Here is a 57,135-nt window from a genome sequence, read left to right on the forward strand (position 1 = left end):
CGCGGCGTTCACGACATCCTGATTGCCGTCACTGACGGGCTCAAGGGCATGCCCGAAGCGCTGGCCGCCGTATTCCCCGCCACCACGCTGCAGACCTGCATCGTCCACCTCATCCGCAACAGCCTCGATTACGCCAGTTGGAAAGACCGCCGGGGACTGGCCGCGGCGATCAAACCGATCTACGCCGCGCCCAGCGCGGAAGCCGCTCAGGCCGAACTCGATGCGTTTGCGGATGGGCCGTGGGGCCAGAAATTCCCGACTGTCAGTAGCGCGTGGCGCAACGCCTGGGATCGCGTGATCCCGTTCTTTGCGTTCCCTCCGGGTGTGCGCAAGATCATCTACACGACGAACGCGATTGAAAATATCAACTCGCAGCTGCGCAAGATCATCAAGACCCGTGGCCACTTCCCGAGCGACGAGGCCGCGACCAAACTCATCTGGCTGGCCTTGCGCAACATCACCGCGAATTGGGGAAGTGCCGCGCATGACTGGAAGACGGCCATGAACCAGTTCGCTATCCTTTACGCAGATCGATTCGTTCGGCCTTCCGTGTAATTACTCAACCTGCCTTGAACACGGAAATCCTGACACCCCCCTGACGCTTCGCACCGCACAATTAGAATATTGACTCCGACGCGAAAGCGACCCTCTCATTCGGCTGATTGCCACCTCTTTGGTTCTACCCCAATAGGGGTCGGCATCCAATCCTGCTCAGTACGGGGATGACATCGACTCAAAATACTGGTAGCGTCTTAGCACATATAACTCTCAGAAAATCAAAATATGGGGCGCTCAGCAGACTATACGATCCAGGGGTTCCTGTACCAGTTCAATCAAACGCTCGCTGAGCTACTGGAGGCAGCAGACGACGATGTAATTTCCATTGAAGGAATTGTCGAAGACATCGAAGTGGCAAGCTACACCGGCACCAAGGCGATCCAATGCAAATATCACGAAACAAAAAATAACTACACTCCAAGCGTTCTTTACAACCCCCTGCTTCAAATGTTGAAGCACTTCAAATCCAATCCCAATGCAAAAATACACTACTGCCTATACGCCCACTTCCCCGGCAATCCAGCCATCACCATAACATCACAAGAAATAAACGAAGCTCTCAAATCCAAAAACAAGGATTTGAAAGAATTAATTTCCGAACTCACCGATGTTGACGTAGAAGGATTTTTGAAAGTATTTTCATTTTCCATCACAAAGAAATATGATGACCTGATGGAAGACAACTCAAAAAAACTTGAAGGAATGGGCTTCAATAGAATTGAAATAGACACTCTATTTTACCCGAACTCGATTCAAATAATTGCAGATCTGAGCATCAAACATGACGCCAACCTCAGGAAGATCACAAAGAAGGATTTTTTTACTTTACTTAAGCAAATCAGATCAACAGCAATTTCACAATGGACGCTTTCATTAAAGACGAGGCAAAAATTACTAGAAACTCGGCGCAAACAACTCAAGGAAAATTTGAGCACAAACGCTCGCCTTCGCCACATAGCAATATTTCCTGAATTTTTAGAAAAATTTGACGATCAAATTATAATTTTCATCAAATCATTCATAGACAAATATCATTTCAAGATCGCACACACACAAACTCCACTCTTTGCACTGGACATTTCTCAAGACGCACTTGATGAAATTGCCGAGCGATTAATCGGAAAAGATATAATCCCAAATCTCGGGCGGCCGGTAAAGGCATTTTCAGAAATATATTTCCTTCGCGACCCGATGATCCAAAGAGAAAAAAAGGAATTTTCCCTTCGAATCATATGTTGGAGCGACTACAAAAAACTCACAGCAAAAATAAAGGCAGATGATCTTTTTGCAATCGGAAATGGGGACATCTCAGGCATAGACATCAAAGATATAAATATTGAAATTCTAGGATCAGATCAATTTGAAGAAATCAAATACATGATGGGGATAAGCAATGCCTATTAAAATCGGCGCCGTACTTTCGTGCGCACCGGAAGTTATCGTAGTTGCAGTAGATAGCCTCGAAGTATTCGAGAAAAACAAAGAAAACCTCCAGGTTGGACGCTTCCTGAAGATATCTCAAGGAAATCATGATTTTACAATCGCCACTATTCGCAACATCAAAGGCACAAACACCGTTAACTCAAACAACGAAATAATTTGGAGTTTTCAAATAGAGTGCCAGGCCATCGGCACTCTAATCGACGACAAGACGTTTGATCGCGGCAGCCTTCTTCTACCGGTCCCAACTGAACATGTTTTTTTGGCAGAAAAAGAAACCCTTGACAGAATGTTTTCCGCCGATAGCGACCACGACTTTCCGCTTGGAAAACTTTCAATGAATAAATCCATTGATCTCATGATCAATGGAAATAGATTTTTCAGCAAACACATTGCTGTTGTCGGCTCAACCGGCTCCGGAAAATCATGCACCGTTGCGAGAATACTACAGGATGTTGTTGGCATAACAAATAACAAGAATAGCAACAAAAACAAACAAAACAACTCCCACATCGTAATTTTCGATATTCACGATGAGTACACTGCTGCATTTACTCTAGAAAAGGAAGAATCCTTCACATTGAGCAGACTAGACATCGACTCCTTACAGCTCCCATATTGGCTGATGAATTCCGAAGAACTGGAGAGCATGTTCATCGAAAGTAACGAAGCCAATTCTCACAATCAGATTAGCCAATTTAAGCATGCAGTTGTTTTGAACAAAGAGAAGTACAATCCTGATGCACTGGAAGTCACTTACGACACTCCCGTTTATTTTTCGATCAGAGAAGTATACAACTTCATTGAAAATCTCAATCGCGAAGTAATCGGAAGACTACCCCAAGAAGACAAACCCAAGTTGGCCGATGGAAAGCTAGTGACCGACCGGAAAATTTACTTTGAAAAAATCTATGACTTCGCCCCCAACTCCACCGCTGTTGCGAGCAGAGCGACCAACGGTCCGTTCAACGGAGAGTTCAACAGATTTGTTTCCAGACTAGAGGCAAAGTTGGCCGACAAACGCCTCAGATTTCTTTTGAATGCAAAGAAAGCCGATGGGCAAGCTCACGCCACTGCAGATTTCGAAACATTGATGAAGCAATTCGTCGGATATCTCGACAAAGCCAATGTCACCATTGTGGATTTGAGCGGTGTTCCATTTGAAGTTCTTAGCATCACTGTCAGCCTAATTTCTCGATTAATTTTCGATTTTTGCTTTCATTATACAAAATTACAGCATTCTAAAGGCAAGCTCAATGACATCCCCGTTATGCTCGTTTGCGAGGAAGCTCACAACTATGTTCCACGAGATGACCGGATGGCTTATCGCGCATCCCGAAAATCCATTGAGAGAATCGCGAAAGAGGGGAGAAAGTATGGTCTGAGTCTAATGATAGTAAGTCAACGGCCGTCGGAAGTTTCTGAAACAATTTTCGCTCAATGCAACAATTTCATGTCTTTGCGCTTGACGAATGATGCAGATCAGACCTACGTACGAAGGCTCTTTCCCGACAGTGTCAATGCAATTACGGAGATTCTGCCGAACCTAGCTCCTGGCGAGTGTGTCGTCGTCGGTGACGCTGTGCTTCTGCCGGCAGTGATCAAAATGCCTCCACCGGTTCCAGAACCACATTCGCAAAGCGTGAGCGTCCATAAAGAATGGAGAGAGCAGTGGCGCGACGTCGTGTTCGCACAAGTCATCGAGCGCTGGCAAAAGTAGCGGCAAAGTGGAGCCTATCCGAACTTTTGTCTGGGGCTGGCCAAGCAGCCAATTTTATGTCTCGCAAACGCAAGGAAGAAGTGACTACTGATCGTTCGAGGGCTTGAACTGGACCAAAACTGATCAAGCAACCGATATGCGGAACGCTGGATCGTGCGACGACCAATGAGCAACTAGCCGCGCTCAAGAAGGCAATCTTCGAGAGCGCGCTGGGCGGCGCAATCAATCACGCAAACTATTAACCAAAGTTCGATATATATCCAGCGTATCCGACACATACTTATTCAAATCTGAACTCTGAGCCGCATCGAAGGAATCAATTTCTAAGTCCCGAAGACGGAAATATTCGTAAGTATACTTACCCTTCTCCGAACCTGGTGCAACAACATACTTGACGAGCCGCTTAGCACCCAACTGAACTGCACGCCGCTCCAAATGAAACTTTCCAGCATCGAAATTAGGGTGAACGAAATAATATCCAACCGATTCTTGCTTTTCAATTTCTTTAAAACTCGGGTCTCGCAAAAAATCCGTTCTCTGCCCCTTTATCTTCATATTACAACGCTTGCATGACACACTAAGATTCCAGACATCAAAGATATTGGATCGATATTTCTCTTTTGGCAAAATATGCTCAACATCAATTACCATCTTGAACTCGCCATACTGATCGCGCTGACAATAGCAGCACATATAATTTTGCAACTTACTGTGATATGCGTAGATTCGACGTTTCAAATCAATAACACACTTCGCATCCCATGGCTTCACCTCCCTATAAGCCTGATTAATCGCCGCTTGGTCATCGAGATCATTTAGATCGAATTCTACAGAGCTCATACCTCATCCTTACCAGAACCAACCATTACGCGATCACCAAGATCTCTCACACCAGATAAAAAATCTCTTTGCGTCTGATCATATGAGCTCACCTCAAACTCTTGAATTCTCCTTTCAAATTCAAATTTACTCAATTCACCACGACTTAATTCATCAAGCAATCGGGCCACCTGCTCACTCAAAAAATGATTCGACGGAGATAATGTTTGAAAGCTTTCGTATAATGTTGCCTCGATACTGCCGGTAACTTGACGAGGCGTTAGCATCGACCCATCAACCTCTAGAATTTGAATCGGGAGCTTATGCCCTTGGGCCCCACTGACGATCAGCGGTGAATGCGTAGCAATAATGATTTGCGGCGAGTAGAGATAAAACATGTCCAACAACCGTGTGCAATACTCATGTTGCCACTTCGGATGCAAGCTGTTTTCCGGCTCGTCAACCAACAATAAAGCCCCCTCATGAATATTGGCCGCAATAAATGCATATGTTGCAAGCAACGTAAGTTCACCAGAACTTGCTTGACCGATTTTTAATATACGCCCGCCTTTACGCAAATGAAATTCCAGTGGCAGTGGCTTATATCTCGGATAGCCACCATCTTGCTGAAACGAATGAAGAACATTCAGCGACGATCTTGCATAACCAGATTCCGAACCCCGCAACCAAATTATTCCGTCTGGCTGACCATCGAACAAGGGACGTATTTCATCCAGCCTTGTTCGATGAAACGAAAGTCCGTTCCGTAACGATGCATCTATAGATATCCCAATATCATCTCCAAACCCAAGATATCTCAGCACATTACCAATGCGATGCAGATTTTTCTCCCGCCGATCAGAATCCCTCGCCATGATCGCTTGAATTAGAGAGCGCCCAGGGAGATTACGACGAAACATTCCCGCCAATTCACTATACGACCCTCGAATTCGAGGGAAACGATCGTATACGGTATTCGAAATCGCAAGTACCGGCCGCCCGTTATCGATCGCCTGTCTCGCCAACATCGCCAAGTTAGTACTTTTTCCGCTGCCATTCTCACCAACCAAGAAGGTGACTTCGGAGCGGTACCGATGCAACTCTGACAACATCGTCGGAAATGATTTCATTTTTTATTTAACTCGAAATAATACAGACCAATCACTCGATGCACATCGATCTTCAACAAGAAAATTACGCACAATACTTGACACAATAATTCCCCAACCGGAACCTACGTTTGCTACCAGAGAACATAAACCCGTCCTGTCGACTGACAGACACCACCAACGTATTCTGCCCTCCGGCACCCGATCCCGACTTTCTTGAGCAACAGCGCCTTCATGATCGCACCCATTGGCTTCCACTCACCGGCAGCTCTGCAAACCGAAACGCCGCAGCATCATCAGCTAACACATCCATATAAAGGGCATCGCTATCGAACATAACGGCAACATCATCCGTTGACTTGAGCCCCATATCCGCCGTCGTCGCCCAAGCCGCTCAAAAGCGGAACCGTCTTAACAGGTTTACCTTTCCGTCATCCGACTTCATGGACCGCCCATCCGGCCCGGATATCATCCCGTTATCGGAGATAACGCTCTACACGTTACTCCCTGTCCTTTGCAGAAAACCCGCTCGCCCTAACCGTCCTGACGAGCTTAACCAGCCTTTCGTTCACCGCAACCGTATATTTCTTGACCTGATCCGCCCGATCTTGTCCGCGCCAACCTCTGCCGCAATCCTCTCCCGATAAGCAAGATAAGAATCGCCGGCGACCCGACAACCTTAGCCCCCGTCGCAGCAACGACGGCGAGAAGCATCACGCCCCCAAGAAACTTCAATCTGGAAATGCGTTTTCATTTATATAACCATCATCGAATCCAGCACCGACAAACAAAAACGGCTGCCGTGACCCCACGGCAGCCGTCCTCAGAAACGCCAATCCCAAACCCCAAATCACCCCTTACTCATCCACCTTAAAAGCCGAAACCAGCTTGGTCAATTCCGCCGCCTGCTGCTTCAAACTCTCCGCCGCAGCCGCACTTTCCTCGACCAGCGCAGCATTCTGCTGCGTCATCTGATCGAGCGACTGCACCGCATCCCCGATCTGATCGATCCCGGCACTCTGCTCCAGGCTAGCCTCTGCAATCTCGCTCATCATCGCGCTAACGCCTTGAACCTGCGAGACAACATCACTCATCACCTTCCCCGCCTCACTAACGAGCCGCGACCCGGCACCCACCGTCCCCGCGCTATGCTCGATCAGCGATTTAATCTCCTTCGCCGCCTGCGCACTGCGCTGCGCCAGATTCCGCACCTCCGAAGCCACAACAGCAAACCCACGCCCCTGCTCCCCCGCCCGCGCCGCCTCCACCGCAGCATTCAGCGCCAGAATATTCGTCTGAAACGAAATACTGTCGATCATCACGATGATCTCGGAGATCCGCTGCGAAGCGTCACTGATCTGCTCCATCGTCGTCACGACCTCGCCCACCACCTGCCCGCCGCGCGCCGCCGTATCCGCCGCGCCGTTGATCATCTTCGCGGCCATCGTCGCCGTCTCGGTGTTGTTACGCACCACGGCCGTGATCTCTTCCATCGACGAAGCCGTCCGCTCCAGGTTGCTCGACTGCCCTTCGGTGCGTTCGCTCAGATCCGCATTCCCCGAAGCAATCTGCGCCGACCCGGTCGCAATCGAAGCCGAAGCCGCCCGAATCCGATGAACGAGCGTCGACAGCGACGACACGAACCGGTTGAACGCCTCTGACAACTGTCCGATCTCGTCCTCGCTCTCGACCGTCATCCGGCGCGTCAAATCGCCCTGACCGCTGGCGATCTCCGACAGCAGCGTAGCCGCACGCCTGATCGGCGCAGCAATCGCGCGCCCCACCAGCCAGATCACGAGCAGCGCAACCCCGAGGCCCACCACCGCCGCGACCAGCGCCGCACTGCGAATCGCACGCGTCACCGGCCCGAGCAGTTCGGCCTGGGGCACCTGAACGACCACATACGCATTCAGCTCCGGGATGAACGACGTCGCGATGAAGCGCGCGCCGCCGTCGCCCTCGTAGCTGAGGTACGCATACGGCTTCCCGGCGAGCAGCGTCGACGACGGATCGCCCGGCAGCCCCGGTTCATCTTTGAGGAAATGCTTGCCGTCGATCAGCGACGTATCGCGATGCATCATGATCGCGCCGTCGGGGCGCACGAGGTATGCGAACCCGGTCTCGCCGATCCGGTAAGCCGAGATACCCTTCGCGAGCGCATCGACGGACAGGCTCATGCACGCCGCGCCGATCGGCACGCCGTCGAGTTCCACGCGGCTGTTGATGAACATCATGTAGCCGCCGACGGTCACCTCGCGATCCATGTTCACGTCGTACGCCTTGCCCGACGACAGGAAGCTGGTCAGCCACTGATCCTTGTCGGTCACCTTCCGCTGCAGGCCGGCTTCGTTGTAGTAGTTGCCGCTCTTCACCGACACCCACTGCACGGACGCGGCCTTCTGCTCGTCCTTCACGTTCTTCGCGAGCTGAATCCAGTTGCGCGTGCCGGCATCGGGTTCGCCGTCGGCTTCCCATTGCAGCAGGAACGCATCGCGCGCCAGAATGCGTGACGCGGCGATCGGGCCGGCCATCTGGCGCTGCACGTCGGCGCGGATGCCGTTCACGGCGGTCGGCAGCTCTTCGCGGACGACGCGATCGCGCACCGCGTTGCCGATCAGGCGGACGCTGAGTCCGCTCGAAATCGCGACGAACACGAGCAGGCAACTCGTCATGCTGATAATCAGCTTGTTCTGAATGGAAAGCTTGCGCCAGAAATGCATGGGGAACCCTCGATAACCGCTCGGTCTGAGCCAGATTGGGTTATCGGCAGGCGGGCGCAGAACCGCATCGCTGATTTCAGATAGCGATCATTCGAGATTCGTTATGTCGTTGAGGCGAGCATATGCGGCCGCCTATATAGACGAAAGCAACGCAAATACAACGCGCTGATCAATACGCAACGAAGATCGTCACCCGCCGGTTTCGCGCCCTGGAAACCGCATCATCCCCCGCAACAAGCGGCTGCGTATCCGCCCGCCCGATTGCCGCCATCCGATGCGGCGCAACGCCGCGCTCGGTCAGATAGCGCACCACACTCCCCGCGCGCGCCGACGAAAGCTCCCAGTTCGATTCGTACTTCGCGTTCGCGATCGGCACGCTATCCGTGTGACCTTCCACGAGAATATCGCCGGTTGCATGCGCGCTCAGTGCCTGCGCGATCTGGTTCAGCACCGGCGACGAATCGGGCAGCAAGCGCGCATCGCCGACGTTGAACAGGATCTTCGCGTCGATACCGATCTCGACGCCGTGCGGCGCCTTCACCAGCGAAATGCGTCCATTCGACTTCAACGAATCGAGCAACGCGAGCCATGGCGGCGCATGAGCGGGCGCAGCAACATCGGTAGAAGCACCACCGGCCTGCCGCGCGAGTGTCTGATACCGCGCATCGAGCGCGTTGTATTTCGCGAGCTGCAGCACATACAGCGCGAGAAACAGCACCATCAGCGTCGTGATGAGGTCCGCGTACGAGATCAGCCAGCGGCCGGACTGCGCGCCTTCGAGTTCGTCATCGTCGCGATCGGCAGCGGATGCGCCATCGGTTCTAGCAGTCATGCTGTCGTGAATCCGGGTTCGTCATACGGTACTGGTGCAGATACACGCAAGCACAAAGCGCACGAACATCACGCGAGCGATTCCGCCGCCCGCCCGCGCACATCGCCGGTCAACCGCGTCTCGATCGTATGCGGCGACTCCTTGCGCGAAATCGCGAGCAAGCCGTCGAGATAGAGCTTGCGGAATCGCATCTCGCTGTCGATTTGCGCGCGCAGCTTGCCGTACAGCGGCAGAAACACGAGGTTCGCAAACGCGAGCCCGTACAGCGTCGCGACGAACGCGACCGCGATGCCCGGCCCTAGCTGAGCCGGTTCGAGAATATGGCTCGTCACCTGCACGAGCCCGAGCACCGAGCCGAGAATGCCGAAGGTCGGCGCATAGCCGCCGGCCTGTTGCCACACGCGCACGGCCGCGAGGCGGCTGCGTTCGTACGCGTCGAGTTCGCGCTGCAACGCATCCTCGAGCACCGCGGTCGACACGCCGTTCGCCAGCAGTTCGAGCCCGCGTCGCGCGAACGGATGAATGCCGCTCACGTCCATCGATTCGAACGCGAGCAGCCCGTCGAGCTTCGCGCGGTCGCCCCATTCGAGCAGGTCGGACAGGTTCTTGCGATCGACCTCGCGTGCGCGCACGAACGCGAGCCGCAACTGCTTCACCGCGTCGAAGAAGCGCGCCCACGTGTTCTGGATCATCACCGCGCCGAGCGTGCCGCCGAGCACGATCACGAGCGCCTCGAACTGGAACAGCATCGAGAAATGCCCGCCTTCCAGCGCGAACCCGAACACGATCGCCGCGCCGCCCAGCACCACACCGACCAGAGTCAAGAGATCCATACGCGCCCCGTATCAAGCGTCCGACGACGAAGTCGACGCGACGGACGCCGCACTCGTCACCGGCGCCTTCGCAGCGCGGACGGCCTCCAGCACGCGCTGCTCGATCTCGTCGATCTCGACCGGATCGAGCTTGAGTTCGCGGCGCATCACCCACGACACCTCGTTGCGTCGTGCCTCGGTCATCACGGAAAACAGCTTGTCGGCCACCGCGCGATCGTCGAGGTTCGCGATCAGCTTCGCGAGATCGTAGGTATCGAACGCGCTGATCACGTCGAACAGCGTGCGCTGGTCGATCCACACGAGATCCTCGAGCGCGCGTACGTCGCCGCCGCGGCGCGCGTTGCGGCGCGAGAAATACGCGACGCCCTTTTGTTCGACGTAGCTGAGCACCTTCGATTTGCGGAACGCGAACACTTCTTCGGCGATCTCGCCGTTCGACAGCTTGTTGAGCAGCAGCGTCTTGTCGACGCCGATCAGCGATTCGAGATCGGCGAGTTCGATGAGTTCGAGTTCGCTGTTGATCGACAGGTCGAGATCGTGATCGGCGACCTGCTGCGCGCGGTCGATCACGCGCGCGGCGTCGAACGTGACGACCTGGCGCGCATCCGACGATGCCGCATAGTCGGCCGCGCCGCCACCGTCGGCCTGCGCGGCTTCGATCGTGACGAGGTTGAGCTTCTCCATGCGCCGCAGCATCGCAAGCACGTGCGGCCGCGAATGGCCGGCGATTGCGCGGCATTTGCGGATCACGTCGGCGAGCGGCACGGATGTCTCGGCCGCATGCGCCTGCATCGGCCGGCGCGCCCACGTGTCGCCCGGTTCGCGCGCGTCGGCGCCGGCCATCAGCGACAGCACGTGCGCATACGACAGCACGCCCGGCATGAAATCCGCATGGGTGTAGGTCGCAAGCTGGTCGTCCTTGCGCTTCACGCGGCGAATCATCGTGCGCACGATATGGCGCAGCAGCGCGGACACACGCTCGATCTCTTCATCGAGCATGCCGGCCGGCACGACCGTGAGCTGGCAGAACGAAAGCGCCTTCGCGGTATGCGCGCGCGGTTCGGCGGCGAGCAGCGCCGATTCGCCGAAGAACTCGCCGCGGCCGAGCGTCGCGACGATCACGCGCTTGTCGTCGCAGCGCGTGGACAGTTCGACCTTGCCGTCGGTAATCAGGAAGATGACGGGCTCGCCCGCGAAGCCCTCCGAGTAAATGATTTCTCCGGGCGCCGCGGTACGCGTCCACGATTGCTGACGATTCAAGTCGATTCCCCTGCTGCGCTGGTTGTTGCGGACTGCGCGTCGCATGTCTGAAGCATGCGATCGCGAGTCGTCCCCGTGACTCGTTTACGTCATCGGGCGCAACATCCTTTAGGGCATTCGTCCTCGTTCAGAACCGAAATCAAGGGAAAACGTTTGCGGATCGCGCAGGCGCATCGATCGTTCGTTTCGCCCACCGCGCGTGTAGCGAAATTGAAAGCCCGCCGCCGCCGCCCGCGTCGGGTCAGAACTCCATGTCGAGTTCGTCGATGTCTTCGTGCTCGGCCTTCGCCGCGTCGATCCACTCGGCGACGAACGGATGCGCGAGCACGCGCATGCAGTACTCGGCGACGTCCGGTTCGAGCTTCACGTCGTAGGTCAGGAAGCGCGTGACGACCGGCGCATACATCGCGTCGGCGATGCCGATTTGCGCACCGAACAGCCAGGGGCCGCCGTACTCGGCCAGGCACTCGCGCCAGATCGTCACGATCCGCTCGATGTCGTGCTGCGCGCGCGACCAGATCCGGAAGCCGGGGAAATGCCCGCGAAGGTTCATCGGCAGCGCGGATCGCAACGCGCTGAAGCCGGAATGCATTTCGCCGCAGATCGACCGGCAATGCGCGCGTGCATGCCGGTCGTCGGGCAGCAGCCGCGCCTGCGGCCGGATCTCGTTCAGGTATTCGGCGATCGCGAGCGTGTCCCACACCGCATTGCCGTCGTGCGTCAGGCACGGCACGAGGATCGACGGCGACAGCAGCAGCAGCTCCGCGCGCGACGTGGCGTCGATCGGGACGCTGATCGTCTCGAACGCGAGCCCGCTCAGCTTCGCGAGCAGCCAGCCGCGCATCGACCACGACGAGTAATTGCGGCTGCTGATGGTCAGCGTCGTCCGTGCGTTGAATTCCATGTCGCTCCCCTGCTGAATGTCGTTCGTACCCCTGCACCGTAAACGGACGCGCCGCATGATCGGCCGCACCACGTCTGTGCGGTCCGTTCGCCGAACCGGCGCAACGTCGCACGGCATCGCGGCACGTGTCGCACGCCCGGCCGGCAAGGCAGCGCGTCACCTTCCCCTCCGTCATCACGTCCGGCGCGTGCCGCCGCGCTCCCGAACCGCTGCAACGGGCGTGCCAGCGTCACGCTGGCATACGGCTTGCCTCGTTCCCTGTAATGCGGCGTCACGAGCGACGGTCATGAACCTGCTTGCCTATCCGTTTTATCAATGGTCTGCGGAATGCCTGCGCCCGGCGCGTGCATGGGCAGCCGCCACGCGCGCGACGATGTCGCTGTGGCCGCCGGCGACGTCGACACCGACGGGCCGCATGGTCGACGCATTGTGCGAGCTGCTCGAATGCTGCGCGTTCTCGCACCGGCGTCCGCCGTTCGGGATCGCGTCGGTCGTCGTCGACGGCGAAACGGTGCCGATCGTCGAAGAAGCGGCGACAACGACGCCGTTCGCGACGCTGCTGCATTTCCGCAAGGCTCGGCCGGTCGCGCGCCAGCCGCGCGTGCTGATCGTCGCGCCGATGTCCGGGCACTTCGCGACGCTGCTGCGCGGCACGGTGCGCACGATGCTGGCCGACCACGACGTGTACATCACCGACTGGCACAACCCGCGCGACATCCCGCTGGCGGCCGGGCGCTTCGGTTTCGACGAGTACGTCATGCACGTCGTCGACTTCATCCGCCACATCGGCCCGGACGCGCACGTGCTGGCGATCTGCCAGCCGACCGTCGCGTCGCTGGCGGCCATCGCGCTGATGGCGGCCGGCGGCGATCCCGCGCAACCGGCGAGCCTGACGCTGATGGCCGGCCCGATCGACTGCCGCGTGAATCCGACGAAGGTCAACGCGCTCGCGACGAGCCGGCCGATCGAATGGTTCGCGCGCAACCTGATCAGCGTGGTACCGGCGGGTTTCGTCGGCGCGCAGCGGTGCGTGTATCCGGGCTTCGTGCAGGTCGGCGCGTTCATGTCGATGAACCCGGACCGGCATGCGGCGTCGTTCGCCGATCTGTACTACGAACGCGCGAAAGGCGACCCCGCGAAAGCCGATACGTTGCGGCACTTCTACGACGAATACTTCGCGACGGCCGATCTCACCGCGGAGTTCTATCTGGAAACGGTCGAGAAGGTATTCCAGCAGTACGCGCTCGCGCGCGGCGAGCTGTCGGTGGGCGACACGCTCGTCGAACCGGCGGCGATTCATCGCACCGCGCTGTTGACGATCGAAGGCGAGAAGGACGATATCTGCGCCGTGGGCCAGACGGTGGCCGCGCAGGAACTGTGTTCGGGGTTGCCGTCGTACCTGAAGACGCACCATGTACAGACTGGCGTTGGGCACTACGGCGTGTTCAACGGCAGCCGGTGGGAAACGCAGATCTATCCGATCGTGCGGGCGACGATCCACGACAACGAACCGTACGATCGCACCGCGGATGCGCAGCGCGACACGAGCGGCGCGCACTACGTCACGCTGCGCGCGTTGCTCGATGCACGTGCATCCGGAGCCGACGCGGCGGCCGAAACGCAATCGGATCACGCGCACTGAACGCGGTGGCGCCACAGTGAATCGCCCCGCCGGAGCGGCGGGGCGATGTTCGCTGCAGCATTCGGACGGCGCACGAGCGAAACCGTTCGCGCGCCGGGCTCGCTCGTTACGAGCAAGCCTTGCCGTGCGACGCGTGGTAGCCCTTCGCCTTCGCGTCGGCTTCCGACATGTAGCTGCCGTGCTTCGTCTTGCCGTAGTACTTGTCGGTCGAGCAGTGATAGACCTTCGTGCTGTCGTTCACCCACACCTTGCCGGCGCCGCCGCCCGGCGCCGCAGCCGTCGTGGCCGCGCTCTTCGCCGGTGCTGCGCCCGATGCCGGCGCAGCGGAGGCCGCCGTTGCCGGCGCCGCGGCCGGTGCGCTCGCCGCGGCAGCGGCCGATGCGCCGTACCACGCCTTCACGCCCTTGTGGCCCGCGCATGCGCCCTTCTTCGATGCGCCCGAGTAGAACGAGCCGTCCTTGCACAGACCGGTCGTACCGGCCGGCGCGCTGGCCGGAACCTGCGCGAACGCACCGATCGACACACCCATGCCGGCGACCAGCGCGGCGATCAACATCGTTTTTTTCATGGTCCTCTCCTGATTTGCCTGAATGACGAAAGCGTCCAGGGCATTCCCGGGAACAGCGACGGTTACCGCACCCAGCGGCACACGCGATGGTGGTGATGATCGAAATGGCACACGCGGTGCGAATGCGCTTCTGCCAGGGCCGGCGCGAGCACGGCGCAAGCCAGTGCGGTGGCGGTCAGGATCTTCGCGATGCGGTTCATGGTGACACTCTCCCGGATAGGTCAGCCGGTGGTCCGGCCGTACCTCCTTAACGCCGGGCGTCGACACGCCGTGCACCGCACCTGCGTGCAATTGACGATCTTTGACATCGCATCGCCTGTCGACGCTCGAAGCTGACGAACGTCTTTCTTTTCTTTCTGGTTCTTCAGCTTATCGATCGTTTGGAATTCGAAGGAATGTGTCGAAGCGGAAAGCAGTTTCCGAAGGTCAGCGGGACAGTAAAAACCGCCTGAATGCAGGCGGTCCGTCGAAAACGCACACTCAACCGGAAAGCTATGCACCGACCTCGCCCCACGGCGTCGGCTCCGGCACCGCGCACGGGCCGTCGACGTCGATCGATTTGAAGTCGGCAGGCCCGACGATCTCCAGGTACTCCATGTCCGGCGAGTAATCGAACAGGTAGTGGACGATCCCCGGCGCCTGGTGCACGCAGTCGCCGGCCGCCACCAGCGTTTCCTGTTCGCCGTACATGAAGCGCGCCCAGCCCTTCAGCATGATCACGATATGGAATTCGGCCTCGTGACGGTGCCATCCGGTGCCCGCCGTCGGTGCATGATTGGCCCTGACGAGTTGCGCGACGACCTTGCCGTTCGTCGCGGCGGCGATGCCGAGATCGCGGTACAGGAAGAAGTCGCGCAAGCCCTCGCCTCGATAGGCGGTGTCCTGCGGCTTCACGTGGGAAAAAGCGGTGGTGGTCGGCGTGCTCATCGCGGTGCTCCTTCATCGAAAGGATGACGCGAGACAAGCATTTAGCGTTCCAGTTTGCGGCGGCACGAAACCGGGCGCGTCACCGCTTGCGCCGCTTGCCGGTCAGCAGCGTCTGCGCGATCACCGCGAGCAGCAGGAACGCACCGCTCGCGAGGTTCTGATAGTACGGGCTCAACGTGCCGACCTGGTTGATCACGTTCTCGATCACGCCGAGCAGCAGCACGCCCGCGAGCGGACCGAACAGCGTGCCGACGCCACCCGTCAGCAGCACGCCGCCGATCACCGCGGCCGCGATCGATTGCAGCTCGTAGCTGTTGCCGGCGCCCGGCAACCCCGAATCGAGCCGCGACGCGAGCAGCGCACCGGCCAGCCCCGCCAGCGCGCCGCTCAACCCGTACGTGACGACCTTGAGCCCTTCGACGTTCACGCCGAGCATGCGCGCCGCCTCCTCGTTGCCGCCGATCGCGAACACGCCCGCGCCGTAGCGCGTGTGATTCAGCACGAACGCGGCGACGAGATACGCGACGAGCACGATCCACACGAGATTGCCGATGCCGAACAGCGAGCCGTTCGCGATCGTCGCGAAGAAGCCGGGGTTCGCGATCAGCATGTCCTGGCTCGCGAGCACGAGCGACAGCCCTTTCAACCCGAGCAACGCGGCGAGCGTGACGATGAACGGCGCCATCCGCGCGCGTGCGATCAGCCAGCCGTTCACGAGCCCGACGATCAGGCCGACGCCAACGGGTGCGGCCAGCGCGGCGCCCCAGCCATACGGCGCCGCATACGCGGCGATCACGGTGCCGAGCCCGACGAGCGAGCCGACCGACAGGTCGAACCCGCCGAGGATGATCACGAAGCTCTGCCCGATCGTGATCAACGCGACGAACGCGGCGGCCGCGACGATGTCGAGCAGGTTCGGCGCGCTCAGGAAGTGCGGAAACACGCGGCCGGCGATCAGGCACACGAGCACGAGGATCGCGATCGCGCCGCGCGCCTGCACGAGCCGGACGAACTGCGCGCGGCGCGCACGGCCGGCATCGTGCGCGGTGGACGGGGAGATCGGCGCGGTCGACATGTCAGGCTCCCGAGCGTTGCAGGTACAACGCGCCGAGGATGAACGCGGCCTTCAGAATCTGCGCATACGTGTAGCTGATGTTGTTCATGATGAAGCTGGCATCGAGCAGTTGCAGCAGCAGCACGCCGAACACGGTGCCGACGATCGACACGCGCCCGCCGGACAGCGGCGTGCCGCCGATCACCGATGCGGCGATCGCATCGAGTTCGAAGTTCACGCCGACATAGTTCGGATCGCCCGCACCGAGCCGCGCGGTGGCAAAGAGGCCCGCCAGCCCGGCCAATGCACCGCTTGCCGCATAGACGGCCAGCAGCGTGCGCCGCACGGGCACGCCGGCGAGATGCGCGGCATCGCGGCTCGCGCCGACGAGTATCGTGTAGCGCCCGAAGGTCGTGTTGCGCACGACGAAGAACACGATCGCCGCGCACGCGAGCGCGATCAGCATCACGACCGGCAGCCCAAACAACGTACCGATGCCGACGAAATCGAACGCATCGGACGGCGGCAGGCTCACGCGCGAGCCGCCGAGCAATGCCTGCGCCAGCCCGCGCGCGGCGACCAGCAATGCCAGCCCGGAAATCAGCGGATCGATGCCGAGCCGCGCGACGAGCCCGCCGTTGAACAGGCCGGCCGCGAGGCCGATCGCAATCGCCGCCGCGAACGCCGCGCCGGTGCCGTACGGCAAACATATGGCGATGATCGCGCTGGAGAGCGCCATCACCGAGCCGACCGACAGGTCGATCCCGCGCGTGGCGATCGCGAGGTTCTGCCCGAGTGCGATCAGCACGATCGGCGCGGCCTGGAACAGCAGACTGCGCGCGGCGAGCGGATTCGAGAAACCGGGCGTGACGATCAGGTTGAAGGCGGCGAGCGCGACGAACGCGAGATACACGCTGTGCTCGCGCGCCTGCGCGAACAGCGAGCGGCGCGACGTGCGGCGGGCCTGGTCCGGTTCGCTCATCAGGTTGGCAAGATTCACGCTTTCCTCATCCTCGGGTCGATGTGCGGTGCGTTACGTCTGGTTCGCGAGCAACGCGGTCACGTCGTCGGGGCTCGCGCCGCGCGTCGGCAGTTCGCCGCTCGTCGCCCCTTCGTGCAGGATCACGAGCCGGTCGGCCAGCTCGAGCAGCTCTTCCATCTCAGACGACGTCGCGACGACCGCAAGCCCGTCGTCGGCGAGCCGTTTGACGAGATCGTGCACTTCCGCCTTCGCGCCGACGTCGATGCCGCGCGTCGGATCGTCGAGCAGCAGCACCGACGGCTCGGTCGACAGGCAGCGCGCGATCAGCGCCTTCTGCTGGTTGCCGCCGGACAGCGTCGAGATCGGCGCGCCCGCATGCGACGTCTTGATGCCCAGTTCGCAGATGTAGCGCTCGACGAGCGCGTCCTGCTTGCGCATGGAAATGAAGCCGAAGCGGGCGATGCGCGGCAGCACGCACACGACGATGTTCTCGCGCACCGACAGCTTCGAGAAAATCCCTTCCGAGCGGCGATCCTCGGACAGGAACGCGAGCCCCGCGCGAATCGCCCGCGCCGGGTCGGCACCGTCGAGCGCGTGGCCGCCGACGCGCACCGCGCCGCCGTCCGGCTGCTGCGCGCCGAACACGGCCTTGAACGTCTCGGTGCGGCCCGCGCCGAGCAAACCCGCGAGCCCGACGATCTCCTTCGGCGCGACGCGGAACGACACATCGCGCAGGCGCGTGCCCCAGCGCAGCCCGTCGACGGCGAGCGCCGGCTCGCGCGTCGTATCGGCGGCAGCCGCCTCCGCCTGTTCGCGCGGGCCGTGCGCGCCCACTTCGCGGCCGAGCATCGCCGAAATCAGCGCCATGCGCGGCAGCCGGTCGGGCGACTCGCTGCGCACCACCGCGCCGTCGCGCAGCACGGTGAGCCGGTCGCACATCCGGTAGCACTCGGACAGACGATGGCTGACCAGCACGATCGCGATGCCGGTTGCACGCAACTGCTCGACGACGCCGAACAGCACCTCGACTTCCGCGCCGCTCAACGCGGAGGTCGGCTCGTCGAGAATCAGCACGCGCGCGCCGAGCGACACGCCGCGCGCGATCGACACCATCTGCTGCTGGCCGAGCCCGAGCGAGCCGACCTTGTCGGCCGGGTCGACGTCGAGCCCGTAACGCTCGACGATCTCTCGGGTGCGCACGCGCATCTCGCGGCGGTCGATCCACGGGCCGAAGCGGCGCGGCTCGTGGCCGAGGAAGATGTTCTCGGCCACGCTGCGCTCGGGAATCAGGTTGATTTCCTGATAGACCGCGCAGATGCCCGCGCGCTGCGCGGCACGCGGGCTGTCGAACGACACGGGCACGCCGTCGACGCGAACCTCGCCCGCATCGGGCTGGTGAAAGCCGGTGAGGATCTTGATCAGCGTCGACTTGCCGGCGCCGTTCTCGCCCATCAGCCCGTGCACCTCGCCTGCGCGCAGCGACAGCGACACGCCGTTCAGCGCGCGCACGACGCCGAACGTCTTGCCGACGCCGCGCGTCTCGAGCACGACGGGTTTGCCGTCGGCGCCGGTGCCGGCGTCGGGTCCGGCGGGAAGCGTTGCGTCCATCGCGCGCCTCGCGTTCGCGGTTGAGCGGTTGAGCCGTTGCCGATCGTTTGCCGGCCGATCAGTAGACGAGGTTCGCTTCGAGCGAATGCTTCGCGTTCGCCTTGTCGTACAGCGCGTCCTCCATGATCTGCTTCTGCGCGACCGGCTTGCCGGCGAACCATGCTTCGAGCGACTTGAATGCGAGCGGCCCGAAGCGCGGATTCGTCTCGACGCTCGCGGCGGCCGAGCCGTTCGCGATCGCGGTGACGAAATCCTTGGTGCCGTCGATCGACACGACCGTCACGCCGCGCTGCTTGCCGGCCTGCCGCAACGCGGTCATCGCGCCGAGCGCCATCGTGTCGGCCTGCGCGTAGACGGCGTTCACGTCCGGATGCGCGAGGAGCACCTGCTCCATCACCTTCTGCGCTTCGGTGGCCGACCAGTTCGCGGTCTGCGACGCGACGATCTTCATGTTCGGGAATTTCTTCAGGCCGTCGGCGAAGCCGTCGGTGCGCTGGCTCTCGACGGTATTGCCGTAGCCGCCCTGGATCTCGGCGATCGTGGCCTTGCCGCCCGTCGCATCGGCGAGCGCCTGCGCGGCGCGCTGCCCTTGCCGGAAGAAGTCGGAACCGAGGAACGTGATGAAATCCTGGCACGGCGTGCCGGCCGTCTGGCGGTCGATCGTCACGACCGGGATGCCCTTCGCGCGCGCCTGCGCGAGCGCGGGCTGCAGGCCGGTCGAATCGTTCGGCGCGACGATCAGCGCCTGCGCGCCCTGGTTGATCATGCTTTCGATATCGGCGACCTGCTTCGCCTGGTTCGCGTTCGCATTCGTATACAGCAGCCGCTTGACGCCCGCCGCCTTCGCAGCGGCGCGCACCGACGCGGTTTCGGTCGCGCGGAACGGATTCTGTTCGTTCTCCGATTGCGAGAAGCCGACCACGAGATCGGTCAGCTTCACGCTGCCCGGCTTCGGATTCGTGCAGGTCTGCGCGGAGCTGGCGCCGACCTTCTGCGCATTGTCCTGCGCATGCGCGATCGCGACGCATCCGAGCGTCACCCCCATCGTCACCACGATACGTTGCAGCTTTGCACGGCTCGGCATCATCGTCTCCAAGTGTTGTGATGTCGTGATCGGCCCGCGCCCCGTGGCACACCTGCGGCAGCGGCATCACGAATTAATATTATTACTCGATATTATCGCCTGCCCGACTCGGGATAATCCCGTACCGCCGAACCCGTCAGGCGGGGCCCGGCGTCCACCGCAACGTCGCCTGCAGCGACTCGCCCGGCGCCAGCACGCAGCCGCCGACGAGCGACGCGGGTTCCGCCGCATTGAAGCTGTCCGTCGTGTTCGTGACGGGCTCGACGCACAGCGCGTCGGCGCCCGACGGGGCGTACACGACGAGCTGATCGAACGGCCGCTCGGCCTGCAGCACGATCTGCCGGCCGCGCTCCGGCCAGATCACCGCGGCCTCGCGACGCCAGCCGACGAAATTGTTGTCGAGCTCGAATGCATCGACCGGCATCCCGTTGCACAGCGCGGCGACGGCCGGATGATCGCCGACGTGGGTGGGCAGCACGTCGGCGTCGGCGTGCCACATCGCGTCGACGTGTGCCTTCACGACGGTGTGCGGCGTGCGCAGGTAATACGGGTGATGGCCCATGCCGAACGGCATCGGCTGCGCGCCGAGGTTGCGCGCGGACAGTGTGATCGACAGCACGGGGCCGTCCAGCCGGATCGACTGGCGCGCCTCGTAATGGAACGGCCAGTCGCCTGCGCGGCCCGCGTCGGGGCGGTGTTCGAAGCGCAGGTCGACCTGCGTGTCGTCACGCCGCTCGACCTGCCACGGACGCAGCCAGCCGTGCCCGTGCAGCGCATGGCGATACGCGTCGTCCGGGCCGGACAGGTCGATCGTGCGGCCGCCGAATTCGAACTTCGCGTCGCGGATGCGGTTGCAGTAAGGAAACAGCGGAAAGCTCGCGAAGCGCAGCGGATCGCCGCTCGCGAGCGCCGCGTCGGTGGTCGGGCGGAACCAGTGCTGCGGGCCGTCCGGCGCTTCGTCGTAGTACGCGGCGATCGATCCGCCGGCCTGCGGCGCGACGCGTACGCGGGTCGACCCGCTGGCGAGTTCGATCAGGTCGGTGTGGCGGGGCATTCCCATCGGCATCGATCATCCCGGGATGAAGCTGACGACCCCGTCGCCGGCATGCAGCATCCGGCCGCGGGCATGTGCGGCCAAGGATGGCACGGCGCCGCCCGCGTGGTCAATAATATTTGTTGATATTATTATCCGGACATCCACGCATCCGGCGCAGCCCGCGTAAAGCTTGATTGCCGGCCCGAATGGCCGATGTTACCGTCGTGTCGAATTGATCCGACCCGCTGTTCCTCAACGATTTCATTTGCCCATCCTGCCGAGGCCGGACCGCGCTCCTACCGTGAAACGCTCTACTCAACGTCGCCCCACGATGACCGACATCGCCAAGCTTGCCGGCGTGTCGCAATCCACCGTCTCCCTCGTGCTGAACAACGCGGCGGGCACGAAATTCTCGGACGCCACGCGCGAAAAAGTGCTGAAGATCGCGCACGAGCTCGGCTACCGCTTCCTGCCGCGCGAAGTGACGATGACGCACAGCGGCGAGCGCGACCTGATCGTCTATCTCGCCGACGAAATCTCGACGAGCCCGCACCCGGTCGTCAACATCGACGGCGCGCGCGACGCGGCCTACGCGAACGGCAAGCTGCTCGCCGTGTACTCGACCCACGGCAACGTCGACATCGAGCGCCAGGTGCTCGAATCGGTGCTCGCGATGCCGAACCTGCTCGGCGTCGTCTACGCGACCGTCTACACGCGCAAGGTCGCGCCGCCGGCCGAACTGCTGCGCGTGCCTGCCGTGCTGCTCAACTGTTACACGACCGACAGCGGGCTGTCGTCGATCGTGCCGGCCGAAGTCGCGGGCGGCCATGCGGCGACCGAATACCTGCTGCGCGCGGGCCACCGGCGCATCGGCTACGTCAACGGCGAACCGTGGCAGGACGCCGCGAAGGATCGCCTGAAAGGCTATCGCACCGCGCTCGCCACGGCCGACATCCCGTTCGCGCCGGAACTCGTGCGCGACGGCGACTGGGGCTCCGACACCGGCTTCGAGCAAACGCTGTCGTTGCTGCGCGAGCCGCACCCGCCCACCGCGATCTTCTGCGCGAACGACCTGATGGCGATCGGCGCGATCGAGGCCGTCAAGCATCTCGGGATGCGCGTGCCCGACGACATTTCGGTGCTCGGCTACGACGACCAGGAAATCGCGCGGCACACGCACCCGCCGCTGTCGACGATCGTCTTGCCGAACTACGAACTGGGCCGCTGGGCGGTCGAGATCCTGCTGCAGGAAGAACAGAACCGTGCGGTCGGGATGCCGGTGCGCCGCCGCGCGATCAAGCTGGACGGGCCGCTGGTCGAGCGCGGGTCGGTGCGGACCGTCGAGACGGCCGCGCAATCGGCGAGCGCGTAAGCGCGTCCCAGCCTCCTTCCTTCCGAACACCACACGACGCGGTGCGGCGCATTCGCCGCCCGAGCGTGTTCGCGCGGCCGTCGCCCCCTTCTGCTCGCCCTCGTTGCCGTACATTCGAGGGTAAACACCATCACTAAATTATTAGTAATATTTTCCAGGCATTTCTATACTTGCACCGGCATCGGGCAGAACCCCGAGCCACGACACAGCAACACGACGAGACGGTGACCGGAAGCGACTGCGCGCGAACCCGCCGCGCTGCCCGCTCCGTGCCGTCCGCACATCACACGCACACCGTGCCGCGACGCTCGCCGTCCGGGCACCGCTTCATCCGCATCGAGTCACCAGTCGTCCGCTTCTCCCCATTGATCCGGAGTCCAGAATGACTATCACGTCTCGTCTCAAGCCCGCCGCGCTCGCGGTCGTCGTATTGCTCGCCTCGTGCGGCGGCGATGATTCGTCCGCCCCATCGGCATCGGCGCTCGCCGCGCGTGCGTCCGCCGATGCCGCAGCCAGCGACAGTGCCGCCACGGCCAACGCCGCCGCATCCGGCGATTTCATGAACACGGGCCACGGCGGCCCGTCGCATTTCCCGAACCAGCTCGTCACGCTCGGCCTGCCGGGGCCCACGCCCGCGCTGCGCGTGTCGTCGCGCGGCGTGCCGCCGTATGCGCCGCCGGCGCCGCCCGTCGCGACCGACACGCAAACGCTGACGCTCGCCGATTTCGATACGTACGGGCCGGCCTGGACGAGCGGCGGCACGAACACGATCCGGATCGATGGCACGAGCACGGACGGCGCGAAGCTCGTCACCAACGCGCAGCATCCGGCGTACGGCCACGCGTCGTACGAAGCGGACGTGACGATCGGCGCGCCGGCGCCGGGCGCGAATACCGCCAATGCGGGCTTCATCGTGCACGTGACGAACCCGTCGGTCGGCACCGATGCACTGACGGGCTACTACATCGGGCTCGACGCGGTGCGCCACGTGGTGCAGGTCGGCCGCGAGCAGAACAACTGGACCGATTTCATCGACTACCCGGCGCCCGCGGTCGTGCCGGGCAGCACGCACCACCTGAAGGTCGTCACGCGCAACAACGCGATCGACGTGTTCGTCGACGGCACGCAGACGATCAGCATCAACGACGCGACGAGCGGCCTGACGACCGCGCTGCGCGCGGGCGCGTTCGGGCTGCGCCGCTTCGGCGCGAGCGTCGCGTTCAGCAACGTGACCGTGAGCCGCTATCCGGACGTCGCGCCGAAAACGTACGATTTCTCGCGCGTGGTGGGTGCCGTGTACAACCCGTGGAATGCCGTCAACGCGATCGATTTCTGGCAGAACTACGATCCGGTGATCGTCGATCGCGAGCTCGACTACGCGCAGACCTACGGGATGAACACGATCACCGTGTACCTGCACTACCTGAACTGGGTCAACGACCGCGACGCGTTCCTCGCGAAATTCGACAGCCTGCTCGAGATCGCCGCGCGCCACGGGCTGAAGGTCGCGCCGATCTTCTACGACGATTGCTGGCACGTCGATCCCGCGTACGGCCCGCAGCCCGCGCCGATCTTCGGCGTGCACAACAGCCGCTGGGTGCAGTCGCCCGGGCAGTCGGTCGAGCAGCAGTATCTGCAGCCGATCGCGGGGGGCGCGTCGACCACGTACAAGCAGGACCTGCAGCACTACATCGCCGATTTCGTGTCCGCGCATCGCAACGACCCGCGCATCCTGTACTGGGAACCGATGAACGAGCCCGGCTGCAGCGGCAACGGCGCGCTGCAGCCGACGCGCGCGTGGATGATGAACGACGCGCGCATCGCGATCCTGAACGCGGGCGCGACGCAGCCGATCAATTCGCCGAACGTGCAGGAGCCGGAAGGCGATTACTTCTCCGACTTCCATGCGTTCCACCCGTACGCGATCAATGCGACGACGCCCGACTACTCGCTGCCGCCGAGCCTGCTCGACAGCCTGAACTCGGAAACGCTGCAGCGCGGCTGGCCGGGCGGCCAGGCGGGCCAGACGATGGCCGGCATCGCGTCCACCTACGGCGGCAAGACGGGCTTCCTGGTATGGGAACTGATGATCGGACGCACGAACACCCGTTTCCACTGGGGGCAGACGGCGTCCGCGCCCGCCACCGTCGAGCCGGCGACGCCGTTCCAGGGCACGCTCTACCCCGACGGCCACCCGTGGAGCACGGCCGAGGTGCAGGCGCTCGCCAGCGCGTTCAGCTCGCGGCTGCGCGTGCTGAACGCGACGTACTACAACGACACGACCTTCACCACGCCGGTGTTCTCGTCGATCACGCCGCTGGTCGATTTCGACCTGAATACCGAGCGCGGCACCGATTCGCCTGACGCGTCGAAGGGGATGAATGCGACGAACTATGCGATCCGCTGGACCGGTGCGCTCGACATTCCGAAGGCTGACAACTACACGTTCAGCGTGACGAGCGACAACGTCGCGCGCGTGTGGATCGACGGCCGCCAGGTGATCGACAAGGAGCAGCCGGGGCTCGCCACCGCGAAGGGCCGCATCCACCTGTCGCCGAAGCGGAACGTGCCGATCCGCGTCGAGTACGTGCACGCGAGCGGGCCGGCCAGCATGCATCTGCAATGGTCGAGCCCGAGTGCGGGCCGCGACAATCTCGTGCGTGTCGCGCAGCGGCCGTTGACGGACGCGCTCGCGCAATAGCAGGCATGACTCGCATCGCCCGTGAAGCCTTCACGGCTTCACGGGCGTTGCGCGGCAACCCGCGGACGGGCTTACTTCAGCCGCCCCGACAGAAACTGCCCGAGCCGCTCGCTCTTCGGATTGACGAGGATCTGCTGGGGATCGCCCTCTTCCTCGATCTTCCCCTGATGCAGGAAGATCACATGATTCGACACGTTGCGCGCGAATCCCATCTCGTGCGTGACGACGACCATCGTGCGGCCTTCCTCGGCGAGCTTCTGCATCACCTTCAGCACTTCGCCGACCAATTCCGGATCGAGGGCCGACGTCGGCTCGTCGAACAGCATCACTTCCGGCTCCATCGCGAGTGCGCGCGCAATCGCGACACGCTGCTGCTGGCCGCCCGACAGGTGCGACGGATACATGCCTTCGACGCGCGGCGCGAGGCCGACCTTCTCCAGATACTTGCGCGCCCGCGCGATCGCCTCGTCACGGCCGACGCCGAGCACGGCCATCGGCGCTTCGATCACGTTCTCGAGCACCGTCATGTGCGCCCACAGGTTGAAGTGCTGGAACACCATCGCGAGCTTCGTGCGCATCCGCTGCAGTTGCTTCTGGTCGGCCACGCGCAGCGAGCCGTTGCGATCGCGCGTGGTCTGGATCGGCTCGCTGCCGATCGTGATCTGCCCCGAGCACGGCTGCTCGAGGAAGTTGATGCAGCGCAGGAACGTGCTCTTGCCGGAGCCGCTCGAGCCGATGATGCTGATCACGTCGCCGGCCTTCGCCTTCATCGACACGCCCTTCAACACCTCGTTGTCGCCGAACTTCTTGTGCAGGTTGTCAACCGTAAGCTTGTACATGCTGGGTCCTTCGTTGCGGATCTTGTGAATGCATCAATGGCTGCGCGGCGCGAGGTACGCGAGCCAGCGCGTCTCGAGCTTGCGGAACGCCCAGATGAGCGCGAACACGACGACGGCATACAGCACGGCCGCGATGCCGTAGGCCTGGAACGACATGTAGGTAGCCGAATTGACGTCGCGCGTGACCTTCAGGATGTCGGGCACGGTCGCGGTGAACGCGAGCGTCGTCGCGTGCAGCATCAGGATCACTTCGTTGCTGTAGCTCGGCAGCGAGCGGCGCAGCGCGGACGGCAGGATGATCCGCGTATACAGCTTGAAGCGCGACATCCCGTAGGCCATCCCGGCCTCGATCTCGCCGGCCGACGTCGCCTTGATCGCGCCCGCGAAGATCTCCGTCGCATATGCGCATTCGTTCAGCACGAACGCGAGCAGCGTGCAGTTCATCGCATTGCGGAAGAACGTGTCGAGCAGCACGTGGTCGTGCACGACCTGCAGGCTGTAGATGCCCGTGTAGCACATCAGCAGCTGCACGTAGAGCGGCGTGCCGCGGAACACGTACGTATAGAGCCATACGGGCCCCGAGATCCAGCGGTTCGACGACGCCCGCGCGATCGCGAGCGGCACGGCGAGCGCGAAACCGAACGCGATCGACACGACCAGCAGCCACAGCGTGATCGCGAGGCCGCTGAAGCGGTAGCCGTCGGAATAGAGATAGCTTTGCCAGTACTGGCCAACGAGTTCGATCACAGTGCGAGCCTCCGGACGCCGACGGAATAACGCTTCTCGAGGTGATGCAGCACGACGTTGGACACCGTCGTGATCGCGAGGTAGATCGCACCCGCGGCCAGCGTGAAGAAGAAGAAATCGAGCGTGCTCTTGCCGGCGTCCTGCGACGCCTTCACGACGTCGGCGAGGCCGATGATCGACACGAGTGCGGTGGCCTTCACGAGCACCTGCCAGTTGTTGCCGATGCCCGGCAGCGCGAAGCGCATCATCTGCGGGAACAGGATCCGGTAAAACACGCGCCAGCCGCTCATCCCGTACGCGAAGCCGGCTTCGAGCTGGCCGCGCGGCACCGCGAGGAACGCGCCGCGGAACGTCTCGGTGAAGTACGCGCCGTAGATGAAGCCGAGCGTCACGACGCCGGCCACGAACGGATCGATGTCGATCTGGTCCCAGCCGAGCAGGTCGGTCGCGTCGTTCAGCAGGATCTGGATCCCGTAGAACAGCAGCAGCATCAGCACGAGATCGGGCACCGCGCGGATCAGCGTCGTATAGAACGTGCCGACCGCCTTGAGCCCGCGGTTGGCCGACAGTTTCGCGGCCGCGCCCGCGAGGCCCAGTATCAGCGACGCGGCGAGCGACAGCACCGCGAGCTTCACGGTCTCGACCGTGCCGGCCCACAGCAGCGGGCCAAATCCTTGGAAGATCATATGAGGGATCCAGAACGATGTGGCTGGATTGTCGATAGCCATTAACCGTGCATCAAATGAGTTCTGCGCACGACGTGATGCGGTCTGCTCATCAAGCCGGATGCCTGCCGCGAAGGGTGGGGCATCCGGCAACGCAGGCGACGCGCGCCGTACGGGCAGTCAGCCGCCGTAGACGTCGAACGCGAAGTACTTCTTCTCGAGCTTCTTGTACGTGCCGTCCTTGATGATGTCGGCGATCGCGCGATCGATCTTCGCCTTCAGATCGGCGTCGTCCTTGCGCAGGCCGATGCCCGCGCCGTTGCCGAGCGTCTTCGGATCGTCGAGATCCTTGCCGGCGAAGTCGAAGTTCGCGCCGCGCGGCGTCTTCAGGAAGCCGATGTCGGCCTGCACCGCATCCTGCAGCGCCGCGTCGAGGCGGCCCGACATCAGGTCCTGGTACACGCCGTCCTGGTTCTGGTAAGGCACGACCTGCACGCCCTTCGGCGCCCAGTACGCCTTCGCGTAGGTCTCCTGGATCGTGCCCTGCTCGACGCCGACCGACTTGCCCTTCAGCGATTCGGCCGTCGGCTGCAGGTTTGCGCCCTTCTTCGCGACGAGACGCGTCGGCGTGTTGAACAGCTTGTCGGAGAACGCGATCTGTTCGGCGCGCGCCGGCGTCATCGACATCGACGACAGCACGCCGTCGAACTTCTTCGCCTTCAGCGCCGGAATCATCCCGTCGAAGTCGTTCTCGATCCACACGCATTTCGCCTTCAGCCGGGCGCAGATCTCGTTGCCGAGATCGACGTCGAAGCCGACGACCTTGCCGCTTGCGTCCTTCGATTCGAACGGCGGATAGCTGGCGTCGACGCCGAAGCGGATCGTCGACCAATCCTTGGCGTGGGCACCGACCGCGAGGCAGGCGAGGGCAATACTGAGCGCGAGTTTCTTCATGGCGTTCCTGTCAGAGGCGAACTGGGGCGGATTCCGGCCGGCTGGCCGCCGTGAACCCTTGCAACCGGCAATCGCCTGTTTCGGCGACGCTCCAAGTTGTACATACAACTTTGCCTTTTCACGGATGAGGCCGGCAATCCGTGTTTATCTCTAATTGTCGGCGGATTAGGATCTCCGGCATGATTTTCCTTAATTTTCAATTAATTATTGATTACACCCGGCTGAAAGGCGGCTTTCTCGCGGCGTACGGAGGCGGCCGGACGGTGTGTGTCGGTTGTCTAGACTTCACCACCCGAACCGACATTTCCCCACCGACCTGTTGCCGCCCTGGCCGGCGTCCGCCGCCGCCGCGCGTGACACGCGTCACGCACTCCCCGCTTCCGTCGATTCGAATACGCGTTGCCGCACGGACACGCGCGACGGATCGCGTGGCAGCAAGGCAGCGGCCTCTGTCGAATACGGTCTTCGGGCTGAGCAGCGGCAATGAGGATCTTGGTGGCGGTCTGCATGCGCAGTTTCGCGTCGAAAGCGGCTTCAACCTGAAAAATGTAACGCAGTCCTATCGAAACACGATGTTCGGCGGCCGCGCGCATGCCGGCGATCGGCATCCGGCATCGGCTCCGACCGCAAGCAGCCCGCCGCAGGCCGGCCGCCCTGTGCAATCCCGCATGGACGCGCGCCGGCCGAACGGGGATCATTCGGGCATTCGGGCCAGCGCGCCCGCGAAACCGGTACACTCGGCGCCGGGCGCGCGCCGGATCGGCATCCGGCGGCGGCCCGCTGCCGACTCTGAAATCGCGATCCCATGACCACACCGATCTATCAGGAAATCAAGGACTTCATCCTCGCGCGCATTCATGCCGGCGAATGGGCCGAAGGCGACCAGGTGCCGTCGGAGAACGAGCTCGCGCGCGAATTCAACGTCGCGCGCATGACCGTCAACCGCGCGCTGCGCGAGCTGACGGCCGAACAGGTGCTCACGCGCACGCGCGGCTCCGGCACCTATGTCGCGTCGCCGAAATACGAATCGACGCTCGTCGCGATCCGCAGCATCTCCGACGAAGTCGCCGCGCGCGGCCACGGCTATCGCGCGCAGGTGCTGCAGGTCGGCGCGGCCGTCGCCGATGCGAAACTCGCCGACGAGCTGCAGCTCGACACCGGCAGCCCGATCTTCCATTCGCGCGTGCTGCATTTCGAGAACGACACGCCCGTGCAGCTCGAGGAACGTTGGGTCAATCCGGCCTGCGCGCCCGAATACGCGCTGCAGGACTTCACGACCACGACGCCGAACCAGTACCTGACGCGCGTCGCGCCGCTGCAGCGTGTCGAATACCGGATCGAGGCCGCGATGCCCGACGCCGAAACGCGCCGCCATCTGACGATGGACGATCGCGAGCCGTGCCTGCTGCTGCATCGGCGCACGTGGTCGCAGGGGATGGTCGCGTCGGTCGCGAATCTGTGGCATCCGGGCAGCCGCTACCGGTTCACCGGGCATTTCTGATGCCAGTGCGCGCGCTCACGTCGCGCGCGGTTGCCCCCAGCGTTCGATTGCACCGACGGCCCGCTTCAACCCGTCCTCTTGCGCGAGGCGCGCACCGAGTTGCGTCGCACGCGTCTTCGTCTCGCCCCGTTCGGCAAATGCGATCGCGCGCGCCAGCGCGGCGGCGTCCACGCGCCGCCCCGCGACCGGCGCAGCCGCGACACCGAGCCGTTGCAGCCGGTTCGCCCAGAAAAACTGATCGCCCGCGAACGGCACGACCACCGACGGAATGCCGGCCCGCGCGGCCGAATGCGTGGTGCCCGACCCGCCGTGATGAATCGCCATCGCGACGCGCGGGAACAGCCAGTCGTGCGGCGTGTCGCCGATCACGCGAACGTGCGCCGGCAGCAACGCCGCATCGACGCCGCTCCAGCCCGGATAGAACAGCGCGCGTCGGCCGGCCAGCGCCTGCGTCAGCGCCGCGGCCATCGCCGCACGATCGAAGCCGGCCATGCTGCCGAACCCGACGTACACAGGCGGTTCGCCCGCGTCGAGAAACGCCGACAGTTCCGGCGGCGGCGACCACGCACGCGCATCGATCCGCCACTGGCCGCATGCATGCACGTTCGCCGGCCAGTCCGCCGGGCCGGACAGCAGCGCCGGCGATACGCCATACAGCATCGGATGATCGGTCCACACGTGCTTGCGCGGCGGCAATCCGCATACGCTGGCGCGCGCGGCATTGGTCGACTTCCTGAATGCGTGCCACAGCAACGCATTCACGAGCCGATGGCTCGCGCGATTCAGCCAGCGCGGCAGCTTCCCCGGCGGCAGGAACGGCGACGCGAATTCGGCGGTCGGCGTGATCGGGATCATGCCCGTGCCGATCGCCGGTATGCGGCGATACTCGGCGACCGACAACCCGACGAACGACGCGAGCCCCGACACGAGAAGCGCGTCGCACCCGGCCGACGCGTCCGCGACTTCGCGCATCCATGCGGCCGTGTTCGCATTCGCGATCGCGGCGAGCGCCTTCGACGTATCGTTGAAGCCGCCGCGCCCGCGCACCGCATCGGCCAGCGCGCCGTCCGGCGCAATCGCGCGACGGATATCGCCGGACAGCGGCGCCGACGGCACGCCGAGCGCGGCGGCCGAGCCGAGCGTCGCCGCATCGGCCAGCAGCCGGACGTCATGACCGGCATCCAGCAGCGCGCGGCCCAGCGCCGCGAGCGGACGCGTGTCGCCTTCGGTGCCGTAGGTGGCGATGACGAGTTTCATGCGGAAGCTCCTCGTGCACGACGGAAAAGGTTGGATTCAAAAAAGTGCACGTCGTATACTAATGCAATCCGCACACTTTCAGTCAATCCCCTGCCATGACGATTCCGACCGACGATCCGGGCCGCCGCGCACGCAAACGCATCCAGATGCTCGCGCATCTCGCCGCGACCGGCGCGCGCCTGTTCGATGCGCACGGCTACGACGCCGTCACGATGGAGCAGATCGCCGCGCAGGCCGATGTCGCGAAGCGCACGCTGTACAACCACTTTCCGACGAAGGAAGCCGTGCTCGCGCACTGGCTCGAAGGCGAACTCGCACGCGATCTCGCGCATCTGCAGCACGACGTCGCGCGGCGCAAGACCTTCGCGTCGCGCATCGGCTGCGTGCTCGACGCGTCGGCCGAATGGTGCGAGGGACATCCGGCGTACCTGCTCGCATACCTTCGGCACCGCTTCCTGAGCATCGGCGCAGCCGAACCGGAGCGTGCGGGAGAGCACGGCAGCGATATCGCATCGGTGTGGCAGCAACTGATCGTCGCCGGGCAGCAGGCCGGCGAACTGAACCGCACGCTGCGGGCCGATCAGCTCGCAACCTGGTTCCATCATCTGTATCTCGCCGCCATGCTGCGCTGGCTGACCGTGCCGGGGCTGTCGCTGAAACGGGAGTTTCAGTCGGTCGCGAAGCTGTTCATCGAAGGCGCGGAAGCGAAAAGCTGACGCATCGCGTTCACGCCACGCATTCGGGAACGGTATCGGGCATGGCGGCGGCCAGATGGATCGCATGCCGCACCGCCGGACGACACGCCGTATCGTGCGAATGTGTGCCCCCGCATCGGCATTTTTACGACGCTCGCACGCATCGCATGCGAAATTTCCCGCGCAGCAGTATGCTGATGCCGTACGGCTGCGCACTGTGCATCGGGCAAACCCCAACGTATGCATGCGATCGCGCCGCCGTCGCGACCGCAATCATGCGTTGCAAGGAGGGTTGTGATGGCTACCACGCATCAGCACTTCCACCTCGAACTACGGCACGCCACCGCGCCGACCTACATCGTCAGTTACCTGTTCCCTGCGTTGCTGTTCGTCTACGAACTGCTGCGCGTCGGCCAGTGGATCCGCGATCACGGGATGCAATTCGTCGCGTTCAAGCAGATGGGCTACGAGTATCTGCTGATGCTGCTGTTCGTCGGGCTGCAGATCGTCGTCGAGGCGATCTTCCTGCTCGGCGCCGCGATGCGCAAGGATCATCGCGATTTCGAGCACCGCTTGCCGAACGTGATCCTCGGCATCGGCTGCTCGATCGCGCTGCTGGCGATCGATCTCGCGATCCAGCTTTCGTTCTGACGGCCGGCGGGCGCACACCCGCCGGGAATGGCGAGCGCGCTCAGGCGGGCGCGTCGCGCAGGAACGTCGCGACGGCGGCCAGCACGTCGTCGGTTCGCTCGCGGTGCGGCATGTGTCCGCAGCGGGCGAGCAACAGGAACGACGACGGCCCGGCGACGCGCGCGGCGATCCGCTTCGGATGCACGTCGGACCCGTATTCGTCGTCTTCGCCGTGAATCGCGAGCGTCGCGCACTGCACGCGCGGCAAGTCGTCGTCGAGCGTCCAGTCGCGGAACGCCGGCGACAGCCACGTGTCGACCCACGCGCGCAGCACCCATTCGGCCTTGTCGCCGTGATAACGCGCGAGCCGGTCGAGCTGCCCCGGCTCGTCGAACTGCCGCCCCGCGTCGCGAATGCCGGCCAGCGTGCGATCCTCGACGAATGCCTGCGCAGCGACCGTCACGAGCGCGCGGCAACGCGCCGGATACGCGGCCGCACAACCGACCGCCATCCCGCCGCCGACGCTGTGGCCGAATGCGACGAACGCATCGACGCCGAACCGTTCCAGTACCGCAGCGAATGCACGGTCGGCCTCGTCGCGCACGAACGCCGTGTCGAGCTTGCCCGGATGGCGATCGGAACGGCCGAAACCGAGGCGATCGTAGGCGATCACGTCGCGCTGCGTGACGCGCGCGAGCTGGGCGGGAAAGTCGCGCCACAAGTCGACGCAGCCGAGCGAATCGTGCAGCAGCACGATCGGCTCAGCCGTGTGCCGCGCGGGAGCCGAAGCCGCGCGCCAGCGTTTCGCAAAGAGATGCCCTTGTGGCATCTCGACGGTTGTCTCCTCGGTCACGATATCGGTCATGTGTCGATCGTCTGCATGAAAGCGGCCGCCCGCCGGCGGCCGCATCGAATCCGGCCATGGTGGCCTGCCGGCGCGCACCGCGTCAAGCAAGCCCCTGCCACCCACGCGCTCATTCGGGCTGCGGCGGCAGATACTCCATCTGCGCTTCGTCGTACAACCGGTAGATCAGCGCCTGCATCGCGCGGATGTCCTCGGATTCATCGAGCGCGCGCATGCTCATGATGATCGGCGACACGAGGTTCGGATCGTCGAGCGGCTTGTAGCTGATGTCGTCGCGCTTCAGCCCGTACACGCTATGCGGCACGACCGACACACCCTCGCCCATCGCGACGAGGCCGAGCGCGATCTGCAATTCGCGCGTTTCGTAGATTCTGCGCGGTTGCAGCGCGCGATCGTGGAAGGCCGCGAGCACCTGGTCCGCATAGCTCGGGCGCGGCGCCTTCGGAAAGATGATCAGCGTGTCGTTCACGAGATCGTGCAACGACAGCACGGGCTTCGCGCTGTCGAGCACGTGGCCGACCGGCAGCGCGACGATCATCCGTTCCTCGCGCAGCACGACGCGCCGCACGCTCGGATCCTCGTGGCGGATGCGCCCGAACCCGACGTCGATGCGCCCTTCCTTCAGCGCCTTGATCTGGTCCATCGTCGACATCTCGTGCAGGCTCAGCTCGACGGCCGGATATTCGCTGCGAAACCGCCGGATGATCTTCGGCAGCATCCCGTACAGCGTCGAGCCGACGAAGCCGACCGACATGCTGCGCTCGATCTTGCCGACCCGCTTCGTCATCGATTCGAGTTCGGTGGTCTGCGCGAGCAGTTGCACCGCGTGCGAATAGAAGAAGCGCCCCGCGTCGGTCAGCTTCAGCGGCCGCGCGTTGCGCTCGAACAGCGATACGCCGAGCGCTTCCTCGAGCTGCTGGATCTGCCGGCTCAGCGGCGGTTGCGCGATATGCAGCCGTTCCGCCGCCCGCGTGAAATTCCGCTCTTCGGCCACCGCGACGAAGTAGCGGAGGTGTCTCAACTCCATGTTCGATGCCTCCCGGCGAGCGATCCGGCGCCCAACCCCGGCCGGATGATGTCGCCACGATACCGCAGGCAGGGCCGATCGCCACGCGCGCCGCCCAAAGCAAAACGGGAAGCCTGCGCGCTTCCCGTCGTTTCATCGCCGCCTTGCGGCGGCGGCGCGACCGCGCATCACACCTCGGTCGCGTACAGCGCGTCGCGCTGCTCGTGGCTCAGCGAGTCGAGCGGCACGTCGGGCAGTCGATAGCAGATCATCGTGCCGTACAGCTCGGCCAGGCAGTTGCTGCCGGCGTCGAGCGCGTAGCCGTCCTCGCCGTCCGGCGCCGGCGGGTACACTTCGCGCCACGCGTTGATCGCGGCTTCGATTCGCACGATGGAAACGGGTCCGGCCTTCCGCTCGGCGGGTGATGCACTCATGAATTCCTCTGGGTTGCGCGCTCCGCGGGCCGTGCCGGCCCGGATGGAGCGATGAAAACGCCGGGTCGCTCGCCGGCCGCCGCGCCGCGCGCGCCGGATGCCGATCCGCGCCGCGCCTGTCGCGCCGGCCGGGCCGCGGCCCGGTAGGATCGGGCAATATAACCGGCTTTGACCCCGTGCAGGCAAAAGCCGGGCAAAAAAAACGGGAAGCGCGCGGCTTCCCGTTTCGTCGTCCGTCGCACGGCCGCTGCCGCGCCGGTGCGTCAGCCCGCGGTTTCGCGGTTCGCCACCGGCTGCCGCTGCGCGCCGCGATTCGCGGCGACCCACGGCGCGATCTCCATGTCCTCGTAGCGCACGAACCGGCTCTTCTTCAAGAACCGGTAGCCGAGCCACACGACGACGAACAGCGGAATGCCGACGTAGGTCGCGGCCACGCCGGCCCAGTCGATCCGGTTCGCGAGGAACGCCTGGTAATCCTGGCCGAGCGCGATCACGAGGCACAGCACGAACGCGAACAGCGGGCCGAACGGAAACCACTTCGACTGGTACGGCAACTGGTCGAGCGCATAACCCTGCTTCACGTAACCCTTGCGGAAGCGGTAGTGGCTGACCGCGATGCCGAGCCACGCGATGAAGCCCGTCATCCCCGACGTGTTCAGCAGCCACAGGTAGACGGTCTTGTCGCCGTACAGCGACGTGAAGAAGCACAGCGCGCCGACGGCGGTGGTCGCATATAGCGCATTGCGCGGCACGCCGCCCGGCGACAGCTTCGCGAACACCTTCGGCGCGCGGCCTTCGGTGGCGAGGTTGTAGAGCATCCGCGTCGACGCGTACATGCCCGAGTTGCCGGCCGACAGCACCGCCGTCAGGATCACCGCGTTCATCACGCCGGCCGCGAACGCGAGGCCCGCGTGGCGGAACACGAGCGTAAACGGGCTCACGCCGATGTCGGTCACGTCCGTCTTCAGCAGGTTCGGGTCGGTATACGGAATCAGCACGCCGATCACGAAGATCGCGAGCACGTAGAACAGCAGGATCCGCCAGAACACCTGGCGCACCGCGCGCGGAATCGTCGTGCGCGGGTTTTCCGATTCGCCGGCCGCGACGCCGATCAGTTCGGTGCCCTGAAACGAGAAGCCCGCGATCATCGCGACACCCATCAGCGCCGGCAAGCCGCCCGCGAACGGCGCGTCGCCGATCGTCAGGTTGCCCCAGCCGTTGGCCGGCGCGCCCTTCAGAATGCCGAAGATCATCAGCAGGCCGACGCCGATGAACGCGACCACGGTGACGACCTTGATCAGCGCGAACCAGTACTCGGCTTCGCCGAAACCGCGCACGGTGAGCGCATTGAGCAGGAACATCACGGCGAGGAACGCCGCGCTCCACCATACGCCCGGCACGTCCGGAAACCAGTAGTGCATCACGAGCTGCGCGGCGACGAGCTCCACCGCGATCGTCACCGCCCAGTTGTACCAGTAGTTCCAGCCGAGCGCGAAGCCGAAGCCTTCGTCCACGTATTTCGCGCCGTAGGTCGCGAACGAGCCCGACACCGGCATGAACGCGGCCATCTCGCCGAGGCTCGTCATCAGGAAGTAGACCATCAGGCCGATCAGCATGTACGCGACCATCGCGCCGCCGGGGCCGGCCTGCGAGATCGAGGCGCCGGACGCGACGAACAGGCCCGTGCCGATCGAGCCGCCGATGGCGATCATCGTCAGGTGGCGCGCCTTCAGCGCGCGATGAAGCTTGGGTGGGTTCGCGGGCGAACCGGATGGGTCGGAATTCGGAATGGCGGACATAAACGAGACGAACGTTGAGCGGGCCGGCATCCGTGGCCGGCGCATGCGGAATCGGAGCGCGGTGCGCGTCCTGCGATGCATTCGATGCGGCCCCGATACGCGTTGCGCGGCGGGCGCCTGCGGCGAAGCGCGGATTCTACCTGATTCGACAGGCGGACAGCCAAGGTCGCCCCGAGCGCCGCCACGCCGGAGATTTCGCGGAATCGACGGGTTGGCCGCTTCGGCCGCCGCATGCCGTCGCCCAAAAACCGATTACGTCCGGGTCATTCGATTTTTCATTTCTCGTCGGCGGCACCCGATCCTGTCCCGATCCGCCAAATACCGCGTCAATACGCAAAATCGACCGATCGACGCGCCATTAATCAGACGAAAAAGCCGATACTGGTCATTGATTCAAATCAAATTGCCCGCGCACAAAGCGGTAATGATGCGTAACCGTTTCGAATCGCCGTCTTCGCATGCATGTTTTGCATGTGCCCACGAAATTCAGGAATTCGCGGGATAATGACGATTAATTCGAAATAATCAGCGTACGGAATCGCCAACCACGCGAGTACCCGCCGCCCGCCACCCCCGAGGATGAAGTCATTCCCGCTGCCCGCCACGCTGCGCCGCCATACCGCGTCGATCGTGGCACGCATTCTGTCGCCCCGCGGCGTGCTCGTGGCGGGTATCGTCCTGCTGATGTTCAGTTGGGGACTTTCCACGTCGCTCTTGATCGAGGCACGGCGCGACGCGTATGACCATGCGGTCGAAAATGCGCGCAACCTGATGCTGCTGATCGAACGCGATATTGCGCGCAATATCGAACTCTACGATTTGTCGCTGCAAAACGTCGTCGACGGCGTGGCCGATCCGGAATTGACGACATTGCCGCCGCGCCAACGCCACCGGCTGCTGTTCGACCGCGCGGCGACCGGCGCCTATCTCGGCTCGATTTTCGTGATGGATGCGCACGGCAATATCGCGATCGATTCCAGTGCATCGCCCGCACGGCAAGGCAATTTCGCCGACCGCGACTATTTCACCGTGCATCGCGACCGGCTCGTCCCCGGCCTCTACATCAGCCGGCCGTATGCGTCGCGGCTGCGCGGCGGCGCGCTGACGATCGCGCTGAGCCGCCGGATCACCCGGCCCGACGGCAGGTTCGGCGGCGTCGTCGTCGGCACGCTCAGCATCGACTACTTCCGCGCGCTGCTCGACGGCCTCGCGGTCGGCCGGCACGGCAGCGCGGCGATCGTCGAGGACAACGGCACGCTCGTGTCGCGCCTGCCGTACGACACGCGGGTGGTCGGCCTCGATCTGCACGACTCGCCGCTGTTCATCGACGCGCAGCGCAGCCGCAACGGCGAGCTGGCCGGCGTCGGCGCCATCGACGGCGTACGGCGCATCTATGTGTACAAGCATCTCGCCGGGCTTCCGCTGATCGTCGACGTCGCGCCCGCCGAGATCGACATCTACGCGTCGTGGTACCACCGCGCGATCTGGACCGTCGTGCTGATGGGCCTGTTCACGGCGTTCATCGCGTGGGGCTCGCTCGCGCTGTCGCGCGAGCTGAAGCGCCGGCAGGAGGCCGAATCGAAGCTGTACCGGCTCGCGCACACCGATTCGCTGACAGGCCTCGACAACCGCGGCACGTTCGACACGGTACTCGCGAAGGAGGCGCAGCGCGCGTCGCGCAGCGGCCGCCCGTTGTCCGTACTGTTCGTCGACGTCGATCACTTCAAGGCGTTCAACGACTACTACGGCCACCCGGCCGGCGACGACGTGCTGCGCCAGGTCGCGCAGTCGCTGTCGCGCTGCCTGCGCCGCGACGGCGATCACGTCGCGCGCTACGGCGGCGAGGAATTCGTCGTCACGCTGCCCGACACCGACGCGCCGGGCGCGGCGACCGTCGCGGAAGGCATCCGGCGCGCGATCGCGGGGCTCGACATCGAACACGTGAAAAGTCCGTACGGGCGCGTCACGGCCAGCATCGGCACGGCCACCGCCGCCGACGGCCGGATGAACGCCGCGACGCTGCTGCGGCGCGCCGACGAAGCGCTGTACCGCGCGAAGTCAGGCGGCCGCAACCGCGTGCTGGACGCGCAGTCGAGCGCGGCCGACGCGTGACGCGCCGCGATGCGCCTTGATGCGCCTCGATACGACCAGCCGCGTGATCCGATGCGGCCGCCTGCCGCCCCGCCCGGCGGCCGCGCCGTGGACAGCCCGCGCGCGTTCGGCTAGCGTTACGTCAGCTGCGCATGCGGCGCGGCGCCGGCCCGCGCGAGCCGCCGTGCGCATTCCGGCCACCCTCAGCTCCGCCATGACCGCCCCGCTCCCCACCCGCCTGCCACCGCTCGTGCGCCACGCGCTTCGCCCGCTGCTCGACCCGTATCGCCGCTACCGGCATGCGAAGCTGATCCATGCGGCGCGCGTCGCGCTCGCGATTCTCGTGTCGATCGCGCTGTCCACCGGGTTGAACGTGCCGCATGGCGAATGGTCGACGATCACCGTGCTGATCGTCGTCGGCGGGCTGCAGCACCACGGCAATATCCGCAAGAAGGCGGCCGAGCGCGCGCTCGGCACATCGATCGGCGCACTGGCGGGGCTCGGGCTGATCCTCCTCTACTCGTTCCTGCACGCGCCGTTCGCGATCTACCTGCTGATGGCCGTCGGGTGCGGCGTCTGCGCGTATCACGCGATCGGCAAGGCCGGCTACATCGCGCTGCTGTCGGCGATCACGATGGTGATCGTCGCCGGGCACGGCGACAACGAGATCGTCGACGGCCTGTGGCGCGCGGTGAACGTGCTGGCCGGCATCGCGATCGCGCTCGCGTTCTCGTTCGCGCTGCCGCTCTACGCGACCTATTCGTGGCGCTACAAGCTCGCCGACGCGCTGCGCGCGTGCGCGGCCGTGCATGCGCGGCTCGCGGGCGACCGCCACGTGAGCGACGACGCGCACCTGAAGGAAATGGCCGCGCTGAGCGCGCTGCTCGTGCAGTTGCGCTCGCTGATGCCGTCGGTGGCGAAGGAATGCGAGACGTCGATGGCGCAACTCGAGGCGATCCAGCGCAGCCTGCGCCTGTGCATCGGCTATCTGGAGATCCTGTCGAGCGCGCTGCCGGCCCACGACGACGCGGCGGCCCGCGAATACATGCGCGTCGAGATGAAGACGGTGAACCGGCGCATCCGCGACACGCTGGTCGGCGCGAGCCGCGCGCTCAAGTTCGGCACGCCGAGCCGGCTCGCGCCGCGCCGCCGGCCGGCCGACGCGCCGCACGACGCGGTGCCGCCGCAGTTGTCCGGCTACGTGTCGATCACGGCCAAGCTGGCCGGCGAAGTCGACCAGTTGCGGGAGCGGCTGCTCGATACCGCGCGGTCGTGGAATATCTGAAGCCCCGGTTTTACACGCCAGCCTTTCATATGCCTTTCATTGCGGCAAGGCGACGCGCTGGCAACCGCGCCCCGGCTCGACGGCCGATCCGGCCCTGGAAATCCGGCCGGCCCCTGGCTCGTCCGCACGTGTTTCGGCGGCGCGACGACGCCGTTCCGCAGGCGGTTCTCCAGCCGGTTAACCGCCCGTCAGGCCCGCCGCGACGGGCGCGACGACGGTGCCGCACCAAAATCAACCCTTGCCCCATCTTCCCGGACAGCCGATACTCGCATATTCCGCGAAATACGATCCCACCGGCTTCAATCCACGGTAATTCCTATGAGCACGATTCTCGAAAGCCTCCCGACCGGCCAGAAGGTCGGTATCGCCTTCTCCGGCGGCCTGGACACCAGCGCCGCGCTGCACTGGATGAAACTGAAGGGCGCCGTCCCGTACGCATACACGGCGAACCTCGGCCAGCCCGACGAAGACGATTACGACGCGATCCCGAAACGCGCGATCGAATACGGCGCAGCCGGCGCCCGCCTGATCGACTGCCGCGCGCAGCTCGTCGCCGAAGGCATCGCGGCGCTGCAAAGCGGCGCGTTCCACATCACGACCGCCGGCGTCACGTACTTCAACACGACGCCGATCGGCCGCGCCGTGACGGGCACGATGCTCGTCGCCGCGATGAAGGAAGACGGCGTCAACATCTGGGGCGACGGCAGCACGTACAAGGGCAACGACATCGAGCGCTTCTACCGCTACGGCCTGCTCGTGAACCCGGATCTGAAGATCTACAAGCCGTGGCTCGACCAGACGTTCATCGACGAGCTCGGCGGCCGCGCCGAAATGTCCGAATTCATGAACCAGGCCGGCTTCGCGTACAAGATGTCGGCCGAGAAGGCGTATTCGACCGATTCGAACCTGCTCGGCGCGACGCACGAGGCGAAGGATCTGGAAAGCCTCGAAAGCGGCATCAAGATCGTGAACCCGATCATGGGCGTCGCGTTCTGGCGCGACGACGTGAAGATCGCCGCCGAGGAAGTGACGGTGCGCTTCGAAGCCGGCCAGCCGGTCGCGCTGAACGGCGTCGAGTTCAAGGATCAGGTCGAGCTGCTGCTCGAGGCGAACCGCATCGGCGGCCGCCACGGCCTCGGCATGAGCGACCAGATCGAGAACCGCATCATCGAGGCGAAGAGCCGCGGCATCTACGAAGCTCCGGGCCTCGCGCTGCTGTACATCGCGTACGAGCGTCTCGTCACCGGCATCCACAACGAAGACACGATCGAGCAGTACCGCGAAAACGGCCGCCGCCTCGGCCGCCTGCTGTACCAGGGCCGCTGGTTCGACCCGCAGGCGATCATGCTGCGCGAAACCGCGCAACGCTGGGTCGCACGCGCGATCACCGGCGAAGTGAAGATCGAACTGCGCCGCGGCAACGACTACTCGATCCTGAGCACGAAGTCGCCGAACCTCACGTATCAGCCGGAGCGCCTGTCGATGGAGAAGGTTGCGTCGACGTTCTCGCCGCGCGACCGGATCGGCCAGCTGACGATGCGCAACCTCGACATCACCGATACGCGCGACAAGCTGCGCGTGTATTCGCAAGTCGGGCTGCTGACGCCGGGCGAAGCGTCGGCACTGCCGCAGATCAAGGGCGACGGCGACAAGTAAGTCGCTTCGTTCGACGCCGTGCCGCATCGCTTGCATGCGGCACGGTCGGGCAGGCTGCACGTGTGGCGCCTCATTACGCATGCAGCCTGCCGCCTCCCCCGCCTTTCCCCTTCCTTCCGCATTCGCATCCCGCCGCGTGACGCATCGCCGGCACTGCATCGCCGCGCCGGTCATGGCAAGCTGTCGGCTCGGGAGCGGGATCGGATGGCCAGTACATTCCGCCTCGCAACCGCTTGACGGCTTGCCGGCCCCATACCGCCGTCAGGCCACCGCTACCAGCCCGCCATAACGGTCGCACGCAGCGACGACTGCCTGCGCCGGCCGCCACCCCACTGCCCCCGCCGCCGCTAGCCCCGTGTGTTCCTTCACGGCCTGCACGAAACGCTCCGCAATCCAGTCGACGAACGCGCGCACGCCGGGCGATACATGCGGGCGCTTCACGTAGACGGCCGACACGGCGAGCGCATCGGGCTGCCAGCCGGGCAGCACCTCCCGCAATCGCCCGGCCTCGATCAGCGGCTGCGCGGCCACGCGCGTCGGCTGGATCAGCCCGAGGCCGTGCACGCCGCAGGCGAGATACGCCTGCTCGTCGTCCACGCCGACGATGCCGTCGAGCCGCACCTTGCGCACGGCGTCGTCCACCGCGAACTCGAGCTCGGCCGGACGGTGGCCGCACACGTGCGACGCGCCCACCGCGCGATGCGCGCCCAGCTCGTCGGGCGTGCGCGGCACGCCGAAGCGGTCGAGATACGCGGGGCTCGCGCACGTCACACGCTCGAGCGCGCCGAGCCGGCGCGCGACGAGCGACGAATCGGGCAGCGCACCGAGCCGGATGCTGCAGTCGATCGCGTCGCCGATGCGATCGACCGCGCGCCCGGCCACGGCGAGCATCAGTTCGAGATCGGGATGCCGTGCGTTGAATTCGCCGAGCGCCGGCAACACGATCGCGCCCGCCACCGACGCCGGCAACTCGACGCGCAGCGGCCCGCTCGGACGCAGTGCGGCACCGCGGATGCTGGCTTCGAGCTCGTCGACGTCCGCCGTGATGCTGACGCAGCGCCGGTAGTACGCGTCGCCTTCGGGCGTCGCCCGCAACGCGCGCGTCGTGCGCACCAGCAACGGCATGCCGAGCGCCGCTTCGAGCTCCTGCACGGTGCGCGTCGCGGTGGCGCGCGAAATGCCGAGCGCCTGCGCCGCGCGCGTAAAGCTGTTCATTTCGACGATGCGCGTGAAGATGCGCATCGCGCGGATCGGATTGTCCACCCAACACCTCTGCGTGGTTGCGATATGCCGCAGCGCGCGTTCGCGCACTGCGCCTGCGTGCCGATGTCGACGCAAGCCGCGCGGTTCGCGCCGCCGTCGCGTCAGGCGTTCGCCGCCGCGATGCTGCGCGCCGGTTCGGCGAGCAGCCGTTGCGCGAGCGCCAGCGCGTCGTCGCGGCTCGCCGCCGCATTCAGCGGATACCCCCAGACCTTCTCGAAGGCACCCGAAAAAGCATTGAGCGCCACGCGCCGCGCCGCGTTGGGCTCGATCGCGATCATCCCGGGGATCCATTCGCGCGACAGCGCGCGGTTGGCCTTGCTCCATTTCGCGAGCTGCTTGCGTATCTCGTGATCGTTGTCGGCGCGATCGTCGCCGGACGGCGCATCGTCGGTCAGAAGAACGAAGCGTTCGCGGCGCGCGAGCAGCGCGTCGAGTTCGGCAATCAGGCGGGCGGGATCGGTCGGTGGCGAGCCGCTGTAACGCAGCCAGACAAACGGGAATTCAGTCGTGACGATTTGCATGTCGGCCTCCAGATGAGAACGATTCTCATTCTATGGAGCGGGACCTCATGCGTCATTTCTCATCCCGGCCAACTGCTTTTTCAATCCGGCCAAACGTGCGCGGGCGCGCAGTCCGGCCGTTCAGCGCTGCCGGTCGGTCAGGAATTGCATCGGCGACTTGCCGGTCGCCTTGCGGAACATCGTGACGAAGCTGCTCGCGCTCTCGTAGCCGAGATCGATCGCGATCTGATGCACGCGGCGGCCGGTCGTCAGCATCCGCAGCGACAGCGCGACGTGCAGCCGCCGGCGCCAGTCGCCGAGGCTCATCCCGAGTTCCTTCGTCGCGAGGCGCGTGAGGCTGCGCTCGCTGATGCCCGCGCGCCGGGCGAGTTCGGGCAGCGGCGACTTGTCGGCCGGATCGTCGAGCAGGTGGTCGATCAGCTTGCGCAGCCGGCGATCGGCCGGCATCGGCAGGTACAAGTCCTCGACCGGCGCCGCGACGAGTTCGTCGAGCAGCGTCGCCACCAGCCGCCCTTGCGGCCCGTCGACGTCGTACAGGTTCGGGAAGCTGGCCGCCTTCAGCAGCAGCTCGCGCAACAACGGCGACATGGCCAGCGTGCAGCAGCGCGTGGGCAGGTCGAGCGCCGCGTCGGGTTCGACCAGGACCGCGTAGAAGGTCGCGCCGGCCGAGCCGCGCGCCGCATGCGGGACGTCGCCCGGAATCCAGACCGTGCATTGCGGCGGCGCGCTCCACACGCCGCCGTCGATCTCGCAATAGACGACGCCGCTCAGCGTGTAGAGCAGTTGGGCCTGACGATGGCTGTGCCGCTCCAGCCGCCATTCGGGCTCGACGACCGAGCCGCCGAACACCACGAGCGGACGCGGCACGTGATAGACGTCGGCGTCCGCGGCGGGATCGGTAATCGGTGGAAGGTCGCGCATGGAACGACGGGCTGTGGAAAAGGCCGGACGCCGACGCGTCCTTTCGTGCTTATACCAGAAAGGCGCCGGCGCAGCCGTGCCGTTCGACGAGGCGTCTGCGGCCGCGCGACGAACCGAATACAATGCGGCGATCCCCCGTCGCTGCGCCAACCTGCCGGAGCCGCCATGTTCGACCTGACCACGCTGACCACCTTCACGGCCGTCGTCCTGGGCCTGTTCCTGATTCCCGGCCCCGCCGTGCTGCTCGTGCTGAGCCGCACCGTGCAGGGCGGGCGCAAGACCGGCATCCTGACCGGCCTCGGCGTCGCGAGCGGCGACTTCGTGCATACGCTGTTCGCGGCCGTCGGGCTGTCCGCGCTGCTGATGACGTCGGCGCTCGCGTTCAACGTCGTGAAGCTGGCCGGCGCAGCGTACCTGATCTATCTCGGCGTGCGCGCGCTGCTGGAGAAAGCTGCCGATCCGTCGCTGCCGCAAGTATCGCCGGTCACGCCGCTCAAGGCGTACCTGCAGGCGATTCCCGCCGAAGTGCTGAATCCGAAGACGGCGCTGTTCTTTCTCGCGTTCATGCCGCAGTTCGTGCATCCGGAACGCGGCTCGACGTTCGTGCAATTCGCGGTGCTCGGGCTGATCTTCGTCGTGCTCAGCTCGCTCTATACGACGCTGATCGCGTGCTCGATCCGCCCGCTCGGCCGCATCGTGAAGCGGCTCACGTGGCTCACGCGCTGGCAGGGCAAGATCATCGGTTCGATCTTCATCGCGCTCGGGCTGCGCGTGGCCGTGCAGCAGCGCTGATGCGCGCGGCCGCATGACGCGCGCCGGCGCGGACCTGCTCTACACCGACCCGCGCCTCGTCGCGGTATACGACCTGTTCAACGCCGGCGATCGGGACTTCGCGTTCTACGCCGCCGAGATCGGCGCCGCCCCGCAACGCATCCTCGATCTCGGCTGCGGCACCGGCACGTTCGCACGACGGCTGGCGGCAGCCGGGCATGACGTCGTCGCGATCGATCCCGCTTCGGCGATGATCGATTACGCGCGACGCCAGCCGGGCGCCGATGCCGTCCGTTGGTTCGCGTGCGCGCTCGACGGCCTGCCGCCCGGTGCGCCGTTCGATGCGGTCGTGATGACCGGACACGCGTTCCAGTGCCTGCTGACCGACGACGACATCGACGCGACGCTGCGCGGCGTGCGGCGCGTACTTGCCGACGGTGGCCGCTTCCTGTTCGAGACCCGCAACCCGCGCACCGAACCGTGGCGGGCATGGACGCCCGCGCAGTCGGCGCGCAGCGTCGAATCGCACGCATTCGGCATCGTCGATCTCCATCACGCGGTGCGGGCGATCGACGGCGCGATCGTGACGTTCGATACGCACTACCGCTTCCGTCGCGACGATACGGTGCTGACGAATACGAGCCGGCTGCGTTGCATCGCGCACGCCGAATTGGAGGCGCGCGTGGCGGCGGCCGGTTTCGCGTCGGCCGACTGGTGCGGCGACTGGGACCACGCTCCGTTCGACGAAGCGACCAGCGCGGAGATCATCGCGATCTGCCGCGCGTGAGCGCGGGTGCGTCGATTGCGCCGGCCGGCGGTGGGCAGCGTGTTCACCGCATACGCATCCCGGATCGTGCGGCGCGACGTCCGACGCGGCGCGGCTGCCAGTCGACGAAACGAACGGCGCGGTGCCTGCCGGCATCGCGCCGCTTGCGCGTCGATCGGCTACGTGCGTGCTCGCGCACCGTTTCGTCACATCGTTCCTCCCCATTGCAGCGGTATACTGGATGCCGTTCGCGCCACTGCACTCGACCTGCACCGCTTGCTGACGATGCGCTTGCAGTCCGGCATCATCCGCCCGCCTCCCTCCCAGTCGATCCGAACCGCCATGTCGCCCCGTTTTTCGCTCGCCGTCGCCGCCCTCCTCGCCGCTTCCCCGATCGTCACGCACGCCCGTCCGCTGTCGCGGCCGCCGGTCGAACGCGAGTTCAAGAGCTGGTCGGTCGTCTGCGACAACGGCAATCGCTGTATCGCGGAAAGTCACGCCGACGATATCGACGATGCACGCGCCGGCCTGATCCTGCGCGTGACGCGCGACGCCGGCCCGGACGCGCAACCGTCGCTCGACCTTTACGCATCGGCGCCGATCGACTTGCGCACGGCCCGCGTCGACGGCCGACCGTTCGATGCGATGCCGGCGCAATGGCATACGTTCGGCGACAAGACCGACGACGAAGCCCGCCCGTTCCGGATCCGGACCAACGATCCGGCCACGGTGGCCGCGTGGCTGGCCGCAGCGCGTAATGCCCAATTGCTGAGCCTCGGCGATCCGGCATCGGCGCCCACCGCGCGTACGCCGTTGTCGGGATTGAATGCCGCGTTGCTGCTGATCGACGATACGCAGGGCCGCGTCGGCACGGTCACGGCGCTGTCGCGCCCCGGCGCCCGGCCTGCGTCGTCGGTACCGGCCGCGCCCGCGTTGCCGCCCGCGGTCACGCCCGCGCCGCCGGCCGACTCGACCCTGTCGAGCGCCGAACAGCGGCCGCTCGTCGACGCGGTGCTCGCGAAATTCGGCGCCGACGTGAAGCAATGTGCAGCCGAGGTCGAAGACGAAATGTCGGCGAGCGACCGCAGGAAAGCGTCGCGCGCCGTCGCGATCTCGTCCGACGAGGCGCTCGTCGCGATCCCGTGCCAGACCAGCAGCCTGTATAACCACACCGACCTGTGGTATCGCGTGCGCCGCACCGCGCCGTACATGCCGGCCGCGATGAATTTCGGCGAGAACGCGAGCGCGGGCCTCGATTCGGCGTCGTTCGCGAACGAGCTGACCGACGCCAGTTACGATTCCGCCCGCGCGACGCTGTCGAGCACGGTCAGATTGCGCAGCGCCGGCGATTGCGGCTCGACCGCATCGTGGGTCTTCGACGGCCGGCGCTTCGTGCTCGACGGCCTCGCAACGCACAGCACCTGCAACGGCCTGTTCGAGGCTCGGTGGCCGCGCCTGTATCGCCGGGCCGACGCTGCCGGCAGCCCGCACTGACGCGTCACGTCACGCGGCACCGACGATCGAGATCGAGAATCCGTCCCAGCCCTTCTGCCCGACCGTCTGCACGGCGGTCGTCATGAGTGCGGGCTCGGCCGCGAGGCGCGCGAACCCGTCGCGCACGCCGACCACGTCCGGCTCGCGATTGCCCGGATCGGCGACGCGCCCGTTTCGCACGACGTTGTCGACGACGATCACCGTGCCGGGCCGCGACAGCTTCAGCGCCGCGTCGAGATAAACGGCGTTGTTGTCCTTGTCCGCATCGATGAAGACGAAATCGAACGGCGCCTCACCGGCTTCGACGAGCCGCGCCAGGCTGTCCTTCGCACTGCCGACCACCACCGACACGACCGCCGCCAAGCCGGCGCGCGCGATGTTCTGCGTCGCGACCTTCGCGTGTGCCGGGTTCAGCTCGAGCGTCACGAGCGAGCCGCCCGGCGGCAACGCGCGCGCCAGCCAGATCGTGCTGTAGCCGCCGAGCGTGCCGACTTCGAGAATCCGCCGCGCGCCGCGGATCGTCGCGAGCAGCTGCAACAGCTTGCCCTGATTCGGCGCGACGTTGATCGCGGGCAGCCCGGCCGCGTCGCTCGCCGCCAGCGCGGCATCGAGCGCAGCGTCGGACGGCACGAGCGTCGCCGACAAATACGCATCCACCTGGTTCCATCGATCCTGATCCATCGCGCACCTCTCGTCTGCGGAAAAAACATTCTATGCGCCGCGCCCGATAAGCAACACACCATTCGTTCTAAGGGCAGCCGCGCACGTGCTCCTATAATCGCCGGACGGCAGGACCCTCGATCTTCACAACAACAAACGGAGCACCCATGACCGATCAGGCCAATTCGAACTGGCGCCTCGAAACCATCGCCGTGCACGGCGGTTATCGTCCCGACCCGACCACGCGCGCGGTCGCCGTCCCGATCTACCAGACCGTTGCGTACGCATTCGACGACACGCAGCACGGCGCCGACCTGTTCGACCTGAAGGTCCAGGGCAACATCTACACGCGGATCATGAACCCGACGACGGACGTGCTCGAGCAGCGGATCGCCGCGCTCGAGGGAGGCATCGGCGCCCTCGCGCTCGCATCGGGGCAAGCCGCCGTCACGTATGCGATCCAGACGATCGCCGAAGCCGGCGACAACATCGTGTCCGCGAGTTCGCTGTACGGCGGCACCTACAACCTGTTCGCACATACGCTGCCGCAATACGGGATCGCCACGCGCTTCTCCGATCCGCGCGACCCCGCTTCGTTCGCACCGCTGATCGATGCGCGCACGAAGGCGATCTTCGCGGAATCGGTCGGCAACCCGCTCGGCAACGTCACCGACATCGCCGCGCTCGCGGAGGTCGCGCATCGCCACGGCATCCCGTTGATCGTCGACAACACGGTGCCGTCGCCATACCTGCTGCGCCCGTTCGAACACGGCGCGGACATCGTCGTGCACTCGCTGACGAAATATCTCGGCGGGCACGGCACGAGCCTCGGCGGCGCGATCGTCGATTCGGGCAAGTTCCCGTGGGCCGAGCACGCGGACCGCTTCAAGCGGCTCAACGAGCCGGACGTCAGCTATCACGGCGTCGTCTATACCGATGCGTTCGGGCCGGCAGCCTATATCGGCCGCGCCCGCGTGGTGCCGCTGCGCAACATGGGGGCGGCGATCTCGCCGTTCAATGCGTTCCAGATCCTGCAGGGGATCGAGACGCTCGCGCTGCGCGTCGAGCGGATCAGCGACAACGCGCTGAGGATCGCGCAGCACCTCGCGCGCCACGAGCACGTCGAATGGGTGAACTACGCGGGCCTGCCCGATCACCCCGACCATCCGCTCGTCGCGCGCTACCTGTCGGGCCGTGCGCCGGGCATCCTGACGTTCGGCGTGAAGGGCGGACGCGACGGCGGCGCGAAGTTCCAGGATGCGCTGAAGCTGTTCACGCGGCTCGTCAACATCGGCGATACGAAGTCGCTCGCGACGCACCCGGCATCGACCACGCACCGTCAACTGTCGCCGGCCGAACTCGCGAAGGCCGGCGTGAAGGAAGAAACGGTGCGGCTGTCGATCGGCATCGAGCATATCGACGACCTGCTCGCCGATCTCGACCAGGCGCTCGCGCAGCTTTGACCGGAACGGGCGGGCCGGATTGCCGGTGCGCCCCGCATCAAACCGCTTGACCCTGGAGCGGCTTCAAGGTGTTCAATCTCCGGTTGATGCCGGAGCGACGCCCGGCGCGTACGATTGTGCCACGCAGCCTCCGCTGCGACACGCCAACCGCCGAGAGGCCTCATGACACCGACCGCGAAGCTTGCGCTGCTCACGTTACCGCCCGTGCTGGCGGCCTGTCTCGGCGCCCTCGCGGCCGCGTGGCGCGCGCCCGGCCCGAAAACGTCGAGCGTGATCCAGCATTTCACCGGCGGCATCGTGTTCGCGGCCGCCGCGCTCGAACTGCTGCCGCAAGACCGTGCGCATGCGCTGTTTCCGGTCGTCGTCGGCTTCGTGCTCGGGATCGCGCTGATGCTGGCGATTCGCGCGCTGTCGGGTGCGATCGAGACGCGCTTCGAGGACGCGCGCTTGCCCGTGAGCCTGATCGTCGTCACGGCGATCGACCTCGTCGTCGACGGCCTGGTGCTCGGCATCGCCTTTTCCGCGAGCGACGCAAGCGGCATCATCCTGACCGTCGCGCTGACGCTCGAGGTACTGTTCCTCGCGCTGTCGGTCAGCGCGGCGCTGGCCGCGGCCGGCACCGGCCGCACGCCGTCGATCGTCGTGCCGGTCGCGCTCGCGGCGCTGCTGAGCCTCGCGGCCGTTGCAGGCAATGCGGCGTTCGCGGGACTGCCGGCGAATATCTATGCGGCGCTTCTGGGGCTGGGCACCGTCGCGCTGTTGTACCTCGTCGTCGAAGAACTGCTGGTCGAAGCGCACGAGGTACCCGAAACGCCGTTCGCGACGGCCTCGTTCTTCATCGGCTTCATCGCGTTCTTCCTGATCGAGGGATCCGTGAAGGCCGGGTAGGCCGCGCGCGACGGCGTGACGGTGTGACGGCTACCACGTCGTCGCGCCGGTCGGCCAGGTATCGACGATGCGCGTGCCGTTGACCGGCGTGACACCCTCGCTGCGCAGCGCGGTCCACAGGTCGATCGCATGTTCGCGCGATTTTCGGGTGCCGTCGTCGGTCAGCACGTTCAACGCGATCACTTCGTCGCGTGTCGTCAGTTGCAATTGCTCCTTCAGCTTGCGCGACTGATGCGACATGGTACGGACGTCGCCGAGCACGATCCGTTTCGCCGCGACGGTCGACGCGTCGCCGGCATCGGCCGGCACGAACGTCAGCCAGCCAGCGGCGACTTCGCATTGTCCGCGCGCGAACGTCGCGGTCCACGCGCCAGCCGGCACGGCCGCCAACTCGCAGCGCATCCGCTCGCTCGCGCGGCGACCGACGTCGTGCGCCGGCGCGTGCGACAGCGCACGTTCCGGCCAGCCTGCCGCCATCGCGGCCGTCGACATCAGGTACGCGGCCAGCACGATCCCTTTCGCGACATTGCGCATCGCACTCTCCTTTCCGTGCATGAACGATCAAAGCCCCGCGAAGCGGTTGTCGTGCGCATCGACCAGCGGCGACTTCTCGCCGCGATGAACGGCCGTGCGATGAATCTCCCGATTGCGAGCGACGGCGGCCGGGCTCGCCGGATAGTCGTGAGTCGGGCTCGGGATCACGCCGTCGTGACGCGCGCGCACCAGCTCCTGAATCACGTCCTGACGGCGCTTCGGCTGCGCGGCCACGGCCTGCGAGAAGGCCACGATCGACAGTGCGGCAACGGTGACGGCGATCGTCGGGCGTGGAATGTTCATCTGGATAGCTCCTTATTGGAATGCCGTGACGGGAGCGCTCACTTTGATCCTGCGGCGGTGCGGATTCGTGATCGCTTCATGACGGTTTCGTCACCGTTCCGCCACGCGCGCCACGTGACGAAAATTTCATGTTCCGATCAGGTTCGCGATGGGCCGCGCCGCTACGATCGGAACGGTAGCGGGCCCTGCCCGTTCCCATCCACGCAGCGGGTCGCTGCCGTACGGCACGATCGCGCATTAGGCCCGGGCTCGTCGAGTGCCGGGCCGTTTTTTACGCGTGTCCGACGATTCACCGCGCGGATTGGCGCTGCGGGTACAGGCATGGATGCGTTTTCACATACAGGTTCGGATTGCCGCAGCGGTGCCCCGCATAGTCGATCTGCTCGCCAGTCATCGTGCCGGCCGGCACCGGCTTGCGCGTGGCGGCCGGCGCAGTTGCCGTGGTACTGGAGCGTGTCGACGATGCGCAGCCCGCGAACGACGGAACGATCAGGACTGCGATCAAGGCGAGACGAATGGCGGGACGGTGCAATTTTCGATCCGGAATGAAGGCTTGAACGGCGCCGCCCGCTATCGGTACTGCAGTGGCGACCGGCACGAACGCCGCCGGCTCGGTCGGCCAACGGCAGACTTCATGTTCCGCTTCCCGCTCATCGCACCGATGACGCGAACATGACGGTTGCGTCATGTCGAACGAGTCCGCACGGCGCACTGGCGCGCGCCGCAATCTGACGCATTTTTCATCTCGCGATCACGATCGCGCACGGCCGCTTTCGCATACTGGGTCCATGGTTCGCCACCCGGCGGCCGCGATCAAGGAGAGCATCGATGAAAACCGCAAAACTCGCAGCATGGTTCGTCACCGCCACGCTGTCGCTCGGCATGGCCACGCAGGCCGCGCTCGCCCAAACGCAAACGCAAGGCAAGTCCCGCTCGCAGGTCGTCAACGAACTGAAGCAGGCGCAGCACGACGGAGTCGTGCCGACGAGCAAGACGCAGTACCCGCCGACCGGCGAGATCGTTGCACGCAACAAGGAACTGCACGGAATTTCGGTGCATGGCGGCGAGAAGAAGCCGCAGACCGACAATCACGACGACCTGACCGCGAAGCAATGACGCCCAGCCCCACGGCCGCAGGCAACGCGCCGCGCGCGGCTGCCTTGCGGCGAACGCGCGGGCGTGTGCGCCCGCGCCGTCAGGTGCCGATGGCGGCCGGCCGTCGCGGAAAGCGCAGCCAGAAGGTCGTGCGGCGACCCGGCTCGCTGTCGACGCCGCATTCGCCGCCGTGATTGTCCATGATCGACCGGACGATCGCGAGGCCGAGCCCCGTGCCCGACGCCGAATCGTGCCGCGACGGATCGACGCGATAGAAGCGCTCGAAAATCCGCCCGACGTGCTCCGCCGCGATGCCGGGCCCCGTGTCCGACACGGCGATCGTCGTCGCGCCGCCCTGCTCGACGCAATCGATCGTCACGACGCTGCCGCGCGGCGCATAGGTCAGCGCATTCGACAGCAGGTTGCTCAACGCGCGCTGGTACAGCGTCAGATCCGCATCGACCCACGCATGGCCGTCAACCTTCACCGTCACGCCCTCGTCTTCCGCAAGCGGCTCGTAGTAGCCGGCCACCCGCCGGGCCTCCTCCGCCGCATTCAGGCGCCGCACATCGATCGACGTGCCGGCCTGCTCCGAACGCGCGAGAAACAGCATGTCCTCGATCATCCGCGACAGCCGCTGGTATTCGTCGATGCTCGACTCGATCACGCTCCGGTATTCGTCCGCGCTGCGCGGTTGCGACAGCACGACCTGCGCGGCCGCCTGCAGGTTCGTCAGCGGCGTGCGCATGTCGTGCGCAAGATTCGACGAGAACTGGCTCAGCCGCGTGAACGATTCGTTCAGCCGCGCAAGCATCCCGTTGAACGCATGCTCGAGTTCCTTCAGCTCGCCTGACGTATCGAGTTCAGGCAGCGGATGCGCGAGCCGGCTCGTCGACATCTGCTCGGCGCGCGCCGCGAATCGTCGCAGCGGGCTCAGCCCGAGCGCCGCGACGCCGTATGCGATCGCGGCCGCGAGCACCACGCCGAACACCTCGATCACGACGATCGTATAAGCGTGCGTGCGCAACAGCAGCACGTCGGCGCTGCGGTCGTATTGCACGGCGACGCGCACCACGGGCGCCCCGGCGCCGGCGAGCGGCACGCCCGTCAGCAGATACCGGTGCCGCACGCCGGGCGCGGCGATGCCGACCGGCACGCGCCCGGCGTTCGTCGACAGCAGCGGCGCATACGGGCGGAAGCCCGGCGTGCCGACGAGGCGCGCACCGCCGGCATCGAAGATCGCGAGATCCATGTTCGGATGCCCGTGCAACTGGTCGATCCAGATATCGGCGTTGCGCGCGACGTCGGCCGTCGTGCGCGCCTCGGCCAGATGCGCCCCCAGTGCGGCGGAAATGCCGGCCATCTGCTCGGCCGCCGTGGCTTCGACGCGGTTGCTCAGCGCCTCGTACAGTGCGACGCCGCTCGACGCGAGGATCACCGACGTCGACAGGATGATCAGCGCGGTCAGGCGGCCGCGCAGCGTGCGCGGCAGCAGGCGCGCGATCATGCGGCCGCGCCGCCGCGCGTTTCGAGCACGTAGCCCATCCCGCGCACCGTGTGGATCAGCTTCGGTTCGTACGCGTCGTCGATCTTCGAGCGCAGCCGGCGAATCGCCGAATCGACGACGTTCGTGTCGCTGTTGAAGTTCATGTCCCACACCTGCGACGCGATGGTCGCGCGCGGCAGGATCTCGCCTTCGCGGCGCATCAGCAGCCACAGCAGCGCGAACTCCTTCGCGGTCAGCAGGATCGTGTCGCCCTGCCGCGTGGCCTTGCGGCGCGTCAGGTCGAGTTCGAGATCGGCCACGCGCAGCGTGTTCGAGTCGCGCGGCTGGCCGCGCCGCAGGATCGACTTGATGCGCGCGGTCAGCTCGACGAAATCGAACGGCTTCGCGAGATAGTCGTCCGCGCCGAGTTCGAGCCCCTTCACGCGATCGCCGACGTCGTCGCGCGCGGTAAGGAACAGCACGGGCGTCGACTTGCTGCGCCGCAGGTTCTGCAGCAGCGTCCAGCCGTCCTGCCCGGGCAGCATCACGTCGAGTACGAGCAGGTCGTACTCCTCCGTTTCGGCCTGGTGCTGGCCCGTGATGCCGTCCTCGACCCAGTCGACGACGTAGCCGGCCTCGGTCAGGCCCTTGCGCAGATATGCGCCCGTCTTCGGTTCATCCTCGACAATCAGAATTCGCATCACGCATTACCCTTGAAGAAACCCAGCCGGCGCAGCACGCGCGCACCGACGCCGCCGCGCAACGCCGTGCGCCACGACACCGCATGGCTGACACGGTACAGCACCGGCAGCACCAGCAGCGTCAACGCCGTGGACGACAGGATACCGCCGATCACGACCGTCGCGAGCGGGCGCTGCACCTCGGCGCCGGTGCCGGTCGCGAACGCCATCGGCAGGAAGCCGAGCGATGCGACCAGCGCGGTCATCAGCACGGGCCGCAGCCGCGTGAGCGCGCCGTCGCGCACGGCCGCGTCGAGCGGCATCCCTTCGTCGCGCAGGTTGCGGATGAACGAGATCATCACGAGCCCGTTGAGCACGGCCACGCCGGACAGCGCGATGAAACCGACCGCCGCCGTGATCGACAGCGGAATCCCGCGCAGCCACAGCGACACGACGCCCCCGCTCAGCGCGAACGGAATGCCGGTGAACACCAGCAGCCCGTCCTTCACGTTGTTGAACATCACGAACAGCAACACGAACACCATGAACAGCGCGAGCGGCACGACGAGCTTCAGGCGCTCGCTCGCGCTTTGCAGCTGCTCGAATTGCCCGCCCCACGACACCCAGTACCCGGCCGGCACACGCACGTCCTGCTGCAACTGCTCGCGCGCATCGGCGACGAACGAGCCGACGTCGCGGCCGCGCACGTTCGCGCTGACCACCACCCGTCGCTTGCCGTCCTCGCGGCTGATCTGGTTCGGGCCCGGCGCCACGTCGATCGTCGCGAGCTCCGCGAGCGGCACGTACGGCGCCGCCGCGAGCGGCGCGCTGGCGCCCGCGGCCGGCGCGGGCAGCGCGATCGGCAGCCGCTTGATCGCCTCGATGTCGGAGCGCAGCTCGTCGGGCAACCGCACGACGATGTCGAAGCGGCGGTCGCCCTGGAACAGCGTGCCGGCCTTCCGCCCGCCGACGGCCGCGGCCACCGAATCCTGCAGGTCGGCGACGCTCACGCCGTAGCGCGCGAGCTTGTCGCGGTCGAGGTTGACGGTCAGCACCGGCAGGCCCGTGGTCTGCTCGACCTTCACCTCCGACGCGCCCGGCACCTTCTGCAGTGCAGCCGCGATCTGCTCGCCGGTCCGGTTCAACACGGCCATGTCGTCGCCGAAGAGCTTCACGGCGACGTCGCTGCGCACACCCGAGATCAGCTCGTTGAAGCGCAGCTGGATCGGCTGCGAGAACTCGTACGCGTTGCCCGGCAGCTCGGCGAGCGCGTCCTCGATCTCGCGCACGAGCCGGTCGCGCGGCTTCTTCGGATCGGGCCACGTGTCGGCCGGCTTCAGCATGATGTAGCCGTCCGACAGGTTCGGCGGCATCGGGTCGGCCGCGATCTCGGCCGTGCCGGTGCGTGCGAACACGCGCTCGATCTCGGGGAAGCGTGCCTTCAGCGTCTTCTCGATCGACTTCTGCATCTCGACCGACTGCGACAGGCTCGTGCCGGGAATCCGCAGCGCGGACACGGCCAGGTCGCCCTCGTTCAGGCTCGGGATGAACTCGCTGCCGAGGCGCGTCGCCAGCCCCAGCGTGACCAGCACGATCGCGCCCGCCCCGGTCATCACGCGCGCCGGGCGCGTCATGAACGCGGCGAGCACCGGTTCGTACGCGCGCCGCGCCCAGCCCATCAGCCGGTTTTCCTTCTCCTCGACCCGCTCGCCGATGAACAACGCGACGGCCGCCGGAATGAACGTGACGGTCAGCACCATCGCGGCGGCGAGCGCCATCACGACGGTCGTCGCCATCGGGTGGAACATCTTGCCTTCGACGCCGGTCAGCGCGAAGATCGGCAGGTACACCACCATGATGATCAGTTGCCCGAAGATCAGCGCGCGGCGCGCCTCCTGCGAGGCGCCGAACACTTCGGCAAAACGCTCGGCGCGCGTGAGCGGCCGCCCGGCCGCCGCCTGCGCATGCGCGAGCCGCCGCACGCAGTTCTCGACGATCACCACCGCGCCGTCGACGATGATCCCGAAGTCGAGCGCGCCGAGGCTCATCAGGTTGGCGCTCACCTTCGCGTTGACCATCCCGGTGAAGGTCATCAGCATCGACAGCGGAATCACGAGCGCGGTGATCAGCGCCGCGCGGATGTTGCCGAGGAACAGGAACAGCACGGCTATCACGAGCACCGCGCCTTCGAGCAGGTTCTTCTTCACCGTCGCGACGGCCTTCTCGACGAGCACCGTGCGGTCGTACACCGGAATCGCCCTCACGCCGGCCGGCAGCGTGCGGTTCACGTCCTCCATCTTCGCGGCGACGGCCTTCGACACCGTCCGGCTGTTCTCGCCCATCAGCATGAACACCGTACCGAGCACGACTTCCTCGCCGTTCGACGTCGCGGCGCCGGTGCGCAGTTCGCGGCCGATGTCGACCGCGCCGACGTCCTTCATCCGCACCGGCACGCCGCCGACGTTGGTCAGCACGATGTTCGCGATGTCGTCGACGGTGCGCGCCTGGCCCGGTACGCGCACGAGATACTGCTCGCCGCGCTTTTCGATGTAGCCGGCGCCGACGTTGTCGTTGTTGCGCTCCAGCGCGCGCACGACGTCGGCGAGCGTCAGCCCGTACGACATCAGCTTCGCCGGATTCGGCGCGACGCGGTACTCCTTCACGTAGCCGCCGATCGAGTTGACCTCGGTCACGCCG

Annotated in this window: 53 protein-coding genes (1 of these 53 only partly in view); 19 read left to right on the forward strand and 34 right to left on the reverse strand. The window is 64.9% G+C overall.

Going from position 1 to position 57,135, the window contains the following annotated elements; all coding sequences use genetic code 11:
* The 3 genes from WT24_RS27670 to WT24_RS27680 all read left to right on the forward strand — a co-directional run.
* Positions 1-555, forward strand: a 555-nt coding sequence (locus WT24_RS27670) for an IS256 family transposase (RefSeq protein WP_156441729.1), incomplete at its 5' end; no start/stop codon positions are given.
* A 228-nt stretch (positions 556-783) separates the two neighbouring features.
* Positions 784-1,962, forward strand: a complete 1,179-nt coding sequence (locus WT24_RS27675; RefSeq protein ID WP_060036420.1) for a hypothetical protein — start codon at positions 784-786, stop codon at positions 1,960-1,962.
* Positions 1,952-3,718, forward strand: a complete 1,767-nt coding sequence (locus tag WT24_RS27680) for an ATP-binding protein (RefSeq protein WP_060036421.1) — start codon at positions 1,952-1,954, stop codon at positions 3,716-3,718. The genes WT24_RS27675 and WT24_RS27680 overlap by 11 nt, the downstream gene beginning before the upstream one ends.
* Positions 3,719-3,940: 222 nt before the next feature.
* On the opposite strand, the gene WT24_RS34710 is transcribed toward WT24_RS27680, so the two are convergent.
* From WT24_RS34710 to WT24_RS27705, 7 genes are all read right to left on the reverse strand, one after another.
* On the reverse strand, positions 3,941-4,558 hold the full coding sequence (locus WT24_RS34710; RefSeq protein ID WP_156441874.1) for an HNH endonuclease: 618 nt from the start codon (positions 4,556-4,558) through the stop codon (positions 3,941-3,943).
* Positions 4,555-5,667 (reverse strand): AAA family ATPase, encoded by a 1,113-nt coding sequence (locus WT24_RS33760; protein WP_082742303.1) that lies wholly within the window; start codon positions 5,665-5,667, stop codon positions 4,555-4,557. The genes WT24_RS34710 and WT24_RS33760 overlap by 4 nt, the downstream gene beginning before the upstream one ends.
* 836 nt (positions 5,668-6,503) lie before the next feature.
* Positions 6,504-8,366 (reverse strand): methyl-accepting chemotaxis protein, encoded by a 1,863-nt coding sequence (locus WT24_RS27685; protein WP_060036422.1) that lies wholly within the window; start codon positions 8,364-8,366, stop codon positions 6,504-6,506.
* A 169-nt stretch (positions 8,367-8,535) separates the two neighbouring features.
* Positions 8,536-9,198 (reverse strand): OmpA family protein, encoded by a 663-nt coding sequence (locus WT24_RS27690; RefSeq protein ID WP_060036423.1) that lies wholly within the window; start codon positions 9,196-9,198, stop codon positions 8,536-8,538.
* 68 nt (positions 9,199-9,266) lie between these two features.
* On the reverse strand, positions 9,267-10,031 hold the full coding sequence (locus WT24_RS27695) for a flagellar motor protein (protein WP_006484340.1): 765 nt from the start codon (positions 10,029-10,031) through the stop codon (positions 9,267-9,269).
* Positions 10,032-10,043: 12 nt separating this feature from the next.
* Positions 10,044-11,291 (reverse strand): cyclic nucleotide-binding domain-containing protein, encoded by a 1,248-nt coding sequence (locus WT24_RS27700; protein WP_060036424.1) that lies wholly within the window; start codon positions 11,289-11,291, stop codon positions 10,044-10,046.
* A gap of 241 nt (positions 11,292-11,532) precedes the next feature.
* Positions 11,533-12,195, reverse strand: a complete 663-nt coding sequence (locus tag WT24_RS27705; RefSeq protein WP_060036425.1) for a glutathione S-transferase family protein — start codon at positions 12,193-12,195, stop codon at positions 11,533-11,535.
* Positions 12,196-12,481: 286 nt separating this feature from the next.
* Between WT24_RS27705 and WT24_RS27710 the strand changes: the two genes are divergently transcribed.
* Complete coding sequence (locus WT24_RS27710) at positions 12,482-13,837, forward strand: polyhydroxyalkanoate depolymerase (protein ID WP_060036426.1); 1,356 nt, start codon at positions 12,482-12,484, stop codon at positions 13,835-13,837.
* Between the two features lie 106 nt (positions 13,838-13,943).
* Here the strand turns inward: WT24_RS27710 and WT24_RS27715 are convergent, their stop codons facing one another.
* The 8 genes from WT24_RS27715 to WT24_RS27745 all read right to left on the reverse strand — a co-directional run bounded on the left by WT24_RS27715 (position 13,944) and on the right by WT24_RS27745 (position 21,114).
* Complete coding sequence (locus WT24_RS27715) at positions 13,944-14,405, reverse strand: DUF3761 domain-containing protein (protein WP_059504110.1); 462 nt, start codon at positions 14,403-14,405, stop codon at positions 13,944-13,946.
* 62 nt (positions 14,406-14,467) lie between these two features.
* Positions 14,468-14,605 (reverse strand): HHHH-motif protein, encoded by a 138-nt coding sequence (locus WT24_RS35020; protein ID WP_175883728.1) that lies wholly within the window; start codon positions 14,603-14,605, stop codon positions 14,468-14,470.
* Between the two features lie 292 nt (positions 14,606-14,897).
* Entirely contained in the window at positions 14,898-15,332 is a 435-nt protein-coding gene (locus tag WT24_RS27720) for a cupin domain-containing protein (protein WP_059504112.1), read from the reverse strand.
* Positions 15,333-15,411: 79 nt separating this feature from the next.
* Positions 15,412-16,407, reverse strand: coding sequence for an ABC transporter permease (locus tag WT24_RS27725; protein WP_034205352.1), 996 nt, complete (start codon positions 16,405-16,407; stop codon positions 15,412-15,414).
* Position 16,408: 1 nt separating this feature from the next.
* Entirely contained in the window at positions 16,409-17,386 is a 978-nt protein-coding gene (locus tag WT24_RS27730; protein ID WP_082742304.1) for an ABC transporter permease, read from the reverse strand.
* Between the two features lie 33 nt (positions 17,387-17,419).
* The gene (locus tag WT24_RS27735; RefSeq protein ID WP_060036427.1) at positions 17,420-18,976 is read right to left on the reverse strand and encodes a sugar ABC transporter ATP-binding protein; all 1,557 of its coding nucleotides are present in this window, start codon (positions 18,974-18,976) and stop codon (positions 17,420-17,422) included.
* Between the two features lie 58 nt (positions 18,977-19,034).
* On the reverse strand, positions 19,035-20,063 hold the full coding sequence (locus tag WT24_RS27740; RefSeq protein ID WP_080681277.1) for an ABC transporter substrate-binding protein: 1,029 nt from the start codon (positions 20,061-20,063) through the stop codon (positions 19,035-19,037).
* Positions 20,064-20,196: 133 nt separating this feature from the next.
* The gene (locus WT24_RS27745) at positions 20,197-21,114 is read right to left on the reverse strand and encodes an aldose 1-epimerase (protein WP_059504117.1); all 918 of its coding nucleotides are present in this window, start codon (positions 21,112-21,114) and stop codon (positions 20,197-20,199) included.
* Positions 21,115-21,427: 313 nt separating this feature from the next.
* Between WT24_RS27745 and WT24_RS27750 the strand changes: the two genes are divergently transcribed.
* Together WT24_RS27750 and WT24_RS27755 are read left to right on the forward strand one after the other, a co-directional pair.
* Entirely contained in the window at positions 21,428-22,468 is a 1,041-nt protein-coding gene (locus WT24_RS27750) for a LacI family DNA-binding transcriptional regulator (RefSeq protein ID WP_059504119.1), read from the forward strand.
* 382 nt (positions 22,469-22,850) lie between these two features.
* Positions 22,851-25,169, forward strand: a complete 2,319-nt coding sequence (locus WT24_RS27755; protein WP_060036428.1) for a PA14 domain-containing protein — start codon at positions 22,851-22,853, stop codon at positions 25,167-25,169.
* Positions 25,170-25,240: 71 nt separating this feature from the next.
* On the opposite strand, the gene WT24_RS27760 is transcribed toward WT24_RS27755, so the two are convergent.
* The 4 genes from WT24_RS27760 to WT24_RS27775 all read right to left on the reverse strand — a co-directional run bounded on the left by WT24_RS27760 (position 25,241) and on the right by WT24_RS27775 (position 28,374).
* Positions 25,241-26,008 (reverse strand): ABC transporter ATP-binding protein, encoded by a 768-nt coding sequence (locus tag WT24_RS27760; protein WP_059504123.1) that lies wholly within the window; start codon positions 26,006-26,008, stop codon positions 25,241-25,243.
* Positions 26,009-26,041: 33 nt separating this feature from the next.
* A complete protein-coding gene (locus WT24_RS27765) occupies positions 26,042-26,755 on the reverse strand; it encodes an ABC transporter permease (protein ID WP_060036429.1) in 714 nt (237 codons plus the stop codon).
* The gene (locus WT24_RS27770) at positions 26,752-27,441 is read right to left on the reverse strand and encodes an ABC transporter permease (RefSeq protein WP_059504127.1); all 690 of its coding nucleotides are present in this window, start codon (positions 27,439-27,441) and stop codon (positions 26,752-26,754) included. The genes WT24_RS27765 and WT24_RS27770 overlap by 4 nt, the downstream gene beginning before the upstream one ends.
* Before the next feature lie 159 nt (positions 27,442-27,600).
* Complete coding sequence (locus WT24_RS27775; RefSeq protein ID WP_060036430.1) at positions 27,601-28,374, reverse strand: ABC transporter substrate-binding protein; 774 nt, start codon at positions 28,372-28,374, stop codon at positions 27,601-27,603.
* A gap of 179 nt (positions 28,375-28,553) precedes the next feature.
* Here WT24_RS27775 and WT24_RS35860 point away from each other — a divergent pair, with 179 nt between their 5' ends.
* Positions 28,554-29,183, forward strand: a complete 630-nt coding sequence (locus WT24_RS35860) for a hypothetical protein (protein WP_373557246.1) — start codon at positions 28,554-28,556, stop codon at positions 29,181-29,183.
* A complete protein-coding gene (gene hutC / locus WT24_RS27780; protein WP_034205366.1) occupies positions 29,180-29,875 on the forward strand; it encodes a histidine utilization repressor in 696 nt (231 codons plus the stop codon). Before WT24_RS35860 ends, hutC begins: the two co-directional genes overlap by 4 nt.
* 15 nt (positions 29,876-29,890) lie before the next feature.
* Here hutC and WT24_RS27785 read toward each other — a convergent pair whose 3' ends face one another.
* Complete coding sequence (locus tag WT24_RS27785) at positions 29,891-31,132, reverse strand: glycosyltransferase (RefSeq protein WP_060036431.1); 1,242 nt, start codon at positions 31,130-31,132, stop codon at positions 29,891-29,893.
* A 95-nt stretch (positions 31,133-31,227) separates the two neighbouring features.
* Here WT24_RS27785 and WT24_RS27790 point away from each other — a divergent pair, with 95 nt between their 5' ends.
* Complete coding sequence (locus WT24_RS27790; RefSeq protein WP_060036432.1) at positions 31,228-31,848, forward strand: TetR/AcrR family transcriptional regulator; 621 nt, start codon at positions 31,228-31,230, stop codon at positions 31,846-31,848.
* Between the two features lie 276 nt (positions 31,849-32,124).
* A complete protein-coding gene (locus tag WT24_RS27795) occupies positions 32,125-32,478 on the forward strand; it encodes a hypothetical protein (RefSeq protein WP_059504137.1) in 354 nt (117 codons plus the stop codon).
* A 40-nt stretch (positions 32,479-32,518) separates the two neighbouring features.
* Here the strand turns inward: WT24_RS27795 and WT24_RS27800 are convergent, their stop codons facing one another.
* The 4 genes from WT24_RS27800 to WT24_RS27815 form a co-directional block, all read right to left on the reverse strand.
* Complete coding sequence (locus WT24_RS27800) at positions 32,519-33,322, reverse strand: alpha/beta fold hydrolase (RefSeq protein ID WP_060036433.1); 804 nt, start codon at positions 33,320-33,322, stop codon at positions 32,519-32,521.
* Positions 33,323-33,431: 109 nt separating this feature from the next.
* Entirely contained in the window at positions 33,432-34,349 is a 918-nt protein-coding gene (locus WT24_RS27805; RefSeq protein ID WP_059504142.1) for a LysR family transcriptional regulator, read from the reverse strand.
* Positions 34,350-34,516: 167 nt separating this feature from the next.
* Complete coding sequence (locus WT24_RS27810; protein ID WP_034205373.1) at positions 34,517-34,762, reverse strand: DUF3717 domain-containing protein; 246 nt, start codon at positions 34,760-34,762, stop codon at positions 34,517-34,519.
* 263 nt (positions 34,763-35,025) lie between these two features.
* Positions 35,026-36,561 carry an amino acid permease gene (locus tag WT24_RS27815; RefSeq protein ID WP_060036434.1) on the reverse strand — a complete coding sequence of 512 codons (1,536 nt, stop codon included), beginning with the start codon at positions 36,559-36,561 and terminating at the stop codon, positions 35,026-35,028.
* Positions 36,562-37,140: 579 nt separating this feature from the next.
* Here WT24_RS27815 and WT24_RS27820 point away from each other — a divergent pair.
* From WT24_RS27820 to argG, 3 genes are all read left to right on the forward strand, one after another.
* Positions 37,141-38,673 carry a sensor domain-containing diguanylate cyclase gene (locus tag WT24_RS27820; RefSeq protein ID WP_060036435.1) on the forward strand — a complete coding sequence of 511 codons (1,533 nt, stop codon included), beginning with the start codon at positions 37,141-37,143 and terminating at the stop codon, positions 38,671-38,673.
* Positions 38,674-38,866: 193 nt separating this feature from the next.
* Positions 38,867-39,937, forward strand: coding sequence for an FUSC family protein (locus tag WT24_RS27825; RefSeq protein ID WP_059504148.1), 1,071 nt, complete (start codon positions 38,867-38,869; stop codon positions 39,935-39,937).
* Positions 39,938-40,255: 318 nt separating this feature from the next.
* On the forward strand, positions 40,256-41,593 hold the full coding sequence (argG, locus tag WT24_RS27830; protein WP_006496064.1) for an argininosuccinate synthase: 1,338 nt from the start codon (positions 40,256-40,258) through the stop codon (positions 41,591-41,593).
* 261 nt (positions 41,594-41,854) lie between these two features.
* On the opposite strand, the gene WT24_RS27835 is transcribed toward argG, so the two are convergent.
* The 3 genes from WT24_RS27835 to WT24_RS27845 all read right to left on the reverse strand — a co-directional run bounded on the left by WT24_RS27835 (position 41,855) and on the right by WT24_RS27845 (position 44,298).
* Entirely contained in the window at positions 41,855-42,856 is a 1,002-nt protein-coding gene (locus tag WT24_RS27835; RefSeq protein ID WP_060036436.1) for a LysR family transcriptional regulator, read from the reverse strand.
* 101 nt (positions 42,857-42,957) lie between these two features.
* Entirely contained in the window at positions 42,958-43,377 is a 420-nt protein-coding gene (locus WT24_RS27840; protein WP_059504152.1) for a hypothetical protein, read from the reverse strand.
* Positions 43,378-43,497: 120 nt separating this feature from the next.
* A complete protein-coding gene (locus WT24_RS27845) occupies positions 43,498-44,298 on the reverse strand; it encodes a helix-turn-helix domain-containing protein (protein ID WP_060036437.1) in 801 nt (266 codons plus the stop codon).
* Positions 44,299-44,463: 165 nt separating this feature from the next.
* Between WT24_RS27845 and WT24_RS27850 the strand changes: the two genes are divergently transcribed.
* The 3 genes from WT24_RS27850 to WT24_RS27860 all read left to right on the forward strand — a co-directional run bounded on the left by WT24_RS27850 (position 44,464) and on the right by WT24_RS27860 (position 47,329).
* Positions 44,464-45,090, forward strand: coding sequence for a LysE family translocator (locus WT24_RS27850; protein ID WP_059504156.1), 627 nt, complete (start codon positions 44,464-44,466; stop codon positions 45,088-45,090).
* 13 nt (positions 45,091-45,103) lie between these two features.
* Positions 45,104-45,856: a bifunctional 2-polyprenyl-6-hydroxyphenol methylase/3-demethylubiquinol 3-O-methyltransferase UbiG gene (locus WT24_RS27855; protein ID WP_060036438.1), complete on the forward strand. Its 753-nt coding sequence runs from the start codon at positions 45,104-45,106 to the stop codon at positions 45,854-45,856.
* Between the two features lie 321 nt (positions 45,857-46,177).
* A complete protein-coding gene (locus WT24_RS27860) occupies positions 46,178-47,329 on the forward strand; it encodes a DUF1176 domain-containing protein (RefSeq protein ID WP_060036439.1) in 1,152 nt (383 codons plus the stop codon).
* Between the two features lie 9 nt (positions 47,330-47,338).
* Here WT24_RS27860 and WT24_RS27865 read toward each other — a convergent pair whose 3' ends face one another.
* Complete coding sequence (locus WT24_RS27865) at positions 47,339-48,010, reverse strand: O-methyltransferase (protein ID WP_059504163.1); 672 nt, start codon at positions 48,008-48,010, stop codon at positions 47,339-47,341.
* Between the two features lie 146 nt (positions 48,011-48,156).
* Here WT24_RS27865 and WT24_RS27870 point away from each other — a divergent pair, with 146 nt between their 5' ends.
* Together WT24_RS27870 and WT24_RS27875 are read left to right on the forward strand one after the other, a co-directional pair.
* Positions 48,157-49,452, forward strand: coding sequence for an O-acetylhomoserine aminocarboxypropyltransferase/cysteine synthase family protein (locus tag WT24_RS27870; protein WP_060036440.1), 1,296 nt, complete (start codon positions 48,157-48,159; stop codon positions 49,450-49,452).
* Between the two features lie 162 nt (positions 49,453-49,614).
* Positions 49,615-50,340: a hypothetical protein gene (locus WT24_RS27875; RefSeq protein ID WP_060036441.1), complete on the forward strand. Its 726-nt coding sequence runs from the start codon at positions 49,615-49,617 to the stop codon at positions 50,338-50,340.
* A gap of 30 nt (positions 50,341-50,370) precedes the next feature.
* On the opposite strand, the gene WT24_RS27880 is transcribed toward WT24_RS27875, so the two are convergent.
* From WT24_RS27880 to WT24_RS27890, 3 genes are all read right to left on the reverse strand, one after another.
* A complete protein-coding gene (locus tag WT24_RS27880; RefSeq protein WP_060036442.1) occupies positions 50,371-50,874 on the reverse strand; it encodes a hypothetical protein in 504 nt (167 codons plus the stop codon).
* 27 nt (positions 50,875-50,901) lie between these two features.
* The gene (locus WT24_RS27885; RefSeq protein ID WP_060036443.1) at positions 50,902-51,177 is read right to left on the reverse strand and encodes a DUF4148 domain-containing protein; all 276 of its coding nucleotides are present in this window, start codon (positions 51,175-51,177) and stop codon (positions 50,902-50,904) included.
* A gap of 289 nt (positions 51,178-51,466) precedes the next feature.
* A complete protein-coding gene (locus WT24_RS27890) occupies positions 51,467-51,865 on the reverse strand; it encodes a hypothetical protein (RefSeq protein WP_257127571.1) in 399 nt (132 codons plus the stop codon).
* 140 nt (positions 51,866-52,005) lie between these two features.
* On the opposite strand from WT24_RS27890, the gene WT24_RS27895 reads away from it, so the two are divergent.
* Positions 52,006-52,293 carry a DUF4148 domain-containing protein gene (locus WT24_RS27895; protein WP_059504172.1) on the forward strand — a complete coding sequence of 96 codons (288 nt, stop codon included), beginning with the start codon at positions 52,006-52,008 and terminating at the stop codon, positions 52,291-52,293.
* A 79-nt stretch (positions 52,294-52,372) separates the two neighbouring features.
* Here WT24_RS27895 and WT24_RS27900 read toward each other — a convergent pair whose 3' ends face one another.
* The 3 genes in view from WT24_RS27900 to WT24_RS27910 are tightly spaced (each overlapping or abutting the next) and all read right to left on the reverse strand, a layout consistent with a single transcriptional unit that may run on beyond the window.
* Positions 52,373-53,779 carry a heavy metal sensor histidine kinase gene (locus WT24_RS27900; RefSeq protein WP_060036444.1) on the reverse strand — a complete coding sequence of 469 codons (1,407 nt, stop codon included), beginning with the start codon at positions 53,777-53,779 and terminating at the stop codon, positions 52,373-52,375.
* Positions 53,776-54,459, reverse strand: coding sequence for a heavy metal response regulator transcription factor IrlR (gene irlR, locus WT24_RS27905; protein WP_034205392.1), 684 nt, complete (start codon positions 54,457-54,459; stop codon positions 53,776-53,778). Before irlR ends, WT24_RS27900 begins: the two co-directional genes overlap by 4 nt.
* Positions 54,459-57,135: the 3' portion of an efflux RND transporter permease subunit gene (locus tag WT24_RS27910; RefSeq protein ID WP_060036445.1), read on the reverse strand. 536 nt of this gene lie beyond the right edge of the window; the window shows 2,677 of its 3,213 coding nt (coding positions 537-3,213); the start codon falls outside the window, past its right edge — the gene reads right to left on this strand; the stop codon is at positions 54,459-54,461. The genes irlR and WT24_RS27910 overlap by 1 nt, the downstream gene beginning before the upstream one ends.

Source organism: Burkholderia sp. MSMB1078WGS, assembly GCF_001528895.1.
Lineage (GTDB): Bacteria > Pseudomonadota > Gammaproteobacteria > Burkholderiales > Burkholderiaceae > Burkholderia.

What these genes read in the sequence shown, in the direction of transcription:
- WT24_RS27750 (WP_059504119.1), top strand. Translation starts at nt 21,428, where the DNA reads ATGACCGACATCGCCAAGCTTGCCGGCGTGTCGCAATCCACCGTCTCC.
- WT24_RS27685 (WP_060036422.1), bottom strand. Translation starts at nt 8,366, where the DNA reads ATGCATTTCTGGCGCAAGCTTTCCATTCAGAACAAGCTGATTATCAGC.
- WT24_RS27785 (WP_060036431.1), bottom strand. Translation starts at nt 31,132, where the DNA reads ATGAAACTCGTCATCGCCACCTACGGCACCGAAGGCGACACGCGTCCG.
- WT24_RS27770 (WP_059504127.1), bottom strand. Translation starts at nt 27,441, where the DNA reads ATGATCTTCCAAGGATTTGGCCCGCTGCTGTGGGCCGGCACGGTCGAG.
- WT24_RS27680 (WP_060036421.1), top strand. Translation starts at nt 1,952, where the DNA reads ATGCCTATTAAAATCGGCGCCGTACTTTCGTGCGCACCGGAAGTTATC.
- WT24_RS27810 (WP_034205373.1), bottom strand. Translation starts at nt 34,762, where the DNA reads ATGAGTGCATCACCCGCCGAGCGGAAGGCCGGACCCGTTTCCATCGTG.
- WT24_RS27720 (WP_059504112.1), bottom strand. Translation starts at nt 15,332, where the DNA reads ATGAGCACGCCGACCACCACCGCTTTTTCCCACGTGAAGCCGCAGGAC.
- WT24_RS27745 (WP_059504117.1), bottom strand. Translation starts at nt 21,114, where the DNA reads ATGCCCCGCCACACCGACCTGATCGAACTCGCCAGCGGGTCGACCCGC.
- WT24_RS27790 (WP_060036432.1), top strand. Translation starts at nt 31,228, where the DNA reads ATGACGATTCCGACCGACGATCCGGGCCGCCGCGCACGCAAACGCATC.
- WT24_RS27825 (WP_059504148.1), top strand. Translation starts at nt 38,867, where the DNA reads ATGACCGCCCCGCTCCCCACCCGCCTGCCACCGCTCGTGCGCCACGCG.
- WT24_RS27855 (WP_060036438.1), top strand. Translation starts at nt 45,104, where the DNA reads ATGACGCGCGCCGGCGCGGACCTGCTCTACACCGACCCGCGCCTCGTC.
- WT24_RS27705 (WP_060036425.1), bottom strand. Translation starts at nt 12,195, where the DNA reads ATGGAATTCAACGCACGGACGACGCTGACCATCAGCAGCCGCAATTAC.
- WT24_RS27840 (WP_059504152.1), bottom strand. Translation starts at nt 43,377, where the DNA reads ATGCAAATCGTCACGACTGAATTCCCGTTTGTCTGGCTGCGTTACAGC.
- WT24_RS27860 (WP_060036439.1), top strand. Translation starts at nt 46,178, where the DNA reads ATGTCGCCCCGTTTTTCGCTCGCCGTCGCCGCCCTCCTCGCCGCTTCC.
- WT24_RS27865 (WP_059504163.1), bottom strand. Translation starts at nt 48,010, where the DNA reads ATGGATCAGGATCGATGGAACCAGGTGGATGCGTATTTGTCGGCGACG.
- WT24_RS27895 (WP_059504172.1), top strand. Translation starts at nt 52,006, where the DNA reads ATGAAAACCGCAAAACTCGCAGCATGGTTCGTCACCGCCACGCTGTCG.
- WT24_RS27795 (WP_059504137.1), top strand. Translation starts at nt 32,125, where the DNA reads ATGGCTACCACGCATCAGCACTTCCACCTCGAACTACGGCACGCCACC.
- WT24_RS27800 (WP_060036433.1), bottom strand. Translation starts at nt 33,322, where the DNA reads ATGACCGATATCGTGACCGAGGAGACAACCGTCGAGATGCCACAAGGG.
- WT24_RS27845 (WP_060036437.1), bottom strand. Translation starts at nt 44,298, where the DNA reads ATGCGCGACCTTCCACCGATTACCGATCCCGCCGCGGACGCCGACGTC.
- WT24_RS27805 (WP_059504142.1), bottom strand. Translation starts at nt 34,349, where the DNA reads ATGGAGTTGAGACACCTCCGCTACTTCGTCGCGGTGGCCGAAGAGCGG.
- WT24_RS27695 (WP_006484340.1), bottom strand. Translation starts at nt 10,031, where the DNA reads ATGGATCTCTTGACTCTGGTCGGTGTGGTGCTGGGCGGCGCGGCGATC.
- WT24_RS27715 (WP_059504110.1), bottom strand. Translation starts at nt 14,405, where the DNA reads ATGAAAAAAACGATGTTGATCGCCGCGCTGGTCGCCGGCATGGGTGTG.
- WT24_RS34710 (WP_156441874.1), bottom strand. Translation starts at nt 4,558, where the DNA reads ATGAGCTCTGTAGAATTCGATCTAAATGATCTCGATGACCAAGCGGCG.
- WT24_RS27875 (WP_060036441.1), top strand. Translation starts at nt 49,615, where the DNA reads ATGACACCGACCGCGAAGCTTGCGCTGCTCACGTTACCGCCCGTGCTG.
- argG (WP_006496064.1), top strand. Translation starts at nt 40,256, where the DNA reads ATGAGCACGATTCTCGAAAGCCTCCCGACCGGCCAGAAGGTCGGTATC.
- WT24_RS27880 (WP_060036442.1), bottom strand. Translation starts at nt 50,874, where the DNA reads ATGCGCAATGTCGCGAAAGGGATCGTGCTGGCCGCGTACCTGATGTCG.
- WT24_RS35860 (WP_373557246.1), top strand. Translation starts at nt 28,554, where the DNA reads ATGATTTTCCTTAATTTTCAATTAATTATTGATTACACCCGGCTGAAA.
- WT24_RS27675 (WP_060036420.1), top strand. Translation starts at nt 784, where the DNA reads ATGGGGCGCTCAGCAGACTATACGATCCAGGGGTTCCTGTACCAGTTC.
- WT24_RS27820 (WP_060036435.1), top strand. Translation starts at nt 37,141, where the DNA reads ATGAAGTCATTCCCGCTGCCCGCCACGCTGCGCCGCCATACCGCGTCG.
- WT24_RS27740 (WP_080681277.1), bottom strand. Translation starts at nt 20,063, where the DNA reads ATGATGCCGAGCCGTGCAAAGCTGCAACGTATCGTGGTGACGATGGGG.
- WT24_RS27760 (WP_059504123.1), bottom strand. Translation starts at nt 26,008, where the DNA reads ATGTACAAGCTTACGGTTGACAACCTGCACAAGAAGTTCGGCGACAAC.
- WT24_RS27755 (WP_060036428.1), top strand. Translation starts at nt 22,851, where the DNA reads ATGACTATCACGTCTCGTCTCAAGCCCGCCGCGCTCGCGGTCGTCGTA.
- WT24_RS27850 (WP_059504156.1), top strand. Translation starts at nt 44,464, where the DNA reads ATGTTCGACCTGACCACGCTGACCACCTTCACGGCCGTCGTCCTGGGC.
- WT24_RS27900 (WP_060036444.1), bottom strand. Translation starts at nt 53,779, where the DNA reads ATGATCGCGCGCCTGCTGCCGCGCACGCTGCGCGGCCGCCTGACCGCG.
- WT24_RS27775 (WP_060036430.1), bottom strand. Translation starts at nt 28,374, where the DNA reads ATGAAGAAACTCGCGCTCAGTATTGCCCTCGCCTGCCTCGCGGTCGGT.
- WT24_RS27690 (WP_060036423.1), bottom strand. Translation starts at nt 9,198, where the DNA reads ATGACTGCTAGAACCGATGGCGCATCCGCTGCCGATCGCGACGATGAC.
- WT24_RS33760 (WP_082742303.1), bottom strand. Translation starts at nt 5,667, where the DNA reads ATGAAATCATTTCCGACGATGTTGTCAGAGTTGCATCGGTACCGCTCC.
- WT24_RS27885 (WP_060036443.1), bottom strand. Translation starts at nt 51,177, where the DNA reads ATGAACATTCCACGCCCGACGATCGCCGTCACCGTTGCCGCACTGTCG.
- hutC (WP_034205366.1), top strand. Translation starts at nt 29,180, where the DNA reads ATGACCACACCGATCTATCAGGAAATCAAGGACTTCATCCTCGCGCGC.
- WT24_RS35020 (WP_175883728.1), bottom strand. Translation starts at nt 14,605, where the DNA reads ATGAACCGCATCGCGAAGATCCTGACCGCCACCGCACTGGCTTGCGCC.
- WT24_RS27870 (WP_060036440.1), top strand. Translation starts at nt 48,157, where the DNA reads ATGACCGATCAGGCCAATTCGAACTGGCGCCTCGAAACCATCGCCGTG.
- WT24_RS27890 (WP_257127571.1), bottom strand. Translation starts at nt 51,865, where the DNA reads ATGACGCAACCGTCATGTTCGCGTCATCGGTGCGATGAGCGGGAAGCG.
- WT24_RS27815 (WP_060036434.1), bottom strand. Translation starts at nt 36,561, where the DNA reads ATGTCCGCCATTCCGAATTCCGACCCATCCGGTTCGCCCGCGAACCCA.
- WT24_RS27735 (WP_060036427.1), bottom strand. Translation starts at nt 18,976, where the DNA reads ATGGACGCAACGCTTCCCGCCGGACCCGACGCCGGCACCGGCGCCGAC.
- WT24_RS27710 (WP_060036426.1), top strand. Translation starts at nt 12,482, where the DNA reads ATGAACCTGCTTGCCTATCCGTTTTATCAATGGTCTGCGGAATGCCTG.
- WT24_RS27725 (WP_034205352.1), bottom strand. Translation starts at nt 16,407, where the DNA reads ATGTCGACCGCGCCGATCTCCCCGTCCACCGCGCACGATGCCGGCCGT.
- irlR (WP_034205392.1), bottom strand. Translation starts at nt 54,459, where the DNA reads ATGCGAATTCTGATTGTCGAGGATGAACCGAAGACGGGCGCATATCTG.